Source organism: Streptomyces sp. NPDC030991, assembly GCF_055571235.1.
The window spans coordinates 222438-277295 of sequence record NZ_JBVIFR010000013.1 but is presented as its reverse complement, the minus strand read 5'-3'; the positions used below and the strand labels follow the sequence as shown (position 1 = coordinate 277295).

The window sequence follows — 54858 nt, the reverse complement described above, 5'->3', positions numbered from 1 at the left end:
TCGCCTCCGCGACGGGGGCGGCGGGCGGGGCCGCGGTGAGCACGGTGGCGCGGCCTGTACCGGGGGCGAGTTCACGCCGCGCCACGACCAGCACGGGGACCCCTTCGGCCAGCCGGTGGTGCGCCGTGGGGCCGGGCGGCGTGACGTGGACGACGGCGGGGTCGTCGGTGCGGCGCGGGAACACGCCATCGATCCGCCGGTGGCCGTCGACGCGCAGGGAGATGCGGCCGAATCCGCCGACGCCGAACGCCCAGCGGCCGCCCTTCTCCGGCGTCAGCACGGCGCTGATCTCCACGGTGCGGGCTTCGGCGGTCACGTCCGGTTCGAGCAGCCGGCCCGAGCCCCGGTGCTCGGCGTAGAGCTCGTTCCCTTCGGCGTCCAGCATGCGCAGCAGCACGCCCGGCGCGCCGGAGCGCGGGTCGGTGCAGTCGCGGGGGCTCAGCGGGGCGGGCGGGGCCCCGAGGTCCGGGCCCGGGGCGTGGACGACGCGGACCCGGCCGCGCAGCCGCTCCCGGATGCCGTCGAGGGGCGCCACGATGCGCTCGGGGAAGACTCCGGCGCTGCCGCCGCCCTGCACACGGGGTGCCACGGCGTGCGCGCCGATGACCGCGAGGGCGCCCGGCCCGTCCGCGCGCAGCGGGAGTACGCCGTCGTTGTCCAGCAGGACCGTTCCGGCCGTGACCGCGCGGCGGAGCAGCCGCCGGGCCCGGGAGGGTTCCGGGGGCGTGCGCCGCGGCGGGGGGCCGACTCCGTCCAGGGCGCCGACGCGCTGGGCCAGGAGGAGCAGTCGGCGTACCTTGTCGTCGATCGTGGTCTGCGGCACCTGCCCGGCGGCCACGGCGTCGGCGAGCATCTCGTCCCAGGGGCCGCCCGGTCCCGGCATCGCGAGGTCGAGCGCCGCGTTCGCCGTGTCCACCGCCGTGCGCAGGGCGCCCCAGTCGGAGAGGACGACGCCGTCGAACCCCCAGGTGTCCTTCAAGGGGTGGGCGAGCAGTGAACTGGCCGTCATCGTCGCCCCGTTGACGCGGTTGTACCCGGCCATCACCGCCCAGACGCCGGCGTCGACGGCCGCTTCGAAGGGGGCGAGGCAGACCTCGCGCAGGGTCCGTTCGTCGACCCGTACATCGACGGTCAGCCGGCCGGTCTCGGAGTCGTTGGCCACGAGATGCTTGGCCGTGGCCGCGACCCCGCGCGCCTGGAGGCCGCGGACCAGGGCGGCGCCGACGCGGCCGACCAGCCAGGGGTCCTCCGAGAAGCACTCGAAGTGGCGGCCGGCCAGGGGCGATCGGTGCAGGTTCAGGTTGGGGGCCAGCACGACGTGCACGCCCTTGCGGCGCGCCTCATCGGCGAGCAACCCGCCCAGTTCTTCGACGAGTTGTTCGTCCCAGGTCGCCGCGACGGCCGACGCGGACGGCAGCAGGAGCGAGGTGACGCGCTCGTCCCAGGCCTCTCCGCGCACCCCCGCGGGCCCGTCCGAGGTCACCATCTCGGACAGGCCCACGGCGGGCTCGGCGCGGGTGCGCCAGGTGGTCCCGCCGGTGAGCAGCCGTACCTTCTGCCGCGGACCCAGCTTGTCGGCCAGCCGGTCCGGCTCCTCGTCGGCCATTGCCCCCACCCTTCGCGCCGATGAGCGCCGTAGAGCGCTCTCTCCCCTGTCGTTCTACCGGATGTCGGTCAGCTGTAGATGCCGAACTCGTAGAGGGAGTAGCCGTATCCGGTGCCGCGGCCGGTGCCGTTGACACGGACGTAGCGGCCGGTGCCGGAGACGTCGAAGTCGTCGACGCCGCCGTTGCCGTCGCTCACCTGGCGGACGGTCGTCCAGTTCTGTCCGTCGTCCGAGGTCTGGACCGTGTACGCCTTGGCGTACGAGGTCTCCCAGTTGAGCTGCACGTGCTTGAACGACCGGCGGGACCCGAGGTCGACCCGGAGCCACTGCGGGTCGCTCCAGTCGCTGGCCCAGCGGGTGTCGTTCTTGCCGTCGACGGCGTTCGCCGCGGTGCACGGGCAGTCGCCGTAGTCGGTGGTCTGCTGCGAGGAGGCGGTGGCCGGTTTGCCGAGCGCGATGTTCGTCCCGGTGACGGGCGGCGGCACGACGCGCACCGAACGGGTCTCGACGCCGACGTTCCCCTTGCCGTCGGTGGCCTTGACGTAGATCTTCCAGACGCCGGGCCTGTCCGGCGCGGTCACCTTGAGCTGGCCCGAGCCCAGGTCGGTGACCTGCATCGGCACGAGCTGCTTGCCCTGGTCGATGTAGTTGCTGTTGCTCAGCACCTGGTAGGAGAGCTGGTCGCCGTCGGGGTCGGTGGCCTTGGTGGCGATGACGAGGTCGCGTCCCGCGGGCACGTTCGTGGCGCCGCCCTCGATGTCCAGCTGCGAGATGACCGGCGGGGTGTTGTCCCGTGAGGTGTCGGCCCCGTACGCCTTCTTCACGGCGTAGTACGACAGCCGCTTCTCGCCGGCGGGCAGCAGGTTGAACCAGATGCCGCCGAAGTCGTACTCGGTGCCGTAGTGGAACATAGTGGCGCCCAGGGCGACACCCTTGTGCCCCGTGATACAGCCCCAGGCCCTGGTGTAACCCTCGGCCTTGGCCTGGTCGGTGGGTTCCTGCGGCACCCCGTTGGCATCGTCCGGCACCTCCCACTCCCCCGCGGGCCCGGTCTCGGTGATGATGTAGGGCTTGGTGTAACCCCCTTGCTGCCACGCCGACTTGACGTCGCAGACCGCCTTGTAGGAGTTGACGGCATATAGGTCGAGGTCGGGGGCGTTCTTCTTGTAGTAGGGCCAGGCGCCGACCCAGGCGTCGGTGGAGGTGACCGGGTGGTTCGGGTCGACGGCGTGGATCTTCTTGGTGACGTCGTTGACGAAGGTGATGTAGGCGTCGCGCTGCTTCTCCAGCTCGTCGCCGCTGTAGCAGTTCTGCAGGCCGAGGACGGACTCGTTGCCGACGTTCCACATCAGGACACCCGGGTTGTCCTTGTACGTGGCGGCCCACTTGGGGAACTCGGCGAGCATCTGGTTCTTGTACGTGGTGTCCGTCAGGTAGTTCACGCAGCCACCGCTGCCGGGGCCGCCGCCGGGCTGGAGCCAGAAACCGGCGATGACCTTGATGCCGTTCGCCGCCGCGGAGTCGAACAGCGGCTTGCTGGAGGCGTCGGTGCCCCAGGTGCGGATGGTGTTGACGCCCATGGACCGCAGGTCCGGCAGGTATCTCCCCGCGTCGGCGACGGACGGGCCCCAGGTCAGGCCCTTGACGTGGTACGGGGCGCCGTTGACCTGGAGCTGCCAGTTGCCCTGCGACCCGGTCACTTTGACCACGTCGCCCGCGGCGTGCGCGTGCTGGGCGGGCAGGGCGAGGAAGCCGGCCGCGAGTACGCCCGCGGTGAGGGGGACGGCCAGGCGGTGCGATCTCCGGTGGATGGTGCGGGTGCTGCGCATGGGGTGCCTCCGGCGGCGGGGGTCCGAGGGGGGAAGGGGCGGTGGGGGAAGGGGCGGCGGCCGGTCGGGGCGGCCGCCGCCCCGGGTCTGTCGTGGACGCGGGATCAGGGCAGCTCGTAGTGGTCGTTGAGCGCCGCGCCCTTCTCGGGGTGGTTCTGGTCGTAGCCGCGCGGGTCGCACTGGAGGCCGCCGACGACGCAGTGGTCCACCATCGCCTTCAGCGTCCGGTCGTCCCAGGCGTTGAAGAAGTCGTAGTGGAAGGAGTAGCCCCGGCCGCTGGACAGCCGCAGTTTCGACAGGTCACCGTTGACGGGGAACGCCATCTTGAACTCGATCATCGGCAGCGCGACGGGGTGGTCGGCCGGGCACATGTTGTCGTTCGTGCCCGGCTTCACCACGGTGTAGGCCATGTGGCTCTTGTGATCGGGCGTGTCCAGGTACTTGCCGTCCCAGCAACTCGGCGCCTGGAAGCGGATGTTGACCTGGGTGTCCTGGCTCGTGGGGCAGCTCTTGGGGAAGTCGACGTTGAAGTAGCTCGTGCCGCACTCCCAGCCCTCCACGAAGCCCGGGTGGTCGCGGAACTCCTGCGCGCTCTGCATCGGGCTGCCGACGACGAACCGCAGCCCCTTGGGGAAGGGTCGCACGCTGGTGTAGTCGGTGACACCGGCCTTGTAGTAGATGGTCTGCTCGCCGACCGGGAGCACCGGCTTGTCACCGTTGAGCATGGTGGGCATCCAGTAGCCGGACTTGTCGCCGGGCGCGAGGCACTTGGTGGCGCCGCTGTCGAGCGATCCGGTGGTGCTGTTCGCGTCGGTCGTGGTGTTGCCCATGAACGTGTGGTCGTGGGACTTGCCGGCCTGGCCCGGGTAGACGATGGGGTCGTCGGGCTTGGTGTGGGTGACGGAACAGTGCGCCTGGAACTCGTGGAAGTAGGCGGGCGGCGGCACCTTCGTGGACGGTTCCACGCCGGTGACCGGCGGGTTCGCGGGTATGTAGCCGTCGCCGTCCGCGTCCTCCGCAGCCGGCACGGTGGACGCGGCCATCGCGTGGCCCTGGTGCGCGGCGGCGGGCGCGGTCGCCTGCCGCGCGGGCGCCTCGGCGGCCCCGGCGGTGAGGGCGACGCCGCCCACACCCATCGTGGTCAGTACGAGCGCGCCGGATATCAGCAGCCCTGAGACGAGTTTCGATCTCCGTGCCATGGAGACCTCCTGCCATGTCGGTACGGCGTGTGGTGGGGGGTGGGCGGCGGCACAGAAGCGTCGCCGCCCGTGGGACAGGTCGTGCGCGGAACCTGAGAGAGCGCTCTCTCGCCGGGGAGTGTTCTCGCTCTGACGTGGCAGTGTCAAGAGAAAGTGAACGCCCTGTTTCACGCGACGGCACCCGCCCAGCCCGGTTCGGGAGCGATCGGAGACCCCGCCAAGTGCCGTACTGCCCAGGTCGGTTGAGGAATGGGAGAGCGCTCCCGCGCTGGGGTCTCGCTAGTCTGATGTTCTATGAACCAGACCAGTCGAGTCCTCCTTGTGACGCCCGCGCTGAGCGTGGCGCAGCGCCGGGCCGCTTTCGACGACGGCGGCCCGCTCGACCCCGTGGGCGCCGCACAGGCCCGCGCGGCGGCCGGTGCGCTGCCCGTCGGCGCGCGCGTGCTGGTGTCGCCCAGTCCACGCTGCGAGGAGACCGCCGGTGCGCTGGGGATCCCTGTCCCGTCGATCCGTCCCGCGCCTGCGGGGATCGACGCCGGGCGCTGGCGCGGCCGGACGCTGGACGAGGTGGGCGCGGCGGAGCCCGAGGCGCTGGGGCGCTGGCTCACCGAGCCGGAGACCGCGGCGCCCGGCGGGGAGTCGGTGGCGCAGGCGTGCGCGCGGGTCGCGCGGTGGCTGTCCGAGCTTGAGCCGGGCCCGGGGCGCCTGGTTGCGGTGGTGGAACCGGATGTGGTGCGGGCGGCGGTCGTCCACGCGGTGGGGGCGCCCCCGAGCGCGTTCTGGCGGCTGGACGTGGCACCGCTGACGGTCACGGAACTCAGCGGGCGCCTCGGGCGCTGGAATGTCGGGCTCGGCCGGCCGCTGGGCGCGCTCTCCTGAGCCGGTCGACGGGGCCGGTGCGCGACGCGTATACGAAACGTCGGGCGTGGCGTGTGGACACGAGAGGTAGGCCGTGGCGGGTGGCCGACCGCGCTCCCGCTGCGGTCGGCCACGTCCGGGTGGCATCACGGCCGCGAACGCGCCGCGTCCGTGTACGTCCCCGGCGTGGCACGCCGGGGTCCTGTTGCGACGACGCGTAAAGGCCCGCGGATGGTTCCGCGGGCCTTTACTGCGGCGGGCCGGATCACTGTCCGGCCGGTACCGCCCGACCCGGTGCGACGACGGTCCGCGGCCGCAGCAGCCGCTCGGCCAACTCGCCGAAGAGCAGGCCGAACCCGCCCCACAGCACGATCTGCATGGCGAGGGCGGAGAGCCTGAAACGCCAGAGCAGGGTGGCCGGGAAGTGCTCCGGCACGTCGTTGACCACGGGCAGGAGCGCGAAGGCGAGTCCGGTCACGGCGGCGAAGGCGAGTACGGCGAGGACGGTGGCGTACCACGTGCCGGTCCTCGGGGCGAGGCGCCTGCCCAGGATCGTGGCGCCCACGGCGAGGAGCACGCTGAGCACCGTCATCAGGAAGTACAGGGTGGTCCGCTTGCCGATGGTGTCGGGGTTGCCGACGGCGGGCGGGTTGGCCGGGTACTTCAGGAACGGGACGACGTACACGGCGAGCAGCGCGCAGAGCGACAGCAGCAGCGCCGTGGCGCGCGGGCCGAAGCGGCCCACCCGGCCCAGGGCGAAGCAGTAGGCGAGTGCGGCGATGCCACCGAAGGAGACCCCGTAGACGAGGACTCCGGTGGCGAGGCCGGCGGTGGACTGCAGGCTGCGCGAGACGAGTTCGACCTCGTCCCCGTGGGAGTGGCCGGCGTGGCCCTCCTCGAAGCCGATGGCGCTGTCGACGCTCGGCTCGCCGAGGAAGTAGGCGACGATCAGGGCGAGCACGCCGGCCGCCAGGCCGGCGAGCATGCCCCGAACGAGCAGGTTGCGTACGGTTGTCGAGTTCATGAGCTGCGCGGTCGTCCTCTGGTCAGTGGCAGGGGAAGCCGAGCAGGTGGCGGGCGTCGTGCACCCATTCATGGACTCCGGCGCCGCTGAACACGGACGTGGCGCCCTGTTCCGCGCCGACGAAGTACAACAGGACCAGCATCAGGACGCCGAAGAAGGCAGCCCAGGGGGCGATCGCCTTCAGCGGCAGTGCGGCGGGTACGGCAGGGGTGGTGGCAGTCGGCTGGGCGACGTGCTGCGCCATGGCAGGCTCCTCGGGAGTTCGCGTCCCATCTCGGTGGTGCACAGGACGACAGCCACGGGTCTGACTCACGAACGGCCCCCTCGGGCCGCTCGCACACAGTGGCGCGACCGTGCCGGATTTCCACCGGCTTCCGTCGTGCCGTCGTCGATACGCACTGAAGGTACCGCGTGGCGCGTGCATGGCCAAGACGGTCTCGGCCCGGGTGGACTCGTCCTCGACCGCGCGCGCCTCTACAACTGCCTCGCGCCGAGACCGAGTTCGTGTTCGCCGAGCGGTGCGAAGTGGCGTTCGACGTCGGCTTCGGTGACCTCGGCGAGGGTGCGCGGTGACCAGCGTGGCCTGCGGTCCTTGTCGATGACCTGGGCGCGGACGCCTTCGACGAGGTCCGGGTCGCGCAGCGCGGCGCGGGAGACGCGGTACTCCTGGTCCAGCACGCTCTCCAGGGTGCCGAGCCGGCGGGCCCGGCGCATCGCGGCCAGTGTGACCTTCACGGCGGTGGGCGATCTGGTGAGCAAGGTCTCGGCCGTCTCCTTGGCCGCGGGGTCGCCGTGGTCGAGGAGTCGGGCGAGGATCTCCTCGACCGTGTCGGCGGCGAAACAGGCGTCGGTCCAGGGGCGTTGGGATGCCAGCACGCCCTGGGGCGCGGGGTGCGCGTGGCGCGCGAGGACGTCCAGGACCGGTTCCGCCGCCAGGTCGGCCAGGAGTGCGGGCAGCGCCGCGGAGGGGACGTAGTGGTCGGCGAGTCCGCACAGCAGGGCGTCACCGGCGCCGATGTGCTCGCCGGTCAGGGCGAGGCGGGTGCCCGTCTCGCCGGGGACGCGGGCGAGCAGGTGGGTTCCGCCGACGTCGGGCACGAAGCCGATGCCGGTCTCCGGCATGGCGATCCGCGAGCGTTCGGTGACGATCCGCACGTCGCCGTGGGCGGAGACGCCGACGCCGCCGCCCATCACGATGCCGTCCATCACGGCGACGTAGGGCTTGGGGTAGCGGGCGATGCGGGCGTTGAGGTGGTACTCGTCGCGCCAGAAGCCGGCCGAGGCCGTGCCGTCGCCGTCCCGCGCGTCGTCGTGGATGGCGCGGATGTCGCCGCCCGCGCACAGTCCGCGCTCTCCGGCGCCGCTGATGACGACGGTCCCCACGGTGTCGTCGTGTTCCCACGAGGCCAGCGCCCGGTCGATGCGGAGCACCATGTCGTGGTCGAGGGCGTTGAGGGCGCGCGGCCGGTTGAGGACGAGGTGGGCGGCGCGTCCTTCCCTGCGGACGAGAACGGGGGGCTCGTCGCCGGTCATCGGAGTGCCTCCGTCGGGGCTGGGCCCACCGGGGTCACGAGGTCGTGCATGAGCGCGTCGTCTCCTTCCGGGGCGACGGGCCCCGCGGGGCCCGGACGATCTTCTCGGTGCCATCCTCCCCGATCGCCCCGCGGGTCGTGCGGCGGCCCGTCAGGCGGGGTAGGCGTGGGTCTGGGCCGCCTTGACCGTCGCCCACACCGTGGCGCCGGGGTGCAGGTCGAGCTCGGCGGCGGCGACCGTGGTGAGGTCGGCGGCGAGCGGGAGTTCACCGGTGAGGGCCGCGCGGATCTGATCGCCGTGGGTCTCCATGCCGCTCACCTCGCAGCGCCACAGGTTGCGGGCGCTGGAACCGCTGGGCCGCTCGCCGTGCAGGGTCACCGCTCCCGGGGAGAAGGCGACGAAGACGGGGCCGGTGAGGTCCTCGGTGGTGGTGATCGCGGGACCGTGGTCGTCGACGCGGACGGTGTGGCCGTCGGCGCGGCCCCGGTACAGGTTGAGGCCGACGAGTCGGGCGATGTAGTCGGTGCGGGGCCGCCGGGCGATGTCCCCGGGGGCGCCCTGCTGGACGATGCGCCCGTTCTCCACGACGACGAGGCGGTCCGCCAGCACCATGGCATCCAGCGGGTCATGCGTGACCAGGACGGCCACGGCCTCGAACTCGGCGAGGTGACGCCGGAGTTGGGCCCGTACGTCGAGGCGGGTGCGGGCGTCGAGGGCGGCGAGGGGCTCGTCGAGGAGGAGCAGGCGCGGCCGGGTGGCCAGGGCGCGGGCGAGGGCGACGCGCTGGGCCTGGCCGCCGGAGAGGCGGCGCGGCTTGGACCCGGCGTGGGCGGCCAGGCCCATCCGGTCGAGCCAGGCGGCGGCCTCGGCGCGGGCCTCTGTCCGGGACCTGCCACGGCAGCGCGGGCCGAAGGCGACGTTGTCCAGGGCGCTCAGGTGCGGGAAGAGCAGATAGTCCTGGAAGACGACCCCGACGGGGCGGGACTCGGGCGGGGTGGCGTCCAATGCGGCACCGTCCAGGCGCAGGTGGCCCGCGTCGAGCGGGGTGAGGCCCGCGAGGGCGCGCAGCGCGGTGGTCTTCCCGGCGCCGTTCGGGCCGAGGAGGGCGACGACGTCGCCGGGAGCGGCGCTCAGCGTGACGTCGAGGCGGAAGGTGCCGCGGTCGACGACGAGACGGGCGTCGAGTCCCGCGCCGGAGCCGGTCGTGGTGGTGGCCGGGGTGGCGGTCATGAGGCGGTCGTCCAGCGGTCGCGCAGGCCCGCGAGGACCGTGATGGACACGGCGAGCAGGACCAGGCTGAGGGCGATGGCCGCGGCCGGGTCGCTCTGCATGGCGAGGTAGACGGCGAGCGGCATGGTCTGGGTGCGGCCGGGGAAGTTGCCGGCGAAGGTGATGGTCGCGCCGAACTCGCCGAGCGCCCGCGCCCAGGCGAGGACAGATCCCGCGGCGACGCCGGGGGCGATCAGCGGCAGTGTCACCCGGCGGAACGCGGTGAAGCGGGAGGCGCCGAGCGTCGTCGCCGCCTCCTCGTAGCGCGGGTCGGCGGCGCGCAGGGTGCCTTCGACGCTGATGACGAGGAACGGCATGGCGACGAACGCCTCGGCGACGATCACTCCGGTCGTGGTGAACGGCAGGGTGAGGCCGAACCATTGGTCCAGGTACGTGCCGACGATGCCGTTGCGGCCGAGCGCCGTCAGGAGGGCCACGCCGCCGACCACCGGTGGCAGCACGAGCGGCAGCGTCACCAGGGCCCGGACGAGGCCGCGGCCGCGGAACTCCGTGCGGGCCAGCAGCCAGGCGAGCGGCACCCCGAGCACCAGGCTCACCAGCGTCGCCGATGTGGCGCACACCAGGGAGAGTTGGAGCGCCTGCCACACCTCGGTGCTGCTCAGCTGGGACGGCAGCTCCCGCCACGGGGCGCGGACGAGCAGGGCGAGCAGCGGCACCACGAGGAACGCCAGCCCCAGCAGGGCGGGCAGCAGCAGGGGCAGCGGTGCGGCGCGGGTGTGGCGGCGGCGCGGCCGGTCCTCGCGGGTCCCGGCCGCGGTGTCCCGCTCGTCGAGCCGGGTCACGGCGTGCGGAATCCGGCCCCGGTCAGGACCTTCTGGCCGTCGGCGGAGCGCACCAGCTCGATGAACGCCTTCGCCGCGGCGGCGTTGGGCGCGTTCTTGAGCAGGGCGATCGGGTAGTCGTTGATGGCGTCGGCCGATTCGGGGAACTCCACGCCCTCCACCTTGTCACCTGCCGCCTTCACATCGGTCTTGTAGACGACGGCGGCGTCTGCCTCCTTCAGCTCCACCTTCGTCAGGGCGCTCTTGACGTCCTGCTCGTACGAGGCCGGGGTGAGCTTCAACCCACCGGCGTCCAGCGCCTTCTGGACCGCGGCGCCGCACGGCACGCTCTTGTCGCACAGCACGACCTTCAGGCCGGACTTGGTGAGGTCCTTGAGGGAGGCCACCTTGTCGGGGTTGCCCGGCAGAGTGGCGATCTCCAGCTGGTTGCGGACGAAGGTGCTCGGCTCTCCGGCCGCGTCGCCCTTGTCCGTGACGGTCTGCATCGTCTTGGGGCTGGCGGCGGCGAACACGTCGGCCGGCGCGCCGCCGGTGATGCCCGCGGCGAGGGTGTCGCTGCCGCCGAAGCTGAAGGTGACCTTGGTGTCGGGGTGCGCCTTCTCGAACTGCTTGCCCAGCGTCGTGAAGCTCTCCTTGAGGGAGGCCGCGGCGAAGACGGTCACCGTACCGGACAGCTTCTTGTCCGCCGACGCGGAGGAGCCCGCGGACGAACCGGAGTCGGAGTCGGACGAGCCGCAGGCGCTCACGGTCAGCAGCGCGGCGGTGCCGAGCCCGGCCACGGACAGCATCCGGCGGGTCCGGCGCGCGGAACGGGTCATCACGGGTCCACTCCCTTGGTTCCTGGGCGTTCGACGTGGGCGGCGGTCGAAGGATTGCGTGGATCATACTGCCGCATCTGCGAGGCGTAAGTCTCCTGTCACATCGCATGAGCGGAGATCGCACGGCTTGGACATACGCATGTGCGGGGGTACGCGCGGACCCCGCGGGTGCAGTCCTGCGGAGGGGATGCCCCGTGAGCCGGTCGCCGCATCAGCGGAATGCAGGAGTGTCAGCGGGATCAGTGGGATCAGTGGGATCGGCGCGATCCCGCCGGCCCGGACGGGGGCTACGTCTCGCGGCCGCGGTCAGACGCGGTCGATGTGCACGTTGGTCGACTTGACGCGGGCGGTGGCCTCCATGCCGACCTCCAGGCCGAGCTCCTCCACGGCCTCGCGGGTCAGCAGCGACACCAGCCGGTGCGGTCCGGCCTGGATCTCGACCTGGGCGGCCACGTCACCGAGTTTGACGGCGGTGACGATGCCGGGGAACACGTTGCGGACCGAGGTGTACGACACGTCGTCCTCGCCGCCGGCGCCCTTGGCGAGCTCCACGGAGAACGCGGCCAGGTCCTTGCCCTCGATGAGCCGCCGCCCGCTGTCGTCGCGGTGGGTGAGGACCTTGCCCGCGTCGGCCCAGCGCCGCGCGGTGTCCGGGCTCACTCCGAGCAGCCGCGCCGCCTGGCCGATTGTGTAGGACTGCATGGATCACAAGATAGCGACCGGGCCCGCGCCCCGTCCCACCAGCACCGTCAGTACCGCTGCGCCTTGGCGATCTTCGCGGTGAGGTGCGGCTGCGGCGGCTTGGAGCTGATGGCCAGCGGCTGGGCGCGGTCGCCCGCCTTCAGGTCCTTCGCGCCGACGACCGTGGTCTCGACGACCTTGCCGTCGGAGTCGCTGAAGTCGACCCGCACCGCGAACGAGGCGGTCGTGTCCGTCCTGTTGGTGATGTGGACGACGAGGGCACGCACGTTGTCGGTCTGCGAGAGCGGCTTGCCGGTCAGGGAGACGTCCTTGATGGCGTTGCCCCGGCCGTCGACGCCGTCCAGCTGTTTGGTGAACTCCTGCCGGTCGCGCTCCACGTCGGCGGCGACCGACGCCTCGAAGTCGTGGGCCCGCTGTGACGCCGACTCGGCCGCCGCGGAGGCCGACTTCCTGGCCTCGGCCTTCTTCGACGCGGCGCCGGAGGCCATCGAGGACGGCGGCTCGCCGGAGAACTTCGACGAGTTCGCGGCGGTGGGCCGGGGGCTGGCACCGGTACCGCTGTCGTTGTCGTCGTCGCCGCAGGCCGCGAGCGTCAGCGCGCCGGTGAGCGCGCACACGGCCAGGAGGAGCGGCCCGCGCCGGGGACGTCCGGACGCCTTGGCTGCACTCATGGTGGGGGTTCCTCTCTCAGAGCCCGGATCTCCTCGCCGCTGCCGCGGCCGTGCCGGTGCGGCGGTCGTGCCGGTGCGGCGGTCGTACCGGTGCGGCGGTCGGTCAGAAGCGCAGTACGGCGGCCAGGTGTCCGGCGTCCGCCAGTGTTCCGTCGGGGACGAAGACGACCTGCGCGCCCGTCTCCAGAGCCGATTCGACGATCTCGTCGACGATGTCGTGGATCGCGTCCAGGTCGTCGTCCTCTGCCGGTTCGAGGTGCCCCTCCCCCGCGCGTACGGTGACGCGGTAGTTCTCCTCGACGACGAGCCGGTGGATACGGCCGTCGGAGGCCTTCTGCCAGACCTCGTCCACACCGGCCGCGTACGCGTTGCCGCCGCGCGCCCGGTCGAGCTCCGCGAGCGCGTCGGCGACCACCCGCTCGGCGGCGTCGGCGCGGGCCGGGGCGACGGCCCGCGCGACGGCGTCCGGCGCGGCCTGGGCGAGTCCGCCGACCGCCACCTGGACCGCGCCGTGCGCGGCGGTCCCGGCCTCGCCGAACAGGGCGAGCGCGGCCGGGTCCCCGGTGACGTAGAGCGTGCGGGGCCGGGCGGCGAGGACGTCGGCGAGCGCGGTGTCGGCGTCGCGGAAGAACTGGCGGGTCTGCTCGTCGCTGAACGTGCTGGGCAGGTCCCCGATGCGTTCCTTGCGTTCGGAGTCCGGGGCTTCGAGGCTGCGGGTGCGCGGGAACCCGTGGGAGGTGTCCTCGGTGACGCGTTCGCCCCGGCCGTCCCAGAGGGTGATCCGGTCGGCGGCCACGGCGAGGACCCAGTACGGGCTCCGTGCGGCGTCGGCGGCGACGAGGTTGCGGGTGAGGAAGGTGTCCGCGACCACGACGCGCTCGGGCACGCTCCGGTCGACGGCCCACACCTGGTGCTCGCCGGGCGCCGCGAAGACGATGAGGCCGTCCCTGGCGTGGGCGAGGTCGGTCTCGGCCACCGCCGCCTCCAGCTGCGCCACCACGTCGTCGCGGCGCTCCCTGGTCACACCGGGGTCGGCGTCGAGCTGCCGCGCCGCCTCGTGGACGAGGTTGCCGAGGCGGACGGGGTCCTGCGCGTTCTCCGGCCGCTTCCGGTGGGTCGGCATCGCCAGCGACACCGCGGGATAGGGCCGCGGTTCGCGGAGCTCTCGCAGGATCGCCGGGTTCAACGTGGAGTGCATGGCCTCAGTGCCCTTCTGTCGCGACGCCTCCCATGCTGCCCACAAGTGGGCATTTCTGGCTATTCGGCTGCGGATAAAAGGTGCGACACGGGAGCAAGCTGGATGAAACTGTTGCCTCGGCATCCCATGACGCCCGCGCCCGTACGCAGCCAGACAGAGGGGGACCATATGGAGCAGTCCGTCGAGAGGAGTGCTCCCACCGCCAAGATGTCGGTCTTCACCCTGACCACGATGGTCATCGGCTCCATGGTCGGCGCCGGGGTCTTCTCGCTCCCGCGCCGCTTCGCCGAGGAGACCGGGGTGGCGGGCGCGCTCATCGCCTGGGCGATCGCCGGGGCCGGCATGCTGACGCTCGCCCTCGTCTTCCAGTCCCTGGCCGTGCGCCGCCCGGATCTGGACGCGGGTGTGTACGCGTACGCGAAGGCCGGGTTCGGTGAGTACCTGGGCTTCTTCTCGGCGTTCGGCTACTGGGCCAGCGCCTGCGTCGGCAACGTGACGTACTGGGTCCTCATCATGTCCACGGTGGGCGCGATCTGGCCGGCCCTCGGCGAGGGCGACACGGCGCTCGCGGTGGTGCTCTCATCGGCCGGGCTGTGGGCGTTCTTCCTGATGATCAGACGTGGCGTGAAGGAGGCCGCGGCGATCAACAAGATCGTCACCGTGGCGAAGATCGTGCCGATCCTGGTCTTCGTCGTCCTGGCCCTCGTCTTCTTCGACCCCTCGGTCTTCGCGGAGAACTGGGGCGGCGCGGACTACGCCGGATCCCTCTTCGGCCAGGTCCGCGGCACCATGCTGGCCACCGTCTTCGTCTTCCTCGGCGTGGAGGGCGCGAGCGTCTACTCCCGGCACGCCAGGAAGCGCTCGGACGTCGGCCGGGCCACGATCCTCGGCTTCCTCAGCGTCTTCGCCGTCTTCGCCTCGGTCGTCGTCGTGTCGTACGGGATCCTGCCGATGGGCGAGATCGCCGGGCTGCGCCAGCCGTCCATGGCGGGTGTCCTCGAGGAGGCCGTCGGCACCTGGGGCAAGGTGTTCATCAGCGTCGGTCTGATCGTCTCCGTGCTCGGTGCCTACCTGGCCTGGACGCTGATGGCCGCCGAGGTGCTGTTCGTCGCCGCCAAGGACGACGACATGCCGCGCTTCCTGCGGCGCTCCACCGCCGCGGACGTCCCCGTGCCCGCGCTGCTCATGACGACCGTACTCACCCAGGTGGTCCTGGTCGTCACCGCGTTCTCGGACGACGCGTTCAACTTCGCGCTCGACCTGACCAGCGCCCTCTCCCTGATCCCGTACCTGCTGGCGGCCGGGTTCGCCGTGCGCATCGGGGCCCGGGCCGACCGGCGCACGGAGGGTGGGCGCACCTCGACGCGCGAGCTGACCGTCGCGGCCGTCGCCACGCTCTACACGGCGTTCATGCTGTACGCCGCCGGGCTGAAGTTCGTCCTCGTCTCCTTCGTCTTCTACGCCCCGGCCACGATCCTGTTCGTCATGGCCCGCAGGGAGCAGGGCAGACGCCTGTTCTCCCCGCGCGAACGCGTCGTTCTCGCCGTCTCCGTCATCGGCGCCGTGCTCGGCGTCGCCGCCCTGGCCGCCGGCTGGATCAGCCTGTGAGACCCGTCATCCCGTCAAGCCCCGGAGGCTCCCCGTGACCGACCACGACTCCCCCGCGTCCGCCGCGTACGGCGTCCACTCCGAGGTGGGCCGGCTGCGCAAGGTCCTCGTCTGCGCGCCGGGACTCGCGCACCGCAGGCTCACCCCGACCAACTCGGCCGACCTGCTCTTCGACGACGTGATGTGGGTGGAGAACGCCCAGCGCGACCACGCCGACTTCGTCGCCGAGCTGCGGCGGCGCGGCATCGACGTGGTCGAGCTGCACGACCTGCTCGCGCAGACCATGGCGATCCCGGAGGCGAAGTCCTGGCTCCTGGACCGCAAGATCGTCGCCAATCAGGTGGGGGTGGGACTCATCGACGACACCCGCGCCTTCCTGGAGACGCTGGAGCCGCGGCGGCTCGCCGAGTTCCTCATCGGCGGTCTCGCCACCACCGACCTGCCCGACGAGTACCGCTCCGCGTACGTGTCGATGGCGCGCGAGTCGACCGGCGTACGCGAGTACCTGGTGCCGCCGCTGCCCAACACGCTCTACACCCGCGACACCACCTGCTGGCTCTACGGCGGCCTCACGCTCAACCCGCTGTACTGGCCCGCGCGGCACGACGAGACGCTGCTGATGAAGGCGGTCTACCGGTTCCACCCGGACTTCACCGGCTCGACGGTGTGGTGGGGCGACCCCGAACTCGCCTGGGGCCAGGCCACGTTCGAGGGCGGTGACATCATGCCCGTCGGCAACGGAGTGGTCCTGATGGGCATGAGCGAGCGCACCTCGCGGCAGGCCATCACCCAGGTCGCGGCCGCGCTGTTCGCGGCGGGCGCGGCCGAGCACGTCATCGTCGCCGGGATGCCGAGGCTGCGCTCGGCGATGCACCTGGACACCGTCTTCACGTTCGCCGACCGGGACATCGTGACGCTCTACCCGCGGATCATGGACTCGGTGCACACGTTCTCCCTGCGCCCGAGCGACAGGGCGCCCGGCCTGCACATCACCGACGAGGGGTCGACGCCCTTCGTCGACGTCGTCGCGAAGGGGCTCGGGCTGCCAGGACTCCGGGTGATCGAGACCGGCGGTGACGTGTACGCGTCCGAGCGCCAGCAGTGGGACAGCGGCAACAACGCGGTCGCCCTGGAGCCGGGGGTCGTCGTCACCTACGACCGCAACACCCAGACCAACGCGCTGCTGCGTAAGGCGGGTATCGAGGTCGTCACCATCGTCGGCGCCGAACTCGGCCGCGGCCGGGGCGGCGGTCACTGCATGACGTGCCCCATCATCCGTGAGCCCGTGGCCTTCTGACGGGCGGTCAGGAGCGGGTGGCGGTCCCGAAGGCGTGGCGCAACCGCGCCATGTCGTGCCGGTCGCGGTCGGCGGGCTCGTGCCCCTGGTGGAAACGGACCTGCTGCTCGGCGGAGAGGCAGGGCACGCGCTCCCCCGCGACCGTACCGGTGACGAAGGCGTCCGCCGGGTACGTGAACGGCCGCTGCGGATCGAAGGACGCCTGCCGGGCGGAGCCGTCGGCGGCATCAGGTCGAGATCGCGGTGCTCCCGGCTCTCCGAGCCGATCTGGGCGTCGATGCCCCAGCCGCCCCCGATCCACACGTCCACCCCGGCTGCCGCAGCAGGGCGAGGACGGCCCGCACGTCGTCCGCTGTCATCATCCGACGCAGGGTAGGGGCCCACGCCAGGAGCGGCGAACGATTTATCCCCGCCGCGCGGCGCGCCACCCCCTGACCTGCCGGTACCGCCCGTCAGCGGCTGGTCACGCCCGTGATACGTTCCGGAGGCCAGTCGTACCTTTGTGCGTTCTCGAACGCGTACGGGTCAGGGAATCCGGTGGAAGTCCGGAGCTGACGCGCAGCGGTGAGGGGGACGGGCGGAGCCACTGCCACTGAGCCGGGTACCGGTTCGGGAAGGCGCTTCGTCCGGACGATCCCGAGTCCGAAGACCTGCTGGCGGCCTCCGGGACCGACACCCGGCCGGGGGTGAACCGTAGGCCGGCTCCGCGTATGGGCCCTGGACGAAGAGGAAGTTCCGTGCTGTTCGCACGTCACGTCGCCCGCCTGGCCCCGCTGTTGGCGGGCGCGCTGCTGCTCACGGCATGCGGCGGCGCCGGCACCGCGGACCGCGCGGGCGGCGCCGGGTCCGGCGTCACCCTCGACAACTGCGGCACGCGGGTGCACGTCACGCACGCCCCGCGCCGGGCCGTCGCCCTCGATCAGGGGTCGGCGGAGATCATGCTCTCGCTCGGTCTCGCGGACCGGATGGTGGGGACCGCGACGTGGACCGACCCGGTCCTGGAGGGGCTGGCGAAGGCGAACGCGAAGGTGCCACGGCTCGCCGACCGGTATCCGTCGTTCGAGAAGGTCCTGGACGCCGAGCCGGATCTCGCCACGGCCTCCTTCACGTACACCCTCGGCAAGGGCGGGGTGGCACCGCGCGAGCAGTTCGAGAAGCTCGGCGTGCCCACCTACCTCTCCCCCGCCGACTGCGCCGGCAAGGACAACAGCGGCGATGGCGACGGCGTCCGCAGCAGCGCGCTGTCCATGGACACGGTATACGGCGAGATACGCGATCTGGCGCGGATCTTCGACGTGGCGGAGCGCGGCGAGAAGCTCGTCGCACAGCTCAAGTCCAGGGTGCGGAAGGCCACTTCGGGGATCGACGCCGACGGTGTGAGCGTCCTGTACTGGTTCGCCAACTCCGACTCGCCGTACATGGCGGGCTGTTGCGGCGCCCCTGGCATCGTCACCAGGGAAGTCGGCGTGCGCAACGTCTTCGACGACACGCACGAGGAGTGGCCGCAGATCAACTGGGAGACCGTCGCGGACCGCGATCCCGACGTCCTCGTCATCGGCGACCTGACGCGCCGCTCACAGTCCGCGGAGTCCGCCGCGCAGAAGATCAGGTTCCTGGAGTCCGACCCGGTCACCAGGAACATGACCGCGGTCCGCGAGAAGCGGTACGTGCTGCTGAGCGGCCAGGCGATGAACCCGACGATCCGCACCGTCGACGGTGTGGAGAAGGTGGCCGCGGCGCTGCGCGAGTTCGGTCTCGACAGGTGACCACGGTCCGGCCCGCCCTGTACTGGGCCGCGGCCCTCGCCGCGCTCTGCGCCTCGGTCGCCGTGGCCATCACCATCGGCCCGGCGCACATCCGCGTCGGTGACGTGTGGTCGGCGGTCGGCGCCCGGCTCGGCTGGGGCACCACGGACCTCTCCCCGATCCGCGACGGCATCGTGTGGAACCTGCGGCTGCCGCGCACCCTGCTCGCCGCGGTCTGCGGGGCGGGGCTCGCGGTGTGCGGCACGGTCCTCCAGGCGCTGCTGCGCAACCCCCTCGCCGACCCGTTCGTGCTCGGCGTCTCCTCGGGGGCCTCCACCGGGGCCGTCCTCGTGGTGGTGCTCGGCCTGGGCGGCGGCGCCCTCTCGGTGTCGGGCGGGGCGTTCGTCGGGGCGCTCGTCTCGTTCGCGCTGGTGCTGCTCCTCAGCCACGTGCTGGGCGGCACGACCGACCGGGTGGTGCTGTGCGGGGTCGCCGCGATGCAGCTGTTCTCCTCCCTGACCTCGTTCGTGGTGCTGACGGCGGCCGACGCGGAGACGACGCGCGGCGTCCTGTTCTGGCTGCTGGGCTCGCTCGGCGGGGTCGGCTGGAGCGAGGTGTGGCTGTGCCTGGCGGTGCTGGTGGTGGCGCTGGCCGTCTGCCTCGGGTACGGCCGGACCCTGGACGCGTTCGCCTTCGGACAGGAGGCGGCCGCCGCGCTCGGCGTGCACGTGGCCCGCACCCGGCTCGTCCTGCTCTGCGTGACGGCGCTGCTGACGGCGGCGCTGGTCAGCGCGGCCGGGGCGATCGGCTTCGTCGGGCTCGTGCTGCCGCACGCGGCGCGCGCCCTGGTGGGCCCCGGGCACACCCGGCTGCTGCCGGTCACGGCGCTGGCCGGCGCGGTGTTCCTGGTGTGGGTCGACACACTGGCCCGTACGGTCCTCGAACCGCAGGAGGTTCCGGTGGGGGTGGTGACGTCGCTGATCGGCGTGCCCGCGTTCGTGCTCGTCCTCTTCCGCGGCCGGAGCACCCGATGAGCGCGGGCCTGGCCGCGGACCGGGTGTCCTGGTCGGCCGGGGGCGCCCTGGTCCTGGACGGGGTGAGCCTGACGCCACGGGCCGGCACCGTCACCGGCGTGCTCGGCCCGAACGGCTCGGGCAAGTCGACGCTGCTGCGCCTGCTGGCCGGAGTGCTCGCCCCGGCGTCCGGCGTCGTCACGCTGGACGGGGACCCGCTCGCCGCGGTGCCCCGCAGGGCGGCCGCCCGGCGCATCTCCCTGGTCCACCAACAGGCCGACACCCAGGTCGCGTTGACGGTCGGCGACGTCGTCCGGCTCGGCCGGGTCCCGCACCGGGGGGCCTGGACGCCCGCCTCGGCCAAGGACGAGGCCGCGGTCCTGGCCGCCCTGGAGCGCAGCGGACTCGCGAGCCGGGCACACCGGCTGTGGCACACCCTGTCGGGCGGCGAGCGCCAGCGGGTGCAGATCGCCCGCGCCCTCGCCCAGGAGCCGCGCGAGCTGCTGCTCGACGAGCCCACGAACCACCTGGACATCCAGCACCAGCTGGAGCTCCTCGACCTGATCTCCGGCCTGGAGCTGACCAGCGTCGTCGCCCTGCACGATCTGAACCTCGCGGCCGCCTACTGCGACCAGATCGTGGTCCTGCGCCAGGGCCGGGTGGTGGCGGCCGGCGAACCGGGCGCCGTCCTCACCGAGGAGCTCATCGCCGACGTCTACCGCGTCCGCGCCCACATCACCCGGCCCGGCCCCGGCGAGCGCCCCCACATCCGTTTCCTGGGCACGCTCGCCGGGACTGTGTAGCCGCGTAGTCGCTACTCGAACCGCTCGGCATCGCCCGCGCCGCGGCGGACGATCTCGGCCTCGCCGCCGGAGAAGTCGATGACCGTGGTGGGCTCCGTACCGCAGTCGCCGGAGTCGAGCACGGCGTCCACCACGTGGTCGAGCCGCTCCTTGATCTCCCAGCCCTGGGTGAGCGGCTCGTCCTCGCCGGGCAGCAGCAGGGTGCTGGAGAGCAGCGGCTCACCGAGTTCGGCGAGGAGCGCCTGCGTGACGACGTGGTCGGGGATGCGGACACCGACCGTCTTCTTCTTGGGGTGCTGCAACTGACGCGGCACCTCGCGCGTCGCGGGGAGGATGAACGTGTAGCTGCCGGGCGTGGCCGCCTTGATCGCGCGGAACACGTCGTTGTCGATGTGGACGAACCTGCCGAGCTGGGAGAAGTCCTGGCACACCAGGGTGAAGTGATGTTTGTCGTCGAGTTGCCGGATCGTACGGATCCGCTCGACGCCCTCCCGGTTGCCGAGGCGGCAGCCGAGCGCGTAGCAGGAGTCCGTGGGGTAAGCGATCAGCGCGCTGTCGCGGATGCCGTCGGCGACCGCGCCGATGATGCGCGCTTGCGGGTTCTCGGGATGCACGTCGAAGTACCGGGCCATCCGCCGAGCCTACGGGATCACCGGCCGGAGCCACGGCGTTGCGGGGTGCCGAAAGCCGCGTACACGCGCGACAATCCCGACACCCGCCCACCCTGCCCACTTCCGCCGAGCGGTTCACGCCCCATACTGGTCGTGCCCCGATCACCCACAGAAGACTCCATGGCCAAGAAGAGCAGTTCCCCGACCACCGTCCCCGACACCGCGTGGCTGGGGCGCGGGCGCCATCTCGGCCCCGAGCCCGAGCAGGACGTCCGGCGCAACCTGATCGCCCTCAAGGCGGCCGGGGTGCTCGACGACTTCCTGGACCTCGACCCCGTCGAGGCGGCCCGCTCCACCGTCCTGCACCCGCGCGACGAGACCGCCGACCCCGGCCCCTCGGCCCGCCGTCTGTTCGAAGCGCGCTGGCGCGTGGCCGACGACGTCACGGTGCGCGCACAGCTGACGATGTACGACCCCGACGGGCGCCGCAAGGACGGCGACGGCGTCGGCTGGGTCCTCGCCGCGGAGGCGGAGCAGGTGTGGGACGCGCACTGGCCGTCGCCCGCCACGATGTTCTGGCCGGACAGCGACCGGGTCCCCTGGGACCACTACGCGGTGCCCGGCGTGCGCCTGCGGACGACGAACTACCTGCCCAAGGACGACGACGAGCTGCGCCACCGGCTGCGCGACTGCACCCGGCAGAGCTGGTACGTCCATGTCGTGGTGCACGAGGCGATGACGCCGGACGCGCGGGGGCAGCGGCCCGTCACGACGTTCCTGCCGCCGAGTCTGCGGCACCGGGTGATAGAGCACCGGGCCACGCCGGAGCAGGCGCAGATCGCCGACTTCGCGATGAAGCGGGAGCTGAAGCTGCGGATGCCGCGAGGGGGCGCCGTGGTCCTGCCGGTCGCCCCGCAGGAGCCGGGGTACGACGCGGAGCGCTTCACCGTCCGCAATGTCTTCCTGGACGGCTCCGAGCCGGTGGAGCTGCTGGAGCGGATCAAGGAGTTCGCCGCGCGGCCGCATCCGCTGACCCCGGACGCGGAGCAGGCCCTGACGCGGCTGCGGCAGAGCTGGCACCTGCTGACCCCGGACGAGGAGCTGGCCCACGCCCAGTCCATGGTCACCAGGTACGCCGAGGCGCTCGACGCCATGACGACCTCGCGCGACCTGTACCGGGAGGCGGCCGAGGCCGCGCAGGCGGCGCTGGCCGAGGCCGGTGACGGTCCGCCCCGGCTGCCCGCGCTCGGGCCTGCCAGGGCGGACGGCTCGCCGCTGAGCGCCCTCACGAAGGCGCTCGGCCGCTTCCGGGACCCGAACAAGTAGGGGCGCTCCTGCGCGCACGCGCGGAGCGCCCCCGCCTCACTCCTCCTCCGCCTCCAGGCCCCCCGGGTCGGACATCCGCAGCGCGATCTCCCGCAGCAGCTCGGTGGAGTTGACGTCGGTGCGGCCCTCGTCGTGCACCTTCGCCAGCTGCGTGAAGAGGAACGCGAACGCCTCGACCAGCGACACGCTGGCCGGCATGAGCGCGGCGATGGCCAGCTCCGCGGCCTCCTCGGGATCGGCCCCCGTCGGAATCTCGATCGTCGGGAACACCTCCGACACGAGCCGCCCCAGCTGGGTCAGGTCGTTGTCGAGCTCGTCCCCGTCGTTGAGTCTGCGCACCATCTCCTGCGTCTCGGTCAGCACTCCGATGGCCCGCAGAACGATCTCCCTCTGTTCCATGTGCGGAGCCTATGCGGGCGAGCCGCCCGCGCGTGCAACGTGGTCGCAACGTCCTGTCGTCCTGACTGTCCTGTCATGAGCGATGCACCCCGCGTGGAGCTGACCACCACCGCCGCCGAACTGCTGCGGCGACTGCGCGAGACCCATGGGCCGCTGATGTTCCACCAGTCCGGGGGCTGCTGCGACGGCAGCGCGCCGATGTGCTTCCTGGCGGGCGAGTTCCGCACCGGCGCCGCGGACGTGCTCCTGGAAGAGCTCGCCGTGCCCGGGGTGGCGGAGCCGGTGCCGTTCTGGATGTCGAGGAGTCAGTACGAGGTATGGCGCCATACGCGGCTCATCGTCGATGTCGTCGAGGGGCGCGGCAGCGGGTTCTCCCTCGAGGCGCCGGAGGGCGTACGTTTCCTGATCCGTTCCCGGCTGGTCGGCGCGTAGCCATCGACGGGGCCCCGGTCCTCTGCTGAACTCTTCTGATGCGGACGAGAGTTGGCAAGAGACGCAGGGGACTGCTGGCGACGGTGGCGGTCGTGGGCGCGCTGGCCGGGGTCGGCCTGTCCGGTGCGGCGCCTGCCGGGGCCGCGACGGCGGCCGGGCGGCTGGCGCCGGGCGTGTCGTACGCCGAGTTCGATCTGCCCGCCGCCAGGGGCACCGCCCACGCCCATGTCCTCACCGTCGATCTGCGCAACCCGCGCGTACGCGTGGACCTGCTGCGGCCGGGCGCGGTCGGGGCCCGGGCCACGGTCTCCTCGATGGCCGACGCGACGGGCGCCGTCGGCGGCGTCAACGGGGACTTCTTCAACATCACCGAGACCCAGCACCCGGGGGTCGAGGCGACCGGGGCCGCGGTCGGCCCCGCGGTCGCGAGCGGCCGCGCTCTCAAGGCGGCCGTCCCGGACGGGCAGCGATTCGGGCCGGCCCTGCCGCCGGGCACCTCCACCCGGGACGTGCTCGGCGTGGGCACCGACCGGCGGGCCCGGCTCGACAGCATGGCTCTGGACGGCTCGGTGCGCACGGGCGCGGACCAAGTGGCGCTCGGCGGGCTCAACCAGTACGCGCTGCCCGTCGGTGCGGTCGGCGCGTTCACGCCGGAGTGGGGCAGCGTCTCGCGGGCCCGCGCGGTCTGCGGCACGGACACCCAGCGGGCGGCGCCGTGCAGCACGGACACGTACGAGGTGACGGTGGACCGGGGCCGGGTCGTGGCGACGGCGGAGACGCCCGGCAGCGGTCCGGTGGCGGACGGCACCACCGTGCTGGTGGGTCGGGAGTCCGGCGCGCGGTGGCTGCGGAAGCTGTCCGTGGGCGACCCGGTCCAGGTGCGGCACCGCCTTGTCGCCGCGCACGCGCGCGTGCCGTACCGGTTCGCGGTCGGCGGTTATCCGGTGCTGCGGGGCGGCGCCCCGCTGCCGGGGCTCGACGCGAACACGTCCGCGGTCCGCACGGCCGCGGGGATCGCCGATGACGGACACACCCTGCTTCTGCTGGCCCTGGACGGCGCGCCGGCGTACCGCACGGGCCTGTCCATCGCCGAAGTGGCGGACACCATGCGGTCGCTGGGGGCGCGGGACGCGTTCAGCCTGGACGGCGGCGGCTCCTCGACGCTGGTGGCGCGGGAGCCGGGCGCGCCCTCGGTCACGCTCCTCAACCACCCCACCGACGCCCCCGAGCGGGCCGTCGCCAACGGCATCGGCGTCTACGCGCGAGGCTAGGACCCGTCCCGTACGGCCACCAGCCCGTTGAACACGCCGACGTAGGCCGTGCCGTCGGGGCCGAGCGTCACGGGAGCCCAGTTGTTGTCGTACGCGATCCCCGTTCCGGTGAGGCGCTTCCAGCGGGTCGCGCCGGTGCGGAAGTCGACGGCGGTGAAGTACCAGGCGTCGACCCCGAGGGGGCTCGGCTCCTTCGTGTAGAAGTACAGCAGCCCGTTGGCGGTGGAGAGCTTGGGCACGGTGGACGGGGAGCGTACGCCGCTCTCCCACACCGTGTCGCAGCCGCTGCCGTCGGGGCGTACGTCGACGCGGGTGACGCCGCCGACGACGCTGCGCCCGAAGGTGAGCGAGGTGATGTTCTCGTAGCCGTAGTTGTTCTCGACGACGAGGCTGTCGCCGTACGAGATGAGGCTGTTGTCGGTGGTGGAGGCGGCGGAGCCGAAGACCGGGACGCGGCAGACGAGACGCCGGTCCGCGGGGACGTCTGCGCCGCGCCGGTACACGAGGACGTTCATCCGGTCGTCGGCGTTGTCGGTGATGGCGACGTAGTCGTCCTCCTCGCCGAACAGGTCGGGGGTGGTGCCCGAACCCTGGTTCACCGAGCCGGGTTTGGTGCCGGTGCCGCGGTCGTAGGTCTGCCGCCAGACGATCCTCGGGGTGCCGTCGGCGGCCGCGGTGAAGCTGTACAGGGCGTGGTCGGAGACGATGGAGACGCCGTCCTCGGCGACGGAGAAGGAGTTCTGGATCTCCTCGCCGTCCAGCCGGATCGACCTGATGGCGCCGGTGGCCGCGTCGACGGTGCCGACGCGTCCCTGCCGGGTGACCCACCAGATCCGGCCCGTCCAGTCCGGCATGACGGAGGTGACGGGGTCGCAGACGCCGCTCGGATAGAGGTTCGTCCAGCTCGCGCAGGCGTGCGGGACCTGCCCGGTCAGGTCCCAGTCGTCGGTGACGACGAAGCGCCAGCCGCCGTCCGCGGCCTGCTCGTGGGCGAGGCGGACGATGTGCTGGCGGGAGTCGGCGAGGACGAGGCGGTCCTGGTCGTCGAGGTAGGAGTAGGCGCCGCCCGACGTGTCCTTGAAGATCCTGGAGAAGTCGAGCCGGGTGATGGCCTCGACGGTGGAGGGGCGTTGCGGCAGCGCGTACTCGGCGAGGGTCTCCAGGCTGCGCGGGTCGAGGAGTTTGACGAGGAAGCCGGTGAAGGTGCCGCAGACGGTGACGATGCGGCCGGCCTTGTCGAAGGTGACGGTGGCGCATTCGCCGCCGAGCGCCGCCATCTTCTCGCTGGTGACGTCCGGTGTCCGCCCGAGGGGCCCGCTCCAGGGGTACGTGCCGCTGCCCCAGGCGTCCGCGTGCATCCCGCTGCGCCCGTTGGCGGCGAGGAACGGGTGCTGGGCGGGTGCGCCGCCGGGCACCGGCGCCGGGGTGGCGGGGGCGCCGTCGTACTGCTCGACGAGCCGGTGCCCGGGCGCCTTGGGGATCTCCTCGGCCCAGGCCCCGGGCGGCTGCACGGCGCAGGCGGCCAGGAGCGTCAGGGTCGCGGCCAGGGCCCGGGCGAGGTTTCTTCGCTGCGGCATGCGCCTGAAGCTAGATACCGCCGCCTGAAGTGTCCATGCCCGTACGGGAGTTGTTCACGAGGTCGAAACGATCACCGCCCGGGGCCGGGCCCGCGCTCTACGGCTGGAGGCTGTTCACCAGGCCGGCGGTGGCGTTGATGCCGTCGTGGATGGTCGGGGCCACGGTGGTGCCCGCGAGCAGGAAGCCGAGCAGGACGCACACTAGGGCGTGCGAGAGTTTCATGGCTCCGTTGCGCAGGATGATCACCGCGACGATCAGAAGCAGCAGCACGATGGAAATGGACAGAGACACCGTCGAACCTCCTCCGCCACGTCCGCACCGTGGCTTTCGGCCGCAAGTGTGACGCAACGCGGGGCATTCGACGTTGTCTGACCTGTCCCCCGAAAGAGTGCTAAAAATCGATCACCGCTCGTGCGCGTCGAGGAACGCCTCGAGGCCGGCGAGGTCGTCGGTGTTGAGGTGGTCGACACCGGCGGCGAGCAATTCGGTCCAGACGGCGTCGCGTTCGGGCCCCGCGATGTCGGGTGTGGCCCAGAAACGCACCCGCTGGCCGTGCGCGTGCGCGGCGGCGACGATGCCGCGCAGCTTGGCGCGTTCGGCGGCGGGGATCGGCCCCGCGCCCTGCCAAGTGAAGTTCGCGGACCAGTTGTCGCTGATGAGCGGCACGAAGGAGGCGGGGGCCTGCGTCCCCAGGTCGGCGAGGCGCCCGTCGTAGAACGCGCTGCGGGTGCGCTGGGCCTCCATCGGGGCGCGGGCGGCGCGGTCCCCGGAGACGACGGCGGTGACAGGTCCCGGGCGTACGCGCCCGTGGGCGTAGGTGGTGAACAGGCCGCGGTACCGGCGCAGTCGGCGGTCGAGTTCGAGGTAGGTCGCCGCGCCCTCGGTCTTGACGTCGATCAGCAGCTGGAGCGGGGTGTGCGAGCCGCGGTACACGGAGCCGTGGTGGGCCCGTACGCGCGCGGCCAGCGGGGCGAGGTAGAGGGAGTCGAGGGTGCGGGCCGGGTCGAGGTCGACGGGGTCGTGCGCGACGAGGAGGTCGCCGTCGACGAGGTAGATGTCGGCCTCGACGCTGTTGAACCGGTGGTCGAGGGCGTCGAAGAGGGGCCGCGGGTGGTCGTAGTCGTTGTGGGCGTGGGCCCGCAGGAGCGGGCGGGGCCCGCGGCCGCGCTCGCCGGCGTGGGCGAGTTGCGGTGTGGCGATGCCTGCGGCGAGTGCGGCGGCGAGGGTGGCGAGGGCTCTGCGGCGGGTCGTCGGGGCCATGTGTGCCTCCCGTGGTGGGCGGGTGGGGACACGGCGAGTATGCGGGGCGGCTGCCGCCGGGGGCAGGGCTGTGACGGGAGTTGGCCGGACCGCCGCCCCCGGTTCATGACGGCGTCACGGCCCCGCGCCCACCGGCGGCGGCCACCGCCCCCCGCGGTGACCGCCGCGTCCGCTGCCCCGCCCCCGGGCGCCCCGTCAGGCCGACGGCGCCCTCAGGTCGACGAGTTCGGCCAGCTCCTCGCGGTGGCGGCCCGCGGTGCCGAGTGCGATCGAGTCGGCCTTGGCGCGCTTGAGGTAGAGGTGGATGGGGTGCTCCCAGGTCATGCCGATGCCGCCGTGCAGCTGGAGCGCCTCCTCGGCGGCGCGCACCGCGACGGGCGCCGCGTACGCCTGGGCGACGGCCACCGCCACGTCGGCGTCGTCGCTGCCGGTGGCGAGCGCGTCGGCCGCGTTCCGGGCGACGGCGCGGGTGTTGACCACGTCCAGCCAGAGCTGTGCGAGCCGGTGCTTGAGCGCCTGGAAGGAGCCGACGGGCCGGTTGAACTGGTTGCGTTCGCGCGTGTAGCGCACGGTCTCCGTCAACAGCCAGTCGGCGAGGCCCAGTTGCTCGGAGACCAGCAGTCCCGCTCCGGCGCGAAGGGCCCGGCGCACGGCGACAGCGGTGTCGCCGGTGAGCAGGCGTCCCGCCGCGCCGTCGAACGTCACGGCGGCCAGCGGGCGCGTACGGTCGAAGGAGACCTGGGGCTCCACGGTGACGCCGCCCGCCGTCGCGTCCACCGCGAACAGGCCGCTGGGCGTGGGCACGAGGAACACGTCGGCGGCGGCCGCGTCGGCGACCGCGGTGACGCGCCCGTTCACCACCCCGTCCGCCGCTTCCACGTCCCGGAACTCCTGCCCCGCCGTCGCCGACAGCGGCACGGTGAGCGCGCCGACGGTGCGGCCCGAGGCGAGGGAGGCGAGCAGCGTCCGCGCCTCGTCGGTGTCGCACGCGAGCAGTGCCTCCGTCGCGATGACGGCGCTCGTCAGGTACGGGACGGGGGCGACGGCCCGTCCCAACTCCTCCAGGACGACGGCGGCTTCGCGGTGCGTGGCGCCCTGGCCGCCCCGCTCCTCCGGGACGAGGAGCCCGGCGAGGCCCATGCTCTCGGCGAGGCTCTTCCACAGGGCGCGGTCGTGCGGCGCGTCGGTCTCGATGCGGGCGAGCACGGAGGGGGCGTCGCAGTGGTCCGCGAGCAGATCGCGGACCGCCGACCGCAGCGCTTCCTCTTCCTCGGAGTACAGGAGATCGGGCTGGGTGCTCATCGGGACAGGTCCTTCCAGGCGACGTCCTTGTCGGTGCGCGGCTCGGACGGCAGGCCCAGGACGCGCTCGGCGACGATGTTCAGCAGGATCTCGCTCGTCCCGCCCTCGATGCTGTTGCCCTTGGCCCGCAGATAGCGGTAGCCGGCCTCGCGGCCCCCGAAGTCGACGATCTCGGGGCGGCGCAGGGTCCAGTCGTCGTACAACAGGCCCTCCTCGCCGAGGAGTTCGACCTCCAGGCCGCTGATCTCCTGGTTGAGGCGGGCGAAGCCGAGCTTCATCCCGGCGCCCTCGGGGCCGGGGTGGCCCGCGACGAGCTGCTGGCGCAGCCGTTCGCCGGTGAGCCGGGCGACCTCGGCGTCGACCCACAGCTTGACCAGGCGCTGGTGCAGGTCGCCGGTGCGCAGCTCGGGGCGTTCGCGCCAGGTCCTGGCGACGGGGCCGATCAGACCGCCCTCGCGCGGGATGCGCATGCCGCCGATGGCGACGCGCTCGTTGTTGAGCGTGGTCTGGGCGACCTTCCAGCCCTCGCCGACCTCGCCGAGGCGGTGGGCGTCGGGGATGCGGACGTCGGTGAGGAACACCTCGTTGAACTCGGCCTCGCCGGTGATCTGGCGCAGGGGCCGCACCTCGACGCCGGGATCGCTCATGTCGCAGACGAAGTACGTGATGCCGCGGTGCTTGGGCACGTCGGGGTCGGTGCGGGCGATGAGGATGGCGAACCGGGCGTTGTGCGCGCCGGACGTCCACACCTTCTGCCCGTTGACGATCCAGTCGTCCCCGTCGCGGACGGCGCGGGTGCCGAGCGCGGCGAGGTCCGAGCCCGCGCCGGGCTCGCTGAACAGCTGGCACCACACCTCCTCGCCGACCCAGAGCGGCTTGAGGAAGCGCCGCTTCTGCTCCTCGGTGCCGTAGCGCAGGACGGTCGGGGCGGCCATGCCGAGGCCGATGCCGTTGCGCCGGGGGGCGTTGTCCGGCGCGTCCGCCGCTTCCAGCTCGGCGTCGACCACGGCCTGGAGGGAGCGCGGCACGTCGAGTCCGCCGAGGCCCTCGGGGTAGTGCACCCAGGCGAGTCCGGCGTCGAAACGGGCGCTCAGGAACTCCGCCCGGGGCGTGTCGGCGGGCGGGTGCGCGGCCAGGAACTCCTGGGTGAGTGTGCGCAGTCGCGTGGCGTCGACAGTCATGCGGCGGCTCCTTCCGTGTGCGCGTTCAGCCCCGGGATCACGACGACGCGGCCCGTGGTGACGCCGTCGGCGACGCGCTGCACGGCGGCCGCGGCGTCGGTCAGGTCGACGCGCTCGCTGACCAGGGGCTTGATGGCGCCGCGCGTGGCCAGCTCGGTGAGCTGCTCGTGGCAGTGCGGGATCAGCTTCGGGTTCTTGGTGGCGTACAGGCCCCAGTGCAGGCCCATGATCGAGTAGTTCTTGACCAGGGCGTGGTTGAGCGCGGGGCTCGGGATGGTGCCGCTGGCGAAGCCGACCACGACGATGCGGCCCTCGAAGGCGACGGTCTTGGCGGACTGCGTGTACGCCTCGCCGCCCACGGGGTCGTAGATCACGTCGGCGCCGCGGCCGCCGGTGGCTTCCTTCACGGCGGCGATGACGTCCTCGTTGCGCCGGTCCACGACCACGTCGCAGCCGAGCTCCCGGGCGACCTCGGCCTTCTCCGGGCCGCCGACGACGCCGATGACCCGGGCGCCGGCCGCTCTGCCGAGCTGGACGGCGGCGCTGCCGACGCCGCCCGCCGCCGCGTGCACGAGGAGCGTCTCGCCCGCCTGGAGACGCGCGCGCTGGTGCAGGCCGAACCAGCCGGTCTGGTAGCCGATGTGCAGGGCGGCCGTCTCGGCGTCGTCCAGGGCGTCCGGCGCGGGCAGCAGGGCGCGGGCGTCGGCGACGACGTACTCGGCGAGCCCGCCGTGCGGCAGCGCCGGGTTGGCGATGACGCGCCGCCCGTCCTCGGTCTCGCCGCAGATCTCCACCCCGGGCGTGAACGGCAGGGGTGGCCTGACCTGGTACTGCCCCTTGCACAGCAGTGCGTCCGGGAAGTTGATGTTGGCGGCACGCACCTTGAGCAGAACCTGCCCCTCGCCGGGCACGGGGCGCTCGATCTCTTCGAGGCGCATCACCTCGCTCGGCTCGCCGTTCTCGTGCACTTGCCATGCCTGCATGCGGGGCCTCCACGGACTGCTGCGTCGGGACTGCTGCGACACCGGCTTCCACGACCGGCGTTCGCGACCGGGTTCAGCCGCATACTAAGCGGTCGCTTGCCCTCCTGGGAATGCCCCGCCCGGGGTCAGTCCGCCGCACCGTCCGGCTTGCCCCGGGTGGGCCGGGCCCGTACGTGCATGCGCTCGCCCTGCGGCCCGAAGAGGCTGAGGAACTCGGCGGGCCCGTCCCCCGTGGAACCGAACCAGTGCGGCACGCGCGTGTCGAACTCGGCGGCCTCGCCCGGCCCCAGCACCACATCGTGCTCACCGAGGACGAGACGCAGCCTGCCGGAGAGCATGTACAGCCACTCGTACCCCTCGTGCGTCCTCGGGTCCGGCTGGAGCTGCCGCTCCGGCTCGATCACCTTGTACGCCTGGAGCCCGCCGGGCTGCCGGGTGAGCGGGATCATCGTCCGGCCGTGGTGCACGATCGGCTTCAGCCGCACACGCGGGTCCCCGACGGGCGGGGCGCCGACCAGCTCGTCGAGCGGCACCTGGTGGGCGCGGGCGATCGGCAGGAGCAGCTCCAGGCTGGGCTTGCGCAGGCCCGACTCCAGGCGGGAGAGCGTACTGACGGAGATGCCGGTGGTCTCGGAGAGGCCGGCGAGCGTGGCCCCGCGCTCCTTGCGCAGGGCGCGCAGGCGCGGCCCCACACCGCTGAGCACGGCGTCCATGCTCGCCTCGGACTCGCCGTCTTCATGGTCATGGGCGTGCTGCTTCATGGCTCCATTGCAGTTTCAGCAAGCATGTTTGTCAATACCGCGCCTCCCGGTGCATGTTCGGCACCAGGGCGCGACAGCGCCCACCGTCCGAACGAGGTGGTCACCATGGGCAAGCAGCAGCACGACAGGGGCGCGTACGAGGTCGTGGTCGTCGGCGGCGGGACGGCGGGCCTCTCGGCCGCGCTGGTCCTGGGCCGCTCCCGCCGCTCGGTGCTCGTCGTCGACGCGGGCGAGCCGCGCAACGCGCCGGCCGCGCACATGCACGGCTATCCGTCGCGGGACGGCATGCCGCCCGCGGCCTTCCTGGCCGAGGTGCGGCGCGAGGTCACCGCGTACGGCGTGGAGATCGTCCGGGACAGGGTGACGGCGGCCGGTCCTGACGGGTCCGACGGGTTCGAGGTGACGCTGGCGGACGGCGGCCGGGTGCACGCCCGCAGGCTCGTCATCGCCACCGGCCTGGTGGACGAGCTGCCGGACCTGCCGGGGGTCGCCGAGCGGTGGGGCGATGATGTGCTCCACTGCCCGTACTGCCACGGCTGGGAGGTGCGGGACCGGGCGATCGGCGTGCTGTACGCGGAGGCGGCGGGCAGCCACCAGGCCCTCCTGTTCAGTCAGCTGTCCGACGACGTGACCCTCTTCCTCGACGGCGCCGACGAGGACGAACTGCCGGATTCCGAATGGCAGTTGCTTGCGGCGGCCGGGGTGAGCGTGGTGAGCGGGGAGCTGGCCGGGCTCGTCGTCACCGACGACGCGCTGTCCGGGGTGCGGCTCGCCGACGGCCGGGTGGTCGCGCGGTCGGTGTTCGTCGTGCCGCCGCGCATGACCCCGCGGGACACGCTGCTCACCGCGCTCGGCGCCCGCACCGAGGAGACCCCGGCCGGCCCGTTCGTCGCCGTGGACGCGACGGGACTGACCAGCGTGCCGGGCGTCTGGGCGGTGGGCAACGCGGCGGGCGCCGCCGAGCAGGTGGTGAACGCGGCGAGCGCCGGGTACCGGGCCGGGGCCACGCTCCACGCCGAACTGCTCCGCACCGACCTCGGGCGGGTGGCCCGGCAGCGCATGAGCGGGGTCTTCTCACCGGAGGGCGAGCGCGCGGTGGCCCGGGCCCGCACGGCACGGGCCGGTGCGTGAAGTACGGCGCGGGCATGGAGGGTTGAGGGCGCAAGCGGTATTCATGCCCGCATGACGTCCTCCAGCGCACCGCACGGACTGCCCGCCCCTCCCCCGCTCGGCGCCGCGGCCCTGCCGCCGGGCACGTACGAAGACCGGCTCGTCCTGGTGACCGGCGGCGGCACCGGGCTCGGCCGGGCGATCGCCGCGGAGTTCGCCCGGCTCGGCGCCGCCCTGCTGATCGTCAGCCGGGATCCGGAGCATCTGGCGCCCGCACGCGAGGAGTTGGCGGCCATCGAGGGCGCCGGTCCTGTCACGGCAGCGACCTGTGACATCCGGGACGCCGGCCGCATCGCCGAGGTCTTCGACGCGGCGCGGACGGCACACGGCCGCTTCCCCGACGTGCTGGTGAACAACGCGGCCGCCAACTTTCCCGTCCCGGCCGAGGAGTTGACGCCGAACGGCTGGCGCTCCGTCGTCGACATCACGCTCGGCGGTACGTTCTTCATGACCCGCGAGTTCGGCCGCGGACACCTCGCGGCCGGCACCCCGGGCTCGGTGATCGCCGTCGGCGCCTCGTACGCGTGGACCGGCGGCCCGGGCTTCGCGCACAGCGCGGCGGCGAAGGCGGGCGTGGCCAACCTGGTGCGGACGCTGGCCGTGGAGTGGGGCCCGTACGGCATCCAGGTCAACGGTCTGGTGCCGGGCCTCGTGCCGCACGACGACATGACGCCCGACATCCGCGACCACCTCGACCGCGCCGACGATCCCGGCGCCCGGCAGCCCGCCCTGCGGGTCGGCGCGCCCCGGGAGCTGGGCTGGGCCGCGACCTTCCTCGCCTCGCCCTACGCGCGGTTCGTCAGCGGGCACACCCTGGTGGTGGACGGCGCCAACTGGCAGCGGCGCGACCTGGTGAACGCGCCGGTGACGACGGTGCGCGAGCAGCTGGGGCGCGGGCCGTTCGACGCGAGGTGAGCGGGGTCAGCCGTTGCGCTGCCCGTACACGTGGTCGACGGCCATCTCCATCAGCACCCGGCGGTCGGACACCATGACCGACCGGTACTCGTCCCAGTCCGGGTGCTCGCCCGCGGCCCTGCGGTAGTAGTCGACGAGCGCCTCGATCTCGGGGCCGTGCGGGTCGGTGCCGGGGCCGGTGAGTTTCACGACGCCCTCCGCGGTCGCCCACGCGCGGCCGTCGGCGCTGGTGACCTCCAGCGCGGCGCGCGGATCGCGACGCAGGTTCACCGTCTTGGCACGTCCCTCGGTCATCGACACGTACAGGGTCTCGCTCGCACGGTCGTAGAAGGGTGTGACGGGGGACAGTTGGGGGCGGCCGTCGGCCTTGAGCGTGGCGAGGACACCGAGACGGCTCTCGGCGAGCAGGGAGCGCGGGTCGAAGGGTGCGGCGGTCATGGTCACCTCTGGGTCGGGCAGGGCCCGGAGCCCCGCGGAACTGTCCGGTCATCGTGACGCATCCGGCGCCGCGGCGGCAGCCCACCCCGGCCGGGCGGGGGTTCACATGGTCCCCCGGCCCGGTGGGGAGTGTTCAAACGCTCCCGCCGGGCGGGGAGGTTCACGCGCCGCGGAACTTCGGCGGCCTACGGTGCGCCTTCGCCGTGTAGCCCTCCGCCGCGTCGTCGGACGTGAGGGTGAGGGCCGCGCTCATGGCCACGCGGTCCAGGGCCGCGGCGAGCCCCTGGTCGGCGTAGGCGTCGATGTCCCGCTTGACGGACTGCACGGCCAGGGGCGCGTTCGCGGCGATCTCGGCCGCGAGAGCGTGTGCGACCTCCTCCAACTCCTCGCCGGGTACCACCTGTTGCAGCAGATGGAGCCGGTGGGCGGTGTCCGCGTCGATCCGGCGCCCGGTGAGCGCGAGAAGCTTGGCCCAGCCCGCACCCGCCTCGCGCGCGATCCGCAGGTCGCCGCCCGCGTCGACCGCGACCCCCAACCGCGCCTCGGGCAGCGCGAACACGGCGTCCTGCGCGGCGACGCGCACATCCGCCATCAGGGCGAGCTCGAACCCGAAGCCCAGGCAGTACCCCCGCACGGCCGCGACCACGGGCTGCGGCAGCCGGGCGAACGCGGCGAACCGCTCGTGCGCCCAGCGGATGCCCTCGTAGTAGGCGCGGCTGCGCGCGGAGCCGCTCTCCCCCTCGATGCCGCCACCGGGCGCGCTCACGTCGATGCCCGCGCAGAAGGCCCGCCCCTCGGCCCGCAGCAGGACGACGCGGACGCGGTCGTCGAAGCGGATCCGGTCGGCCATGACACCGAGCTGGCGGCTCGACTCCCAGCTCCACGCGTTCAGCTTGGCCGGGCGGCAGAGCGTGAGGACGCCGATGCCGCCCTCCTCCACGTCCAGGCGCAGCCGCCGCGCCTCGCCGTCGGGGATCCCGGTGTCGGTCGTGTCGATCATGCGGCCCCCTGCCGGTCGTCGGATCGTCCTGCACGCGGCGGCGCAGCGTAGCGGTGTTCGGCGCGACGTTGAAGTGCCGGACGGCCGCGACAACAGGAGTAGACACTGTCTACTCCGCTGCGGTAGACAGTGTCTATGCAACAGGACAGCAGGAGCGGGGGCGGCCTTCGGGACCGCCTCGTCGACACCGGCGTCGCCCTGGTGGACGCCCAAGGCGCCGCGGCACTGACACTGCGGGAGATCGCCCGCGCGGCGGGCGTCTCGCACGGCGCGCCCCGCCGCCACTTCCCCACCCACCTGGAACTGCTGTCGGCCATCGCGCGGCGCGGCTTCGCGGACCTGGGAGCGCGGGCCACCGAAGCGGCGGCCGACGCCGCGGGAGCGGACGGACAGGACCCGCGCGCGCGGCTGGCCACACTGGCCCGGGTCTACCTCGACTTCGCGGCGCGACACCGCGGCATGTACGAGTTGATGTTCCGTCATGACCTGCTGGAGAGCGGCGAGCTGGGCCTGCGGGAGACCAGCCTTCCGCTCTTCCGGATGCTCACCGAACTGGTCGGAGCGGTCCGCCCCGATGCCGAACCGGCCGTCGTGGCAGGGGCGTTGTGGGCGAACCTGCACGGGGTCGCCCAGTTGTGGGGGTGGGGAAGCCTGCAACTCGCTGTCGGGGTGGACGACATCGACCCGCTGATCACCTCGGTGCTCGACGCGCACCTCGGGCCGGTGGCGCGATGAGCCTCCGGTCGTACCGCCGCGTCACGCTCGCCGGCAGCGTCGTCGGCGCCGTACTCGTCGCCCTCGACGGCACGGCCTTGACCATCGCACGGCCCGCGCTCCAGCACGACCTCGGCGCGTCCCTCGCACAGGCCCAGTGGACCAGTACGGGCTACTTGATCGCGGTGGCGAGCCTCCTCGTCCTCGCAGGACGGCTCGGCGACCGGTACGGGCACCGGCGGCTGTTCGCCCTCGGCATGCTCGGCTTCGCCGCCACGTCGGCGGGCATCGGGTGCGCCCCGGACATCGGCTGGGTGATCGCGCTGCGCGTGGTCCAGGGCGGATGCGGCGCGCTGCTGCAACCGGCGACGCTCAGCATGCTGCGGGCGGCGTATCCACCGGACGAGCTGGGCATGCCCATCGCGCTGCGCACGAGCGCGATCGGCGTCTCCGCCGCCGCGGGTCCCCTGGTCGGCGGCGTCCTGACGGCCCAGTTCGGCTGGCGCTCGGTGTTCTTCCTGGGGGTGCTGCCCGCGGTGGTGATCGCGCTGCTGGTGCTGCGCGCCCGTGATCCGCAGCCGGCACAGCCGCCGCGGCCGGTCGGCCTGGACCCGGGGGGCGTGCTGCTGCTCGGCGTGGCGCTCGCCTGCCTGGTCACGGCGCTGGTCACACTGCCCGGCACGGGCTGGTCGACGGGGACGGGGATCGCGGTGGGCGGCGCGGTGGTGGCTGCCGTGGCGCTCGTCCGGCACGAACGCCGCACCGCGAGCCCGCTGCTGCCGCCGTCCGTCGTGGCGTCACCGGTGGTCGTACCGGCGCTCGGGATCCTGCTGGCCGCGTCGGCGACCCTGTTCGGCACGCTGTTCGTGGGGTCGTACTTCCTTCAGGACGTCCTCGGCCTCGACGCCCTCGGCACCGCCCTGTACATGCTGCCCGCCGCGGTGTGCATGGTCCTCGCGGCGCCGCTGAGCGCGGTGCTGCTGCGCCGCCACGGGGCGCGGGCGACGACCGGGGCGGGCATGGTCCTCATGGCGCTCGGCGTCTTCGCCTTCGGGCGCCTGGACGCGACGGCCACGGCACTGGCCGTGGGGACGTGCGCGTTCGCCATGGGCGCGGGTTTCAGCACCGTCATGGTCAGCGCGACGGAGGTCCTCGTGCGCCGGGCGGCGGCCGCCGACGCCGGGGTGACGGGCGGGCTCCAGCAGACCGCGATGAACGTCGGACCGACGCTCGGGGTGGCGCTGTCCACGATGCTGCTCGCGTCGGGCCGGGACCTCGCCGGCTCGATGGGCCCGACGCTGACCGCGCTGGCGCTCATCGCCTGTGTCGGCGCGGTGGCCGCGCGGGGGCTGCCCCCGGGGCCGCGCGGGGCCCGGAGCACCTCACCGCTGGAACAGTCCGGGCCGCCGGGCAGTTGACGGGGGCCGGCCCCCGCGCGTCCCGCGCCGTCTCAGTGGGCGATGCCGTCGATCAGCTCCCGCGCCCCCTGCCGCAGCAGCGCCACCGCCACGGACATGCCGAGCGTCGCGGGGTCCAGCGGCCCGGCCCACTCCTGGGCGTTGAGCACCCGCTTCCCGTCGGGCGTGAACACGCAGGCCCGCAGCGACAGATCGCCGCTGCGCTCGGCCCGCGCGTACCCGGCGACCGGCGAGTTGCAGTGCCCTTGCAGCACGTGCAGGAACATCCGCTCGGCGGTCGCCTCCCGCCAGGTGTCCTGGTGCCCGAGCCCGCGCACCGTGTCGAGGGTCGCCTCGTCGTCGGCGCGGCACTGCAACGCCAGGATCCCGGCGCCGATCGGCGGGCACATCAGCTGCGGCGACAGGACGTCGGTCATGAGGTCGGGGCGCCCGATCCGTTCGAGCCCCGACACGGCGAGCAGCAGGGCGTCCGCGTCGCCCGCGGCGAGCTTCTCCAACCTGCGGTTGGCGTTGCCCCGCATCGGTACGCAGGTCAAGTGCGGGTGCGTGGCCGCCAGTTGGGCCACGCGGCGCACGGACGAGGTGCCGATCCGGGTGCCCTCGGGCAGCTCGTCGAGCGTGCGGCCCAGCGGGTCGATCAGGGCGTCACGTACGTCGTCACGCTTCAAGTACGCCCCGAACGTGCACCCTTCGGGCAGCGGCCGGTCAGCCGGGATGTCCTTGAGGCAGTGCACGGCGAGGTCGGCGCGCCCGTCGAGCAACGCCTGGTCGACCTCCTTGGTGAAGGCGCCCTTCCCGCCGAGCTTGGCGAGATCGCCCATCCACTTGTCACCGCTGGTCGTCACGGGGACGACCTCGGTGCGGATGCCCGGGTGCAGCGCGGCGAGTTCGGCGCGGACGCGCTCCACCTGGGCCAGCGCCATCGGGGAGGAACGAGAGACGATACGGATCAGCTCGGCAACCATCCGGCCACGATAGTGCTCCGCGCACCCGCTGGTTGACCGCTCCGGGCGGCGCGGCGGCTTTCCGCCCTCCTCGCCGCGGCCGTGCCGCACGCCGTCGTCGAGGGCGACTTCATGGCGCAGATCCATCCGTCCTCGCAGGCCACCGGCTGGACCGGGCCGCGCCGAGCGCCCCGGCTACGCGCTGCCCAGGGGGCAGGAGCGGGAGTGGTACCAGTACTGGCGGGTCTGCTCGCTGTCCTGGTCGGCGCCGGCGGGGGCGCCGCACGTGCACTGCCCCGCACGGGGGTCGATGAGGCCGGCGGCGTCACGGTGGCCGGCTTCCCGAAGCTGCACGGCGAGCTGGTGGGCGTAGTCCTCGACGAGGCTTGCGGCCGCCGCCGGGCTGCGGCCGCCGCGGCGCAGCTCCTGGATCAGCTTGGAGCGCGCCATCATCGGCGGGGCACTTCGGGGGCGCTCTCCAGGAGGCGGAGCAGGTACTCCCGGCTCCATCCGGTGATCCGGGCCACCTCCGCCTGTCCGCCGTGTTGTGCGTCGTCCTGGCCGAGGATGGCGAGGGCCTCGGTCTGGAGGTCGAGGCGGGCTCCTTCGAGCGCCTCCTCGGCCTCCTGGTAGCGCTGGGCTGCGAGTTCGAGCTTTGCGGTGTCCACGTACCCGAGTCTGCCACGACCCCGGTCCCGGCGGAGTCCGGGCGCACCCCGCCGTCAGCGGCCGAAGACCTCGAACGGCACCGCGGGCCTCCCCCCGAACCGGTCGGCCATCGCTTGCACGTTCGCCATCAGGAAGGTGCGGCAGTACGTTTCCGGGTCCTCGTCCGTCAACACCTCGATATAGGTGCGGTGTTCGAGCAGGGAGCGTACGGAGCGCTCCAGTCCGGCCGTGGCGTCGACCGCGTGCGTGGGCCGCGCCGAACCGGCGACGGCCACCCACCGCACCCCGCCCCACGGCTCCAGGCCCCGCTCGGCCAGCTCGGGGAAGATCCAGCGGTTGCCCGCGTCGGCGGCGGCGTCGAGCGTGGCGCGGCCGACGGCGACGTGGTCGGGCGTGTTCCAGTAGACGCCGCCCCACGTGTCGCGGTGGTTGAGGGTGATGACGAGCTCCGGGCGGTGGCGGCGGATCGCGGCGGCGATGTCGCGGCGCAGTGCCGTGCCGTACTCGACGACGCCGTCCTTGTGGTCGAGGAACTCGACGGTGTCGACGCCCACGACCGCCGCACTGGCCCGCTGCTCCCGCTCACGCAGCGGGCCGCACTCGTCCGGTGCGAGGGTGTCGATGCCGGCCTCACCGCGGGTGGCGAGGACGTACGTGACCTCGCGCCCCGCGTCGGTCCAGGCCGCGACGGCCGCCGCGCAGCCGTACTCCAGGTCGTCGGGGTGGGCGACGACCGCGAGGGCGCGGGACCAGTCGTCCGGCAGGGGCTCCAGCGGGGCCGGGTCGTACGCTTCAGGCGTGGTCATGCCTGGCAGCCTAGGCGCCCCGGGCCGCGGGCGTGCGGATCAGGGCTCCCGGGGCCCCTGTCACGGCTGATCGCGGTCACACCTCGCCGCGCACCATGCCGAGGAGCCGGTCGAGTACGCGCGGGCCGCCCGACCGCAGCCCGTCGTGCTCGAACTCGTTCGTGACCCAGGGGCGCAGCCCGCGGATCGCGGCGGCCGCCCGCAGGGCGTGCGCGGTGTCGACGTACATGTCGTCGTGGTAGACGGCGGCGGCCACCGGTACCTCGTTGGCGGCGAGCCGGGCCGGGTCGTACAGGGGCGTCCAGTCCGTCCGCGCGGCCAGGTGCTCCGCGACGTCGCGCAGGGGGCGCAGCGCCGGGTCGCGGTCGAACTGCCACGGGTGGATCGTCTCGCCGGTGAACATCAGGGCCGTCCCTGAGGCGAGCGCCTTCTCGCCGTCGAACTGCGGGAACTCGCCGCGCACGCGCTCCGCCGCCCAGTTCGTGGCGCGGCCGTCCTGCGCGTAGATCGCCTCGTGCAGCAGCGCGTAGAGCGGGTGGCTCGCGTACGACAGGGCCGCCGCCACCTGCTCCTGGAACGCGTCCGACAGCGCGCGCCCGCCCGGGGTGGGCACGAACGCGTCCTCCAGCAGGTAGTGCAGCCGGTCGCTGCCGTCGCCTGCGCCGAGCCAGATGCCGAGCGACTGGAACGCTTCGAGGGTGAGGCGGTAGCCGTTGGGGAGGACCGGCTCGTGTTCGAGGACGTGGGCGGCGATCTCCCGCGCGCGTTCGACGTCCATGGGGTAGCGGGCGTAGTGCGCGCGGACCTTGCGCTCGATACGCGGGTACGCGGCGCGGTAGACGTCGTCGGCGTGGCCGTCCAGGGTGGGCAGGCCGCCGGTGATGAGCGCCGCCGTCAGGCCGTCGGGCGCGCTCGACAGGTAGTGGGTGGCGCAGAAGCCGCCGAAGCTCTGGCCGAGGACCGTCCAGGGCGCGCCGCCCGTGACCTCCCGGCGGATCAGCTCGCAGTCGCGGACGATCGCGTCGGCCCGGAAGTGCGCGACGTGGTCGGCCTGGGCGCGGGCGTCGCCGCGCAGCGGGAGCGTCTGGCGGTTGACGGGGCTCGAGGCGCCGGTGCCGCGCTGGTCGAGGAGGAGGACGCGGTGGTCCTGGAGGGCGCGGCCGAGCCAGGCCTGCGTGCCGCTGAACCGGTTGGCGCCGAAACCGGGGCCGCCCTGGAGGTAGAGGAGCCAGGGCAGCTGCTCGCTCTCGCGTCCGGCGGCGACGGCCTCGCGCGCGTACACCTCGATGCGCTCGCCGTCCGGGGCGTCGTGGTCCAGGGGGACGGAGAAACGGCGGTCGGTGAGGACGACCCCGGGCTGGCGGTAGCTGACGGCGCTCAAATCGGCTCCTGTGCGGGAGTTCTGCATACGGTGCGGGCTGCCCGGATTCCGGACGTCCGGGCCGCCGCCCAGTTCAGCACATGGCTGTCGGCGGGGTCAGCGCGGGCCCAGGCTGGAGCCGCGGACGACGAGCTCGGGCTGGAGCACGACGCGGCGGTGCTCGTGGGCGGTGTCCGGGTGGTCGGCGGCGTCGATCTCCTCCAGCAGGAGCTCGGCGGCGAGCGCCCCCATGGTGACGGCGGGCTGGCGCACCGAGGTGAGCGGGACCGCCGCGGCGGCGGCGAACTCGATGTCGTCGTAGCCGACGATCGCGCACTCCTCGGGGACCCGTACCCCGGCCGCGTACATGGACTGCAGGACGCCGAGGGCGAGGAGGTCGTTGGCGCAGAAGACGGCGGTGGGGCGGTCGGCGAGGCCGAGGAGGCGGGCGCCCGCGTCGCGTCCGGCGGCGACGTCGAGCCGTTCGGTGGGCAGTTCGTGCAGGGCGGAGGCGGGCAGCCCGGCCTCCGCCAGGGCGCGCAGGGCGCCTTGCCTGCGGTCCTTGACCTGGTTGAGGGCGGGCGGGCCGCTGACGTAGGCGATGCGGCCGTGTCCGGCGTCGAGAAGGTGGCGTACGGCGAGGGCGCCGCCGTTGACGTCGTCGACGGAGACCGAGCATTCGGTGGCGCCCTCGGCGACGCGGTCGACGAGGACGAACGGGATGTCGTGGCGCCGGAAGCCCTCCACCGTGCGGCCGGTCGCCTCGGCCGGGGTGAGCAGGACGCCGCGGACCCGCTGCTCGGCGAAGAGTGAGAGGTACTCGGCCTCCTCCGCGGCGCTCTGCGCGCTGTTGCACACCATGACGCCGAGCCCGGAGGCGCGTGCGGCGCGCTCGGCGCCGCGCGCGACGTCCACGAAGAACGGGTTGCCCATGTCGAGGACGAGCAGGCCCATGATGCGGCTGCGGCCCGCGCGCAGCTGCCGGGCGGACTCGCTGCGGACGTAGCCGAGGCGGTCGATGGCCGCGAGGACGCGGGCCCGGGTCTCGTCGGCGACGGTCTCGGGCCGGTTGATGACGTTCGAGACCGTGCCCACGGACACCCCGGCGACGCGCGCGACGTCCTTGATCCCCACGGACTGTGCCATCGGGCGTGGACCTCCAGGTGAGCGGGTGCGGCAGGGGGAGTGTACGTGGGACGGTCCGGTGGTTGTTCGGTCAGTCGGACAGCGCGAAGTCGGCCACCCGGATCGGTGAGGGTGTGGTGCCGGTGGACGCCTGCTGGTAGAGGACGGAGAGGGTGCCGTCGGCCTTGAGGCGCGGTTCGTCGATGAGGACCTCGCCGTAGGCGTTCAGCTCCGCGCCGTCGTACAGGACCCGCCAGTCGCTCCAGCGGCTCGCGGCCGAGGCGGCGACGATCTTTCCGCGCGGCATGATCGCGTACGCGTTGTCGTGGCGGTCGAGGGCGAGGCGGGTGCGCTGGGTGGAGCGGGGCGGTTCGGGGATCTCCGTCTTGTGCCAACTCCCCGCGGAGTCCCGGTACATGTGGAAGGTGCGGGCGTTCGCGACGCGGTCGGCCGCGTAGCTGGTGGTGCACTGGCCGAAGCGGCCGGGGACGTAGGACCACAGGGCGTGCGGGCGCCCCTTGGAGTCGACGGCCTGGCTCTCCTGGTTCATCAGGGAGTGGTCGGGGGCGAGGGCTTCGACGACGGTGCCGGTGTCGGTGACGGAGACCCGGTCGGCGGTCCCGGTCGTCCCGGCGAGGGCGCCGGAGGTGTCGCGCCAGGTGCGGCCCCGGTCGGTGCTGGCCACGTACGCCATGTCGTGGTTGGAGAGGCCGCCTGGGGCGCACATCACGGCCGCGTTCTGCTCGCGCCAGGTGAAGAAGACGTGCAGCGCCCGGTCCGGCCCGTAGTCGAAGCCGTGCACGTACATGCTGCGGGCGGTGCTGCTGCCGTGCTCGCTGGTGTAGGTGCCGGCGGCGTCGGACCACTCCCCCAGGTTCCGCCAGGAGGCGCCGTCGTACTCGGCGAGCGCGGCCTGGCCGTTGCCCGACACCCCGGTGCGGTACAGGAGTTGGAGTCGTCCCTCGGGGGTGGCGAGGAACTGCGGATAGGTGAACCGGTCGGTGAGCGGCGTGCCGTCGAGCGTGTTCTGTACGGCGCCGAAGTGCGCGGCGCTCCAGGTGAAGCGGCCGGGCTCGGAGGCCAGGCCCCGCGCCGACTTGAGGTAGAAGAAGGCGTCGCTGTGCGAGTCCATGAGGACGTGCAGGCGGCCGTCGAGCGGCGAGACGCCGAGGCTGATGACGTTGTGGGAGTCGTCGTAGCGCAGCCGGTGCGGCAGGCGCAGGGTCTGCCACGGTCCGCGCGGCAGGCGCCTGCGGGCGAGGACGGCGGTGCGGTCGGCCGTGTACCAGGCGGCGTACTGGTGGCCCGCGTGGGTCAGCAGGCCGCTCTTCTGGAACGAGTTGTTGTTGACGAGGCCGTCATAGGAGACGAAGTAGAGCGCCCGGTCGTCGAGTGGGGTGTCGGCGACGAGGCGGACGGCGGGGCCTCCGGCGGGGCCGGCCGCTCCGGCCGTCGCGGATGTCATCGGGACGGTGGCGGCGGCGAGTGCGCCGAGCAGGATCGTGCGGCGTGCGGGCATGTGGGCTCCTTCGGGGGTGGGGGGCGGGCACCGGGTCACCGCGCCGGGGTGTACGCGGAGCGGAACGTCCAGGTCCCGGAGGTCACCTCGCATGTCGCGCGGTCGCCGGTCCGTCGGGGGACCCGGCGGCCGCCGTCGCGGCGAGCGCGCCACCCGGCCCCGTGCCGAGGGCGGCGGCTCCGGCCGCGACACCTGATGCCGCGACGAAGTGTCGTCTCGTCAGCTCTGGTCCGGGCATGCGGCGGCTCCTTTGCGCGTCCCTGCGACGGGGAGAGTGGGGTGCGGCGGGCGCGCCACGAGGGCGGCGGCCAGGGCGACTTGAATCGTTTCGCTCTACACCGTCGGCAACTCTGCGCGAGGCGGCATCGCCTGTCAATCCACGTGCACAGGTGCGTTTGGTGCACGCCTCTTGCCACTGGTCACAGCTGCACGTAGGTTCCTCCACCCCACATTGAATCGTTTGAAACTGTTCAACCGAGTGACTGCCCTGGTGACCAGGGACAAGGAGAGCCATGAGCCTGCGCCGTCGGACCGTGCTGAGAATGGGCGCCCTGGCCGGAGCCGCGACAGCGCTGCCCCTCGCGGGTACCGGGCAGGCCCTCGCGCGGGGTTCGGCGGCGGGGACGGCGGCCGTGGGCCTGCGCGAACCGGCGGCCGCCGTGCGGCCCAAGTTCCGCTGGTGGTGGCCGGACGCGCTGGTCGACACCGGTGAGATCGCCCGCGAGATCCGGGCGATCGCGGCGGCCGGGTTCGGCGGGGTGGAGATAGCGGCGGTCACGCACAGCCTGGACGAACAGCTCGACACCGTGCGCCACGGCTGGGGCACCGAGGCGTGGCGGGCGGCGGTCGAGGCGGCGCTGCGCGAGGCGAGGAAGCGCGATGTGGTGGTGGACCTGACCATCGGCCCCGCGTGGCCGGCCGCGGTGCCGTCGATCACGCCGGACAGCAGGGCCGCGGCGAAGGAACTCGCCCACGGGATCGCCGTGCTGGAGCCCGGGACGACGTACGAGGGGCCGGTTCCCGCCGCGGTGAGCGAGGCCGGGGAAGGCGTCACGGACCAGCGGCTGCTGCTCGTGCAGGCGGTGCGGGTGACGGCGGGCAGTTCGCCGGCCGCTGTGCCCGTCCGCCTCGACCGGAGCACCGTCACCGACGTCACCGCCCGTGTCACCGGAGGCCGCGTCTCGTGGACCGCGCCCGACGACGGCGCCACCTGGCTGCTGGTCGCCTACTGGGAGCGCGGCTCCGGCCAGCGCCCGGAGGGCCGCGACCACACGACACCGCTCGCCTATGTCGTCGACCACTTCAGCGACGCGGGCACGCGCGCGGTGACCGACTTCTGGGAGAAGCACATCCTCACCCCCTCGATCCGCGGGCTGCTCAGGGCGACCGGCGGCACCCTCTTCGAGGACTCCATCGAGATCGAGACGGACGCGACGCTGTGGACGCCCGCGCTGCCCGCCGAGTTCGAGCGGCGGATGGGCTACTCGCTCCTGCCCCACCTCGCGACGTTCGTCGAGAAGAAGGAGAAGTACGTCTTCAGCTTCGAGCCGTCGCTCGACAAGGCGATCCGGCGTGACGTGATGGAGGTCGTCACCGAACTGTACGTGGAACATCACCTGCGGCCCTTGCAGAAGTGGGCGCACACGCTCGGTCTCGGACTGCGCATCCAGCCGTACGGTCTGGAGACGGACGCGATCTACAAGTCGGCGCTCCTGGACGTCACCGAGGGCGAGTCGCTGGGGTTCAAGAACCTCGACGACTTCCGCTGCCTGGCCGGCGGCCGGGACATGGGCGGCCGCCCGCTGGTGTCGAACGAGGCAGGCGGCACCGCGGGCGGCGCCTACGCCACGACCTGGTCCGACACGCTGAAGAAGCTGGTCACGCAGTACGCGGCCGGGGTCAACCAGGCCGTCTTCCACGGGTTCGCGTACGCGGACGCGCCCGGCGCCCAGTGGCCCGGGTTCGCGGCGTTCTCCCCCTACAAGGGCGCCGCCGGATACGGCGAGGCATGGGGCCCGCGCCAGCCGCTGTGGCGGCACACCCCGCAGGTCGCGGACTTCCTGGCCCGCGTCCAGGCCGTCCTGCAGACCGGCGTGAACCGGGTCGACATCGGGGTGCTGCGCCAGAAGGGCTACGCCGGTTCGGGGCTCGGGGCGCCCTGGTTCACCAGCGACGGTGTCCCGGTCGGCTGGACGCACACGTTTCTCAGCCCGCGCCTGCTCGACCTGGACTCGGCGGTGGTCAGGGACGGCCGCTTCGCCCCGGACGGGCCCGCGGTCAAGGCGCTGCTCGTCGACGGCGACATCATGATCAACCGGGAACACACCCTGCAACTGGACGTCGCCGAGAAGCTGTTGGGGTACGCCCGCGCGGGGCTCCCGGTCATCCTCATCGGCGACTGGTCCGACGCCCACGTCCCAGGCCTCGCCCGCCCCGGCGACGACGAACGGCTCCGCCGACTCCTCACGCGGCTCCAGGAGTTGCCGAGCGTCCACACGGTCGCGGACCGGCCCGACGTGCCGGAGGCCATCGCCGCGCTGGGTCTGACCCGCGATGTCGAGTACGCCGAATCGTCGATGCTGCTGCACGCGCACCGCGCCGACAAGGACACCGACTACTTCTTCTTCGCCAACGACGCGGTCAGCAAGAAGGGTTCGACCGGGACCCGCATCACGCACGACGTCACCCTCACCGCCCGGGTGAAGGGCGCGGTCCCCCACGTCCTCGACCCGTGGACGGGCACCGTCACCCCGGTCGCCCTGTACACGCGCACCGACGACGGCCGCGTCCGCCTCACCGTGGACCTGTGGCCGGGCGCCGTCACCGTCGTCGTCCTGGCCCGCCCGTCCGGCGCCGCGCCGAAACGCCACGCCACGGCGACCCGGGCCGACGACATCCGGGTGACCGGGGGTGGGCGCCTGGAGATCCGCGCGTCGGCCGCGGGCACCTACACCACCACCCTCGACGACGGGCGCACCGTCACCACGAGGATCGGCGCTGTGCCGGAGCCCATGGACCTCACCTCCTGGGAACTGACCGTCGACGACTGGCTGCCGGGGGCGAGCGCGACCGAGACCGTCCACGACCACCATGTGGTGCGGCTCGACGCGCTCGCGCCCTGGACCCGGCTGCCCGGCCTCGAGGATGTCTCCGGCATCGGCACCTACCGCACCACCGTGCGCCTCGGCCGGGAGTGGAGCGCGGCCCACGGCGCACTGCTCGAACTGGGCGGCGTCTTCGACACGTTCACCGTCCGCGTCAACGGGCACGACCTGCCGACCGTCGACCAGCTCACCCGCGTCGCCGACCTCGGCACGCGCCTGCGGCCGGGCGCCAACACCATCGAGATCGAGGTGGCGACCACCCTGCTGAACCGGCTCCGCGTGACCCGCCCCGCCGTGTTCGGCGCCGCCAAGCGGCAGGAGTACGGGCTGACCGGCCCCGTCCGCCTCGTCCCGTACGCGCGCGCGGCCGTACGCACCTGACCCCCGTCCCCCCATCCCCTCACCCCACCCCCGCTCCAGCGACCGCAGCACCCCCCACCATCACAGAGCACCTTCACCGTCGAAGGGAAACCTGACAGATGAGCAGCGACATCCGCCGCAGGACCGTACTCGCCGCGACCGCCGGCGCCGTGCCCGCCGTGGCCGCCGCCGGCGCGTTCGGCGGCGCCTCCCCCGCCCAGGCGGCCCCCGCCGCCGTCCCGGCGGGCGACAGCGGCGTCACCGGCCTGACCGTCGAGCACCGCGAGCAGCCGCTCGGGACGGACGCCGCCCGGCCCCGCTTCGGCTGGCGCCTCGGCTCGCGGCGGCGCGGGCTGACGCAGGGCGCGTACCGGATCCGGGTCGCGTCCTCGCCCGCACGGCTCACCGGATCGCGCGCCGACGTGTGGGACAGCGGCCGGGTGACGTCGTCCGACTCCGTCGCCGTCCTGTACGACGGGCCGCGACTGAAGCCGTCCACCCGGTACTTCTGGACGGTGACGGCGTGGGACGCGCAGGGCGGGCCGCTCGGCACGGCGCCCGCCGCGTGGTTCGAGACGAGCCTGCTCAGCTCCGACGGCGTCACCGGCTGGGACGGCGCGCAGTGGGTCGCCATGAAGGGCAAGGCGCCGAACTCGGCGGGCGCGCCGCTGGTCCGCTGCGAGACGCCGCTGCGCAAGGGCAGAGTCAGTGAGGCCCGCCTGTACGTGAGCGCGCTCGGCGTCTACGAGGCGTACGTGAACGGCGCACGCGTCACCGTGCCGCAGGACGGCGGCCGGACGGCCGAGCTGCTGACGCCGGGCTGGACCAACTACGACATGACCGTCAACTACCTGACGTACGACGTCACGGAGAGCGTCGCGGGCGCCCGGTCGGTGACGCTCGCGGCCGTCCTCGGCAACGGCTGGTACAACGGGCGGGTCTCCGAGGGCAGCACCTACTACTCCAAGGACGGCAACCCCCTCGCGCTCAAGGCCAAGCTCATGATCCGCTACGCCGACGGCTCCACGCAGAGCGTCGTCACGGATCCCGGCGGCGGCTGGCGGGCCACCGACACCGGGCCCTACCGCGCCGACGACATCTACGACGGCCAGACGTACGACGCCCGCAAGGAGCTGGACGGCTGGACCGCGAACGGTTTCGACACCACGGGCTGGGCGGAGGTCGAACAGGCCGGCTACGCCGCGAGGTTCCCCGACGCGAAACTGACCGCCTACCCCGGTGAGTCGGCGCGGCTGATGGCGAAGTGGGACCGGCGCCCGCAGTCCGCCACCGTCTACAGCGAGGTCACGGGCGCGTCGTCCAGCGCCAACGGCAAGGGCCGCATCGTGCCGGACCCGGCCCGGTCGACCGCCGGCGAGCCGGGGCCCGTCACGCTGCGCCCCGGTGACACGGCCGTGTTCGACCTCGGCCAGAACATGGTCGGCGTCCCCCGCTACACACTGCGCGGCCCGGCGGGCGCCCAGGTCGTCGTCCGGTTCGGCGAGATGCTGAACGACGACAGCGCGGGCGCGGACGGTCCGGTGGGCTCGCTCTACCGGGCCAACCTGCGCAGCGCCAAGGCGACCAGCACGTACATCCTCAAGGGCGCGAAGGACGGCGAGACCCATCAGGACTCGCTCACGTTCTACGGCTTCCGCTACGTCTCGGTGGAGGTGACGACGCCCGGCGCCGAGGTCACCGTCTCCGGCCTGACCGGCAAGGTCGGCACGTCGGCGATCCGCGACATCGGCCACGTCACCACGGACGACGACGCCATCAACCAGCTGCTCAGCAACGTGCGTTGGGGCCAGCGCGGAAACTACCTGTGGGTGCCGACCGACTGCCCGCAGCGCGACGAGCGGCTCGGCTGGACCGGCGACACCCAGGTCTTCTCGAACACCGGCCTCTACAACACGGACGCCGTCGCGTTCCTCAGCCAGTTCGAGTCCATCCTCATCGAGTCGCAGAAGATCTACGGCGTGGACGGCGCGCAGTTCACCGCGGTGGCGCCCGGCAACCGGTACAACGCCGCGGCGCCGTGCAGCGGTTGGGCGGACTGCGGGGTGATCGTGCCGTGGACGGTGTGGCAGATGAGCGGCGACCGCACCATCGTCGACCGCAGCTGGGACGCGATGGTCCGCTACATCGACTGGATCCGGCAGAAGGGCGGCGACACCTACGCGGGACAGGGCGCGATCTTCGCCGACTGGCTCGCGTTCCAGAACACCGGCACCCAGCTGATGAGCGACGTCTACTACGCCTACAGCGTCCGGCTGATGGCGCGGATGGCGCGGGCCACCGGGCGCACCGCCGAGGCCGCGGCGTACGACGACCTCTTCACCCGCATCCGGCGCGCCTTCATGGCCAGGTACGTCGAGGTCGACGGTGACAGGATCACCGTGCGGTCGAGCCTCGGCGGCAAGCCGGGCATGGGCGGCGACCCCGAGGACGACAGCCAGTCCGCGCTGCTGTGGGTCCTCAAGCTCGGCTTCTACGACACGCAGGCCCAACGCCGGGCGCTGGTCGGCCTGTTGGCGGACAACATAGGCAACGACGCCGCGTACAAGGCGGCGCATCCGGACAGCGCCCGCGTGCGGTACGCGGAGAACACCCTGTCGGTCGGCTTCCTCGGCGTGAACGTCCTCGCGCCGGTCCTGACCGACGAGGGCCGCGCCGACCTGGCGTACGAACTGCTCCACCAGAACGCCATGCCGTCGTGGCTGTACTCGGTGGAGAACGGCGCGACGACGGTGTGGGAGCGCTGGAACTCGTACTCGAAGGAGGACGGGTTCGGCCCCGTGGAGATGAACTCCTTCAACCACTACTCGTACGGCGCGATCGCCGAGTGGATGTACGCGTACATGGCGGGCATCGCCCGCGACCCGGAGCACCCGGGTTTCCGACGGTTCCGTCTCCAGCCGCACCTGGACCCGACCGGCGCCATCACCCGGGTGTCGGGCCGTCACCTGTCCCCGTACGGCGAGATCACGAGTGCGTGGACGCTGGCCAAGGACGGGAGGCTGACCTACGAGGCGGTCGTCCCCGCGAACAGCGAGGCGACGCTGAGCCTGCCCGCGGTATCGGCGTCCGCGGTGCGTGAGGGACGTACGCCGCTCTCCTCGGTGGACGGCGTACGGTTCACCGGGTTCGAGGACGGCACGGCCACGTACGTCCTGCCGGCCGGGCGGTACCAGGTGACCAGCGTGGTGCGCTGACCCGCGCCGACGGGTCGAGCAGGGGGGCCGGCGCGGGGGTCAGCCGAGCCCTCTGCTCGACCCCCGCACCACCAACTCCGGCCGGAGCACCACGTGTTGGTGGCGGTGGTCGGCCGCGCGTTCGCCCGTCTCCTGGAGCAGCAGCTCCGCCGCGATGGCGCCCAGGGTGAGCGCGGGCTGGCGCACCGAGGTGAGCGGGACCGTGGCGGCCGCCGCGAACTCGATGTCGTCGTAGCCGACGATGGACATGTCGTCGGGGACCTTGACCCCGGCCGCGTACAGGGCTTGCAGGACGCCGAGGGCGAGCAGGTCGTTGGCGCAGAAGACCGCGGTGGGGCGTTCGGACAGGCCGAGCAGGCGGGCGCCCGCGTCGCGGCCCGCCGCCACGTCGAGCCGTTCGGTGGGCAGTTCGCGGAGCAGGCCCCCCGGGAGGCCCGCCTCCGCGAGTGCCTTGAGGGCGCCCTCCCGTCGGTCCTGCACCTGCTTGAGGTGGGCCGGGCCGCTGACGAAGGCGAGGGAGCGGTGCCCCCCGGCGACGAGGTGGCGGATGGCGAGCGCGCCGCCCGACACGTCGTCGACAGAGACCGAGCACCCCGCGCCGTCCTCGTTGGCCCCGGCGACCCGGTCCACCACCACGTACGGGATGCCGTGGCGGCGGAAGTCGCGCAGGGTCGCGCCGCTCGGGTCGGCCGGGGTGATCAGGGCGCCGCGCACCCGTTGTTCGGCGAACAGGGAGAGGTACTCGGCCTCCTCCGCGGCGCTCTGCGCGCTGTTGCACACCATGACGCCGAGCCCGGCGTCGCGCGCGGCGCGCTCGGCGCCGCGCGCGACATCCACGAAGAACGGGTTGCCCATGTCGAGCACGAGCAGCGCCATGATGCGGCTGTGCCCGGCCCGCAGCTGACGGGCGTACTCGCTGCGGACGTAGCCGAGGCGGGCGATGACCTGCTGGACGTGGCGCCGGGTCGGTTCGGAGACCCGGTGGGGCTGGTTGAGGACGTTGGAGACGGTGCCCACGGAGACCCCGGCCACCCGCGCCACCTCCTTGATGCCGACCGATCCGCGCTCAGGCAAGGTGGAAGACCTCGGTGAGGGGCCGCATCGCGGCGTCCGGGGCCTGCCCGTCCAGCTCCTCGAAGAAGCCGGCCATCTGCGCCTGCCAGCGGGCGTTGACGTCGGTGGCGTCCATGGCGGCGCGCGCCGCGTCGAAGTCCGCCGTCTCCAGGTAGCCGACGAGCAGGCCGTCCTCGCGCAGGAAGAGCGAGTAGTTGCGCCAGCCGGTGGCGGTCAGTGCCTCCCGCATCTCCTGCCACACGTCACTGTGGCGGGCGCGGTACTCGTCGATGCGGTCGGCCTTGACCTTCAGCAGGAAACAGACGCGCTGTGTGTCCGTCATGGAGCCCCCTCCCGTCCCTCGTGCCTAGAACTTGAACTGGTCGATGTTCTTCTTGTCGAAGACGGTCGGCTTGCCGAGGGAGACGACACCGTCCTTGCCGATGGTGAACTCGCCCAGGTCACCGGCCTTGTAGGTCTCGCCCTCCTTGCCGGTGATCCGGCCGGACTCCAGGGCGACCGCGGTGTGCGCGGCGAGCGCACCCAGCTTGGCCGGGTCCCACAGCTCGAACGCGTCGACGGTGCCGTTCTTGACGTAGGCGCGCATGTCGTTGGGGGTGCCGAGGCCGGTCAGCTTGACCTTGCCCTTGTACTTCGATCCCGACAGGTACTGGGCGGCGGCCTTGATGCCGACGGTGGTCGGGGAGATGATCCCCTTCAGCTTCGGGTGTTCCTGGAGGAGCCCCTGGGTCTGCTGGAACGACTTCTGGGCGTCGTCGTCGCCGTAGGCGGTGGTGACGAGCTTGATGTCCTTGTACTCGGGCTTCTTCAGCTCGTCCTTCATGTAGTCGATCCACGTGTTCTGGTTGGTGGCCGTCTGGGCCGCCGAGAGGATCGCGATCTCGCCCTTGTTGCCGATCTGCTTCGCCATCTGCTGCACCTGGGTGCGACCGAGGTCCTCGGCGCTGGCCTGCGAGACGAAGATGTTGCGGCAGTCCGCCTTGGTGTCGGAGTCGTACGTGACGACGCTGACCCCGTTCTTCATGGCCTGCTTCAGGGCGGTGCACAGGGCGCCCGGGTCCTGCGCGGAGACGGCGATGGCGTCGGCCTGCTGCTGGGTGAGGGTGTTGACGTACGAGACCTGGCCCGAGGTGTCGGTGCCGCTGCTGGTGCCGACCTCCTTGTACGTCGAACCGAGCTCCTCGACCGCCTTCTTGCCGCCGTTGTCGGAGGTGGTGAAGTACGGGTTGTTGACCTGCTTGGGCAGGAACGCGACCGTGAGGCCCTTCTTGGTGGCGGCGTTCGGGTCGGCCTTGCCTGCGGCGTTGGACTTGGCCGCGCCCTTGTCGGCGTCGTCCTTGGTGGTGCCCCCGCAGGCGGTGGCGCCGAGGACGAGGGCGGTGGTGACGGCGAGCGCGGCGGAGAGCCGGCGGGTTCTGGCGGTGACGGTCCGGGACATGGCGGTTCCTTAACGGGTGGTGGGTGGTACGGAGCTGAGGGGGCGCGTCAGGAGGTGACGGGCGCCGGGTGCGCCGCCGCCGTCCTGCGGCGGGCTCTGGCCTGCGCGATCTGGCGGCCGACGCGCGGGGCGAGCACGGAGATCACCAGGAGGACACCGGTGACGACGATCTGGGACTGCGCGGAGACGTTCAGCAGGCTCATCACGTTCTGCAGCGAGCCGAGCAGGAAGACACCGGCGATCGCGCCGCCGAGGGTGCCCTTGCCGCCGTCGAAGTCGATGCCGCCGAGCAGGACCGCCGCGATGACGGAGAGTTCGAGGCCGGTGGCGTTGTCGTAGCGGGCGCTGGCGTAGTGCAGCGCCCAGAAGACCCCGGTGAGCGCGGAGAGCACGCCGGTCGTCACGAACATGGAGAGCTTGAGCCGCTTGACGCGGACGCCGGAGAACCGGGCCGCCTCCTCGCCGGCGCCGATCGCGAAGAGCGAACGCCCCAGGCGGGTGGCGTGCAGGACGACCACGGCGATCGCGAGGAGCACGACGAACGGCAGCGCCGCGTACGGCAGGAACGTGTCGCCGAAGCGGCCCGCGCCGAAGTCCAGGTACTGCGTGGGGAAGTCGGTGACCGAGTCCGAGCCGAGGACGATCTGCGCGATGCCGCGGTAGGCGGCCATGGTGCCGATGGTGACGGCGAGGGAGGGCAGGCCGAGGCGGGTCACGAGCAGGCCGTTGATCAGGCCGCAGACGACGCCGAGGAGCAGGCAGAGCGGGATGATCGTCTCGATCGCCATGCCGTTGTTCCAGAGGGCGCCCATGACGGCGCCGGACAGGCCGGCCGTCGAGCCGACCGACAGGTCGACCTCGCCGGAGATGACGAGCATCGTCATCGGCAGCGCGATCAGGGCGATCGGCAGGGTGTTGCCGATCAGGAACGAGATGTTGAGCGCGTTGCCGAAGTTGTCGACGAACGAGAACGAGCAGAGCAGCAGCACGATCAGCAGGGCGCCGACGGCGGTGTCCCAGCGCACGGCGTTCTTCAAGGTGTCAGGCATGGCGGGCGCTCCTCATCTGTGCGGCCTGCTTGCGCAGCACTGCGGCGACCCGCAGGGCCAGGATCCGGTCGACGGCGATGGCGAGCAGCAGCAGGATGCCGTTGATGGCGGTGACCCAGACGGAGCTGACGCCGATGGCCGGCAGGACGCTGTTGATGGAGGTCAGCAGCAGCGCGCCGAGGGCCGCGCCGTAGACGGTGCCGGAGCCGCCGGTGAAGGCGACGCCGCCGACCACGACGGCGCTGACGACGGTGAGTTCGTAGCCGTTGCCGGTGGCGGAGTCGACGTTGCCGAAGCGGGCGAGGTAGAGGGCGCCGGCGAGTCCGGCGAGGGCGCCGCACAGAATGTAGGCGGTCATGATGCGCTTGCGGACCGGGACACCGGCGAGGGTGGCGGCCTCGGGGCTGGAGCCGAGGGCGTACATGTCGCGGCCGCTGCCGTAGCTGCGCAGGTAGTAGCCGACGCAGAGCAGGACGGCGACGGCGAGGATCGCCAGGTAGGGCACGATCCACAGGCCGTCGTGGCCGAAGTCGACGAAGGAGTCGGGCAGGTCGGCGGCGACGATCTGCTGCGAGCCGACCCAGATGGAGTCGATGCCGCGGATCACGTACAGGGTGCCGAGGGTGACGACGAGGGCGGGGACCTTGCCGAGGCTGACCAGTGCGCCGTTCAGCACGCCGAAGAGGGCGCCGATGGCGACCGCGTAGACGACGGCGATCAGGGAGCTTCCGCCGCCCTGGAGGTAGTCGCCCGCGGCGAAGGCGGAGATGCCGAGGACGGAGCCGACGGAGAGGTCGACGTTGCGGGTGATGACGACGACGGCCTGGCCGGTGGCGACGAGGACGAGGATGGTGGCGTTGAGGAGGAGGTCCTTGACGCCCTGCTCGGACAGGAACTCGCTGTTGGAGACCTGGGTGGCGAGCAGCATCGCGAGGAGCACGCCGGCCACGGCCAGTTCACGGGCCTTGAAGACCTTGTCGATCAGGCGGCGGCCCGCGGTGGGTTCCGGTGCGGAGTGTTCCCGCACGGGCGGAGCGGTGACGGTCATGCTGCCCTCCCGGTGGCCGCGGCCATGACGGATTCCTCGGTCGCTTCGGTCCGGGTCAACTCCGCCGTGAGGCGGCCCTCGTGCATGACGAGCACGCGGTCGGCCATGCCGAGGATCTCCGGCAGGTCGGAGGAGATCATCAGGACGGCGACGCCCTCGGCGGCGAGCGAGGAGAGCAGCCGGTGCACCTCGGCCTTGGTGCCGACGTCGATGCCGCGGGTCGGCTCGTCGACGATGAGGACCTGCGGCCCGGTGGCGAGCCACTTGGCGAGGACGACCTTCTGTTGGTTGCCGCCGGACAGGGTGCCGACGACGTCGGCGAGGCGCGCGTACTTCACCTGGAGCCTGACGGACCAGTCGAGGGAGCGGCTGCGCTCGGCCTTGCGGTTCATGAGGCCGGCGCGGCTGGTGG

The 54858-nt window shown here is 72.7% G+C and carries 52 protein-coding genes, 1 pseudogene and 1 riboswitch (2 of these 54 running past the window's edge); of the genes and pseudogenes, 15 read left to right on the top strand and 38 right to left on the bottom strand.

Annotated features, from left to right (window positions below):
* The 3 genes from ACZ45E_RS25105 to ACZ45E_RS25095 all read right to left on the bottom strand — a co-directional run.
* Positions 1-1606: the 5' portion of a glycoside hydrolase family 3 C-terminal domain-containing protein gene (locus ACZ45E_RS25105; protein WP_468224230.1), read on the bottom strand. It extends 824 nt beyond the left edge of the window; 1606 of the gene's 2430 nt are visible here — the first part of the coding sequence; its start codon is at positions 1604-1606; the stop codon falls past the left edge of the window.
* A 68-nt stretch (positions 1607-1674) separates the two neighbouring features.
* The gene (locus ACZ45E_RS25100; protein WP_468224228.1) at positions 1675-3435 is read right to left on the bottom strand and encodes a discoidin domain-containing protein; all 1761 of its coding nucleotides are present in this window, start codon (positions 3433-3435) and stop codon (positions 1675-1677) included.
* Between the two features lie 104 nt (positions 3436-3539).
* Entirely contained in the window at positions 3540-4634 is a 1095-nt protein-coding gene (locus ACZ45E_RS25095) for a DUF1996 domain-containing protein (protein WP_468224226.1), read from the bottom strand.
* A gap of 294 nt (positions 4635-4928) precedes the next feature.
* On the opposite strand from ACZ45E_RS25095, the gene ACZ45E_RS25090 reads away from it, so the two are divergent.
* A complete protein-coding gene (locus ACZ45E_RS25090) occupies positions 4929-5513 on the top strand; it encodes a histidine phosphatase family protein (protein ID WP_468224224.1) in 585 nt (194 codons plus the stop codon).
* A 244-nt stretch (positions 5514-5757) separates the two neighbouring features.
* Here ACZ45E_RS25090 and ACZ45E_RS25085 read toward each other — a convergent pair whose 3' ends face one another.
* From ACZ45E_RS25085 to ACZ45E_RS25045, 9 genes are all read right to left on the bottom strand, one after another.
* Positions 5758-6516 carry a CbtA family protein gene (locus ACZ45E_RS25085; RefSeq protein WP_468224222.1) on the bottom strand — a complete coding sequence of 253 codons (759 nt, stop codon included), beginning with the start codon at positions 6514-6516 and terminating at the stop codon, positions 5758-5760.
* 22 nt (positions 6517-6538) lie between these two features.
* Entirely contained in the window at positions 6539-6760 is a 222-nt protein-coding gene (locus ACZ45E_RS25080; protein ID WP_468224220.1) for a CbtB domain-containing protein, read from the bottom strand.
* A 230-nt stretch (positions 6761-6990) separates the two neighbouring features.
* Positions 6991-8049: an enoyl-CoA hydratase/isomerase family protein gene (locus tag ACZ45E_RS25075; protein WP_468224218.1), complete on the bottom strand. Its 1059-nt coding sequence runs from the start codon at positions 8047-8049 to the stop codon at positions 6991-6993.
* Between the two features lie 150 nt (positions 8050-8199).
* The gene (locus ACZ45E_RS25070) at positions 8200-9279 is read right to left on the bottom strand and encodes an ABC transporter ATP-binding protein (protein ID WP_468224216.1); all 1080 of its coding nucleotides are present in this window, start codon (positions 9277-9279) and stop codon (positions 8200-8202) included.
* On the bottom strand, positions 9276-10121 hold the full coding sequence (gene modB / locus ACZ45E_RS25065) for a molybdate ABC transporter permease subunit (protein ID WP_468224213.1): 846 nt from the start codon (positions 10119-10121) through the stop codon (positions 9276-9278). Before modB ends, ACZ45E_RS25070 begins: the two co-directional genes overlap by 4 nt.
* On the bottom strand, positions 10118-10939 hold the full coding sequence (gene modA, locus ACZ45E_RS25060) for a molybdate ABC transporter substrate-binding protein (protein ID WP_468224210.1): 822 nt from the start codon (positions 10937-10939) through the stop codon (positions 10118-10120). The genes modB and modA overlap by 4 nt, the downstream gene beginning before the upstream one ends.
* A gap of 306 nt (positions 10940-11245) precedes the next feature.
* Positions 11246-11641: a TOBE domain-containing protein gene (locus tag ACZ45E_RS25055; RefSeq protein ID WP_468224208.1), complete on the bottom strand. Its 396-nt coding sequence runs from the start codon at positions 11639-11641 to the stop codon at positions 11246-11248.
* 47 nt (positions 11642-11688) lie between these two features.
* Positions 11689-12312 (bottom strand): hypothetical protein, encoded by a 624-nt coding sequence (locus ACZ45E_RS25050; RefSeq protein ID WP_468224205.1) that lies wholly within the window; start codon positions 12310-12312, stop codon positions 11689-11691.
* Positions 12313-12415: 103 nt separating this feature from the next.
* Positions 12416-13510 (bottom strand): baeRF3 domain-containing protein, encoded by a 1095-nt coding sequence (locus ACZ45E_RS25045; RefSeq protein WP_468224203.1) that lies wholly within the window; start codon positions 13508-13510, stop codon positions 12416-12418.
* 168 nt (positions 13511-13678) lie between these two features.
* Here ACZ45E_RS25045 and ACZ45E_RS25040 point away from each other — a divergent pair, with 168 nt between their 5' ends.
* Positions 13679-15118 (top strand): basic amino acid/polyamine antiporter, encoded by a 1440-nt coding sequence (locus ACZ45E_RS25040; protein ID WP_468224201.1) that lies wholly within the window; start codon positions 13679-13681, stop codon positions 15116-15118.
* 34 nt (positions 15119-15152) lie between these two features.
* Entirely contained in the window at positions 15153-16415 is a 1263-nt protein-coding gene (locus ACZ45E_RS25035; RefSeq protein WP_468224199.1) for an arginine deiminase, read from the top strand.
* Between the two features lie 7 nt (positions 16416-16422).
* Here the strand turns inward: ACZ45E_RS25035 and ACZ45E_RS25030 are convergent.
* Positions 16423-16777: pseudogene (locus tag ACZ45E_RS25030) on the bottom strand (nucleotidyltransferase domain-containing protein).
* Between the two features lie 110 nt (positions 16778-16887).
* Positions 16888-17090: riboswitch (cobalamin riboswitch) on the top strand.
* A 35-nt stretch (positions 17091-17125) separates the two neighbouring features.
* Between ACZ45E_RS25030 and ACZ45E_RS25025 the strand changes: the two are divergent.
* From ACZ45E_RS25025 to ACZ45E_RS25015, 3 genes are read left to right on the top strand one after another with little or no spacing between them, the layout of a single operon-like run.
* Positions 17126-18181, top strand: coding sequence for an ABC transporter substrate-binding protein (locus ACZ45E_RS25025; RefSeq protein WP_468224196.1), 1056 nt, complete (start codon positions 17126-17128; stop codon positions 18179-18181).
* Complete coding sequence (locus ACZ45E_RS25020; RefSeq protein WP_468224195.1) at positions 18178-19194, top strand: FecCD family ABC transporter permease; 1017 nt, start codon at positions 18178-18180, stop codon at positions 19192-19194. Before ACZ45E_RS25025 ends, ACZ45E_RS25020 begins: the two co-directional genes overlap by 4 nt.
* Positions 19191-19976, top strand: a complete 786-nt coding sequence (locus ACZ45E_RS25015; protein ID WP_468224192.1) for an ABC transporter ATP-binding protein — start codon at positions 19191-19193, stop codon at positions 19974-19976. The genes ACZ45E_RS25020 and ACZ45E_RS25015 overlap by 4 nt, the downstream gene beginning before the upstream one ends.
* An 11-nt stretch (positions 19977-19987) precedes the next feature.
* Here ACZ45E_RS25015 and ACZ45E_RS25010 read toward each other — a convergent pair whose 3' ends face one another.
* A complete protein-coding gene (locus ACZ45E_RS25010) occupies positions 19988-20608 on the bottom strand; it encodes an L-threonylcarbamoyladenylate synthase (RefSeq protein WP_468224191.1) in 621 nt (206 codons plus the stop codon).
* A 159-nt stretch (positions 20609-20767) separates the two neighbouring features.
* Between ACZ45E_RS25010 and ACZ45E_RS25005 the strand changes: the two genes are divergently transcribed.
* Entirely contained in the window at positions 20768-21913 is a 1146-nt protein-coding gene (locus ACZ45E_RS25005; RefSeq protein ID WP_468224189.1) for a hypothetical protein, read from the top strand.
* Between the two features lie 36 nt (positions 21914-21949).
* Here the strand turns inward: ACZ45E_RS25005 and ACZ45E_RS25000 are convergent, their stop codons facing one another.
* Positions 21950-22312, bottom strand: coding sequence for a hypothetical protein (locus tag ACZ45E_RS25000; protein ID WP_468224186.1), 363 nt, complete (start codon positions 22310-22312; stop codon positions 21950-21952).
* 75 nt (positions 22313-22387) lie between these two features.
* On the opposite strand from ACZ45E_RS25000, the gene ACZ45E_RS24995 reads away from it, so the two are divergent.
* Both ACZ45E_RS24995 and ACZ45E_RS24990 read left to right on the top strand, forming a co-directional pair.
* Entirely contained in the window at positions 22388-22744 is a 357-nt protein-coding gene (locus ACZ45E_RS24995; RefSeq protein WP_468224184.1) for a DUF779 domain-containing protein, read from the top strand.
* Positions 22745-22782: 38 nt separating this feature from the next.
* Complete coding sequence (locus ACZ45E_RS24990; RefSeq protein ID WP_468224181.1) at positions 22783-24015, top strand: phosphodiester glycosidase family protein; 1233 nt, start codon at positions 22783-22785, stop codon at positions 24013-24015.
* On the opposite strand, the gene ACZ45E_RS24985 is transcribed toward ACZ45E_RS24990, so the two are convergent.
* The 7 genes from ACZ45E_RS24985 to ACZ45E_RS24955 all read right to left on the bottom strand — a co-directional run bounded on the left by ACZ45E_RS24985 (position 24012) and on the right by ACZ45E_RS24955 (position 31080).
* On the bottom strand, positions 24012-25592 hold the full coding sequence (locus tag ACZ45E_RS24985) for a hypothetical protein (protein ID WP_468224179.1): 1581 nt from the start codon (positions 25590-25592) through the stop codon (positions 24012-24014). The two genes, ACZ45E_RS24990 and ACZ45E_RS24985, sit on opposite strands and share 4 nt — an antisense overlap.
* Positions 25593-25689: 97 nt before the next feature.
* Complete coding sequence (locus tag ACZ45E_RS24980; RefSeq protein WP_468224177.1) at positions 25690-25884, bottom strand: hypothetical protein; 195 nt, start codon at positions 25882-25884, stop codon at positions 25690-25692.
* A gap of 111 nt (positions 25885-25995) precedes the next feature.
* A complete protein-coding gene (locus ACZ45E_RS24975) occupies positions 25996-26853 on the bottom strand; it encodes a phosphatidylinositol-specific phospholipase C/glycerophosphodiester phosphodiesterase family protein (protein ID WP_468224175.1) in 858 nt (285 codons plus the stop codon).
* A gap of 195 nt (positions 26854-27048) precedes the next feature.
* Positions 27049-28155 carry an acyl-CoA dehydrogenase family protein gene (locus ACZ45E_RS24970; RefSeq protein WP_468224173.1) on the bottom strand — a complete coding sequence of 369 codons (1107 nt, stop codon included), beginning with the start codon at positions 28153-28155 and terminating at the stop codon, positions 27049-27051.
* Positions 28152-29336, bottom strand: a complete 1185-nt coding sequence (locus ACZ45E_RS24965) for an acyl-CoA dehydrogenase family protein (RefSeq protein ID WP_468224171.1) — start codon at positions 29334-29336, stop codon at positions 28152-28154. The genes ACZ45E_RS24970 and ACZ45E_RS24965 overlap by 4 nt, the downstream gene beginning before the upstream one ends.
* Positions 29333-30319 carry an NADPH:quinone oxidoreductase family protein gene (locus tag ACZ45E_RS24960; protein ID WP_468224170.1) on the bottom strand — a complete coding sequence of 329 codons (987 nt, stop codon included), beginning with the start codon at positions 30317-30319 and terminating at the stop codon, positions 29333-29335. Before ACZ45E_RS24960 ends, ACZ45E_RS24965 begins: the two co-directional genes overlap by 4 nt.
* Positions 30320-30444: 125 nt before the next feature.
* A complete protein-coding gene (locus tag ACZ45E_RS24955; RefSeq protein WP_468224167.1) occupies positions 30445-31080 on the bottom strand; it encodes a helix-turn-helix domain-containing protein in 636 nt (211 codons plus the stop codon).
* Between the two features lie 105 nt (positions 31081-31185).
* On the opposite strand from ACZ45E_RS24955, the gene ACZ45E_RS24950 reads away from it, so the two are divergent.
* Positions 31186-32211, top strand: a complete 1026-nt coding sequence (locus ACZ45E_RS24950; protein WP_468224165.1) for an NAD(P)/FAD-dependent oxidoreductase — start codon at positions 31186-31188, stop codon at positions 32209-32211.
* Between the two features lie 51 nt (positions 32212-32262).
* On the top strand, positions 32263-33165 hold the full coding sequence (locus tag ACZ45E_RS24945) for an SDR family oxidoreductase (RefSeq protein WP_468224164.1): 903 nt from the start codon (positions 32263-32265) through the stop codon (positions 33163-33165).
* Positions 33166-33171: 6 nt separating this feature from the next.
* On the opposite strand, the gene ACZ45E_RS24940 is transcribed toward ACZ45E_RS24945, so the two are convergent.
* Together ACZ45E_RS24940 and ACZ45E_RS24935 are read right to left on the bottom strand one after the other, a co-directional pair.
* Positions 33172-33603, bottom strand: coding sequence for a PPOX class F420-dependent oxidoreductase (locus ACZ45E_RS24940; RefSeq protein ID WP_468224162.1), 432 nt, complete (start codon positions 33601-33603; stop codon positions 33172-33174).
* A gap of 160 nt (positions 33604-33763) precedes the next feature.
* Positions 33764-34603, bottom strand: coding sequence for an enoyl-CoA hydratase/isomerase family protein (locus ACZ45E_RS24935; RefSeq protein WP_468224160.1), 840 nt, complete (start codon positions 34601-34603; stop codon positions 33764-33766).
* Between the two features lie 135 nt (positions 34604-34738).
* On the opposite strand from ACZ45E_RS24935, the gene ACZ45E_RS24930 reads away from it, so the two are divergent.
* Together ACZ45E_RS24930 and ACZ45E_RS24925 are read left to right on the top strand one after the other, a co-directional pair.
* A complete protein-coding gene (locus ACZ45E_RS24930; RefSeq protein WP_468224158.1) occupies positions 34739-35338 on the top strand; it encodes a TetR/AcrR family transcriptional regulator in 600 nt (199 codons plus the stop codon).
* The gene (locus tag ACZ45E_RS24925) at positions 35335-36735 is read left to right on the top strand and encodes an MFS transporter (protein ID WP_468224155.1); all 1401 of its coding nucleotides are present in this window, start codon (positions 35335-35337) and stop codon (positions 36733-36735) included. The genes ACZ45E_RS24930 and ACZ45E_RS24925 overlap by 4 nt, the downstream gene beginning before the upstream one ends.
* A gap of 32 nt (positions 36736-36767) precedes the next feature.
* On the opposite strand, the gene hemC is transcribed toward ACZ45E_RS24925, so the two are convergent.
* The 8 genes from hemC to ACZ45E_RS24885 form a co-directional block, all read right to left on the bottom strand.
* On the bottom strand, positions 36768-37700 hold the full coding sequence (hemC, locus tag ACZ45E_RS24920) for a hydroxymethylbilane synthase (protein ID WP_468224297.1): 933 nt from the start codon (positions 37698-37700) through the stop codon (positions 36768-36770).
* Between the two features lie 174 nt (positions 37701-37874).
* Entirely contained in the window at positions 37875-38132 is a 258-nt protein-coding gene (locus tag ACZ45E_RS24915; protein ID WP_468224153.1) for a hypothetical protein, read from the bottom strand.
* On the bottom strand, positions 38129-38347 hold the full coding sequence (locus ACZ45E_RS24910; protein ID WP_468224151.1) for a hypothetical protein: 219 nt from the start codon (positions 38345-38347) through the stop codon (positions 38129-38131). Before ACZ45E_RS24910 ends, ACZ45E_RS24915 begins: the two co-directional genes overlap by 4 nt.
* 54 nt (positions 38348-38401) lie before the next feature.
* Positions 38402-39154, bottom strand: coding sequence for a PIG-L deacetylase family protein (locus ACZ45E_RS24905; protein ID WP_468224149.1), 753 nt, complete (start codon positions 39152-39154; stop codon positions 38402-38404).
* 76 nt (positions 39155-39230) lie between these two features.
* A complete protein-coding gene (locus ACZ45E_RS24900) occupies positions 39231-40562 on the bottom strand; it encodes an alpha/beta fold hydrolase (RefSeq protein ID WP_468224147.1) in 1332 nt (443 codons plus the stop codon).
* A gap of 69 nt (positions 40563-40631) precedes the next feature.
* Positions 40632-41660 carry a LacI family DNA-binding transcriptional regulator gene (locus ACZ45E_RS24895; protein WP_468224146.1) on the bottom strand — a complete coding sequence of 343 codons (1029 nt, stop codon included), beginning with the start codon at positions 41658-41660 and terminating at the stop codon, positions 40632-40634.
* A 70-nt stretch (positions 41661-41730) separates the two neighbouring features.
* Positions 41731-43158, bottom strand: a complete 1428-nt coding sequence (locus tag ACZ45E_RS24890; protein WP_468224143.1) for a BNR repeat-containing protein — start codon at positions 43156-43158, stop codon at positions 41731-41733.
* Between the two features lie 82 nt (positions 43159-43240).
* A complete protein-coding gene (locus ACZ45E_RS24885; protein WP_468224140.1) occupies positions 43241-43396 on the bottom strand; it encodes a twin-arginine translocation signal domain-containing protein in 156 nt (51 codons plus the stop codon).
* 274 nt (positions 43397-43670) lie between these two features.
* Here ACZ45E_RS24885 and ACZ45E_RS24880 point away from each other — a divergent pair, with 274 nt between their 5' ends.
* Together ACZ45E_RS24880 and ACZ45E_RS24875 are read left to right on the top strand one after the other, a co-directional pair.
* Positions 43671-46643, top strand: a complete 2973-nt coding sequence (locus ACZ45E_RS24880; RefSeq protein ID WP_468224137.1) for a glycosyl hydrolase — start codon at positions 43671-43673, stop codon at positions 46641-46643.
* Positions 46644-46741: 98 nt separating this feature from the next.
* Positions 46742-49837 (top strand): family 78 glycoside hydrolase catalytic domain, encoded by a 3096-nt coding sequence (locus ACZ45E_RS24875; RefSeq protein ID WP_468224135.1) that lies wholly within the window; start codon positions 46742-46744, stop codon positions 49835-49837.
* A gap of 39 nt (positions 49838-49876) precedes the next feature.
* Here the strand turns inward: ACZ45E_RS24875 and ACZ45E_RS24870 are convergent, their stop codons facing one another.
* The 6 genes in view from ACZ45E_RS24870 to ACZ45E_RS24845 are tightly spaced (at most 47 nt apart) and all read right to left on the bottom strand, a layout consistent with a single transcriptional unit that may run on beyond the window.
* Positions 49877-50911: a LacI family DNA-binding transcriptional regulator gene (locus ACZ45E_RS24870; RefSeq protein WP_468224132.1), complete on the bottom strand. Its 1035-nt coding sequence runs from the start codon at positions 50909-50911 to the stop codon at positions 49877-49879.
* Positions 50904-51233, bottom strand: coding sequence for an L-rhamnose mutarotase (locus ACZ45E_RS24865; protein WP_468224130.1), 330 nt, complete (start codon positions 51231-51233; stop codon positions 50904-50906). The genes ACZ45E_RS24870 and ACZ45E_RS24865 overlap by 8 nt, the downstream gene beginning before the upstream one ends.
* 24 nt (positions 51234-51257) lie before the next feature.
* The gene (gene rhaS / locus ACZ45E_RS24860; protein WP_468224127.1) at positions 51258-52349 is read right to left on the bottom strand and encodes a rhamnose ABC transporter substrate-binding protein; all 1092 of its coding nucleotides are present in this window, start codon (positions 52347-52349) and stop codon (positions 51258-51260) included.
* Positions 52350-52396: 47 nt separating this feature from the next.
* On the bottom strand, positions 52397-53398 hold the full coding sequence (locus ACZ45E_RS24855; protein WP_468224124.1) for an ABC transporter permease: 1002 nt from the start codon (positions 53396-53398) through the stop codon (positions 52397-52399).
* On the bottom strand, positions 53391-54446 hold the full coding sequence (locus ACZ45E_RS24850; protein WP_468224122.1) for an ABC transporter permease: 1056 nt from the start codon (positions 54444-54446) through the stop codon (positions 53391-53393). The genes ACZ45E_RS24855 and ACZ45E_RS24850 overlap by 8 nt, the downstream gene beginning before the upstream one ends.
* A protein-coding gene (locus ACZ45E_RS24845; protein ID WP_468224120.1) for a sugar ABC transporter ATP-binding protein crosses the window boundary here: on the bottom strand, positions 54443-54858 show its 3' portion. The gene runs 1096 nt beyond the window's last position; only the last 416 of its 1512 coding nucleotides appear in the window; its start codon lies beyond the right edge, outside the window — the gene reads right to left on this strand; its stop codon occupies positions 54443-54445. Before ACZ45E_RS24845 ends, ACZ45E_RS24850 begins: the two co-directional genes overlap by 4 nt.

Coding starts and splice junctions, on each gene's coding strand:
- ACZ45E_RS25085 (WP_468224222.1), bottom strand. CDS start 6,516: ATGAACTCGACAACCGTACGCAACCTGCTCGTTCGGGGCATGCTCGCC.
- ACZ45E_RS24945 (WP_468224164.1), top strand. CDS start 32,263: ATGACGTCCTCCAGCGCACCGCACGGACTGCCCGCCCCTCCCCCGCTC.
- ACZ45E_RS24925 (WP_468224155.1), top strand. CDS start 35,335: ATGAGCCTCCGGTCGTACCGCCGCGTCACGCTCGCCGGCAGCGTCGTC.
- ACZ45E_RS25090 (WP_468224224.1), top strand. CDS start 4,929: ATGAACCAGACCAGTCGAGTCCTCCTTGTGACGCCCGCGCTGAGCGTG.
- ACZ45E_RS24915 (WP_468224153.1), bottom strand. CDS start 38,132: ATGATGGCGCGCTCCAAGCTGATCCAGGAGCTGCGCCGCGGCGGCCGC.
- ACZ45E_RS24940 (WP_468224162.1), bottom strand. CDS start 33,603: ATGACCGCCGCACCCTTCGACCCGCGCTCCCTGCTCGCCGAGAGCCGT.
- ACZ45E_RS24885 (WP_468224140.1), bottom strand. CDS start 43,396: ATGCCCGGACCAGAGCTGACGAGACGACACTTCGTCGCGGCATCAGGT.
- ACZ45E_RS24975 (WP_468224175.1), bottom strand. CDS start 26,853: ATGGCCCCGACGACCCGCCGCAGAGCCCTCGCCACCCTCGCCGCCGCA.
- ACZ45E_RS24930 (WP_468224158.1), top strand. CDS start 34,739: ATGCAACAGGACAGCAGGAGCGGGGGCGGCCTTCGGGACCGCCTCGTC.
- ACZ45E_RS25050 (WP_468224205.1), bottom strand. CDS start 12,312: ATGAGTGCAGCCAAGGCGTCCGGACGTCCCCGGCGCGGGCCGCTCCTC.
- ACZ45E_RS24995 (WP_468224184.1), top strand. CDS start 22,388: ATGAGCGATGCACCCCGCGTGGAGCTGACCACCACCGCCGCCGAACTG.
- ACZ45E_RS25025 (WP_468224196.1), top strand. CDS start 17,126: ATGGGCCCTGGACGAAGAGGAAGTTCCGTGCTGTTCGCACGTCACGTC.
- ACZ45E_RS25095 (WP_468224226.1), bottom strand. CDS start 4,634: ATGGCACGGAGATCGAAACTCGTCTCAGGGCTGCTGATATCCGGCGCG.
- ACZ45E_RS24850 (WP_468224122.1), bottom strand. CDS start 54,446: ATGACCGTCACCGCTCCGCCCGTGCGGGAACACTCCGCACCGGAACCC.
- ACZ45E_RS25045 (WP_468224203.1), bottom strand. CDS start 13,510: ATGCACTCCACGTTGAACCCGGCGATCCTGCGAGAGCTCCGCGAACCG.
- ACZ45E_RS25055 (WP_468224208.1), bottom strand. CDS start 11,641: ATGCAGTCCTACACAATCGGCCAGGCGGCGCGGCTGCTCGGAGTGAGC.
- rhaS (WP_468224127.1), bottom strand. CDS start 52,349: ATGTCCCGGACCGTCACCGCCAGAACCCGCCGGCTCTCCGCCGCGCTC.
- hemC (WP_468224297.1), bottom strand. CDS start 37,700: ATGGTTGCCGAGCTGATCCGTATCGTCTCTCGTTCCTCCCCGATGGCG.
- ACZ45E_RS25015 (WP_468224192.1), top strand. CDS start 19,191: ATGAGCGCGGGCCTGGCCGCGGACCGGGTGTCCTGGTCGGCCGGGGGC.
- ACZ45E_RS24865 (WP_468224130.1), bottom strand. CDS start 51,233: ATGACGGACACACAGCGCGTCTGTTTCCTGCTGAAGGTCAAGGCCGAC.
- ACZ45E_RS25010 (WP_468224191.1), bottom strand. CDS start 20,608: ATGGCCCGGTACTTCGACGTGCATCCCGAGAACCCGCAAGCGCGCATC.
- ACZ45E_RS24955 (WP_468224167.1), bottom strand. CDS start 31,080: ATGAAGCAGCACGCCCATGACCATGAAGACGGCGAGTCCGAGGCGAGC.
- ACZ45E_RS24890 (WP_468224143.1), bottom strand. CDS start 43,158: ATGCCCGCACGCCGCACGATCCTGCTCGGCGCACTCGCCGCCGCCACC.
- ACZ45E_RS25080 (WP_468224220.1), bottom strand. CDS start 6,760: ATGGCGCAGCACGTCGCCCAGCCGACTGCCACCACCCCTGCCGTACCC.
- ACZ45E_RS24855 (WP_468224124.1), bottom strand. CDS start 53,398: ATGCCTGACACCTTGAAGAACGCCGTGCGCTGGGACACCGCCGTCGGC.
- ACZ45E_RS24970 (WP_468224173.1), bottom strand. CDS start 28,155: ATGAGCACCCAGCCCGATCTCCTGTACTCCGAGGAAGAGGAAGCGCTG.
- ACZ45E_RS24985 (WP_468224179.1), bottom strand. CDS start 25,592: ATGCCGCAGCGAAGAAACCTCGCCCGGGCCCTGGCCGCGACCCTGACG.
- ACZ45E_RS24965 (WP_468224171.1), bottom strand. CDS start 29,336: ATGACTGTCGACGCCACGCGACTGCGCACACTCACCCAGGAGTTCCTG.
- ACZ45E_RS24875 (WP_468224135.1), top strand. CDS start 46,742: ATGAGCAGCGACATCCGCCGCAGGACCGTACTCGCCGCGACCGCCGGC.
- ACZ45E_RS24880 (WP_468224137.1), top strand. CDS start 43,671: ATGAGCCTGCGCCGTCGGACCGTGCTGAGAATGGGCGCCCTGGCCGGA.
- ACZ45E_RS25100 (WP_468224228.1), bottom strand. CDS start 3,435: ATGCGCAGCACCCGCACCATCCACCGGAGATCGCACCGCCTGGCCGTC.
- ACZ45E_RS24895 (WP_468224146.1), bottom strand. CDS start 41,660: ATGGCACAGTCCGTGGGGATCAAGGACGTCGCGCGCGTCGCCGGGGTG.
- ACZ45E_RS24950 (WP_468224165.1), top strand. CDS start 31,186: ATGGGCAAGCAGCAGCACGACAGGGGCGCGTACGAGGTCGTGGTCGTC.
- ACZ45E_RS24900 (WP_468224147.1), bottom strand. CDS start 40,562: ATGCAGAACTCCCGCACAGGAGCCGATTTGAGCGCCGTCAGCTACCGC.
- ACZ45E_RS24960 (WP_468224170.1), bottom strand. CDS start 30,319: ATGCAGGCATGGCAAGTGCACGAGAACGGCGAGCCGAGCGAGGTGATG.
- modA (WP_468224210.1), bottom strand. CDS start 10,939: ATGACCCGTTCCGCGCGCCGGACCCGCCGGATGCTGTCCGTGGCCGGG.
- ACZ45E_RS24905 (WP_468224149.1), bottom strand. CDS start 39,154: ATGACCACGCCTGAAGCGTACGACCCGGCCCCGCTGGAGCCCCTGCCG.
- ACZ45E_RS25005 (WP_468224189.1), top strand. CDS start 20,768: ATGGCCAAGAAGAGCAGTTCCCCGACCACCGTCCCCGACACCGCGTGG.
- ACZ45E_RS24990 (WP_468224181.1), top strand. CDS start 22,783: ATGCGGACGAGAGTTGGCAAGAGACGCAGGGGACTGCTGGCGACGGTG.
- ACZ45E_RS24935 (WP_468224160.1), bottom strand. CDS start 34,603: ATGATCGACACGACCGACACCGGGATCCCCGACGGCGAGGCGCGGCGG.
- ACZ45E_RS25040 (WP_468224201.1), top strand. CDS start 13,679: ATGGAGCAGTCCGTCGAGAGGAGTGCTCCCACCGCCAAGATGTCGGTC.
- ACZ45E_RS25075 (WP_468224218.1), bottom strand. CDS start 8,049: ATGACCGGCGACGAGCCCCCCGTTCTCGTCCGCAGGGAAGGACGCGCC.
- ACZ45E_RS25000 (WP_468224186.1), bottom strand. CDS start 22,312: ATGGAACAGAGGGAGATCGTTCTGCGGGCCATCGGAGTGCTGACCGAG.
- ACZ45E_RS25070 (WP_468224216.1), bottom strand. CDS start 9,279: ATGACCGCCACCCCGGCCACCACCACGACCGGCTCCGGCGCGGGACTC.